The organism is Archangium sp., from assembly GCF_045802675.1.
In the GTDB taxonomy this organism is placed as follows: domain Bacteria; phylum Myxococcota; class Myxococcia; order Myxococcales; family Myxococcaceae; genus Archangium.
On the sequence record NZ_JBJMQO010000068.1, the window covers coordinates 1 to 57307 of the forward strand.

Genomic DNA, 57307 nt, shown 5'->3' on the forward strand with positions numbered 1-57307 from the left:
ACACCAAGCTCAACATGCTGGTGTCCGGCGGCACGGGCTCGGGCAAGACGACGCTGCTCAACATCGTCTCCTCGCTCATCCCCGACGAGGAGCGCATCCTCACCATCGAGGACTCGGCGGAGCTCCAGCTCAACCAGTCCCACATCGTCCCCTTCGAGAGCCGGCCCCCGGACAAGTTCGGCAAGGGCGGCGTGGACATGGGAGACCTGCTCAACTCGGCGCTGCGTCTGCGCCCCGACCGCATCGTGGTGGGCGAGGTGCGCGGCGGCGAGGCCTTCTACCTCGTGCAGGCGATGAACACCGGCCACGGCGGCTCGCTGGCCACCACCCACGCCAACACCCCCACCGACACGCTGCGCCGCATCGAGTCGCTCTGCCTCATGTCCGGCATCGACCTGCCCATGGTGGCCATCCGCGCCCAGGTCGCCAGCGCCGTCAACTTCATCGTCTGCTGCGAGCGCCTCCACGACGGCAGCCGTAAAACCATCGCCCTCTCCGAGGTGCTCCCGCTCAACGAGAAGGGCGACTACCGCACCCAGGACATCTTCGTCTTCACCCCGGTGACGAAGGACGAGGAGGGCCACATCCTCGGCTACCACGCGCCCACCGGCATCGTCCCCAACTTCGTCGCCCGCGCCCGCGCCTACGGCTTCACCGACCTGGACGAGTCCTTCTTCGACCCTGCCACCTACGGCGTGCCGCCCCCGCCCTCCTTCGCCGCCGGCGAGAGCTACACCGTGCGCTGGGCCCCCTCGCTCAAGCACCGCGAGCGCGGCGAGCCCGACCCCTCCAGCTTCAAGAAGGAGTGGGCGGCCTTCGAGCAGCGCCTCAAGGACGAGGCCCACGACGCCAGGGGCGGCAAGCCCCCGGCGCCCGCCAGCCCGCCCGTGCAGGTGCAGGTGCCCGCGAACCTGCCCGTCGCCGCGCCCCGGCCCGCCGAGACGCCCGCCCCCGTCCGCTCGCGCACCGCCGAGGTCCCCGTCGCGCGCCCCGGGCCCGCCCTCCGGCCCAACCTGCCCGCCAACAAGCCCGCCCCGCCCGTGCCGGACGTGGACGACGACAAGACGCCGCCGCCCACCCGCAACCCCTTCGCCTCCGAGGCCACGCCCTCCCCCGCCGAGCCCAGCGTGCAGGTGTCCGCGGACCTCATGGCCGACGAGCTCGAGACCCTGGGCCGGGGCATCCCCCCGCCGCGTCCCGCGCCCCGCCCCGCCGCCCCTCCTCCGGCCCGCCCCAGCCCCGTCTCCGGCTCCCGCCCCGCCGTGGCCGCTCCTCCGCCCGCCCGCCGGCCCGCGCCTCCCGCTCCCGCCCGTCCCCCTCCTCCCGTGGATGATTTGGGAGACGACGATGACGCACCGCGGGAACTCGACAGCTCGGAGAAGACTCACATCAAACCCATCCCCGAGAAGCCCCGCCGCTGAGCCCGCCCGCTCGGACACACCGGCGTCACGCACCTGCCGTTACTGGTAGTGCGTGACCTTGCGGTGGGGTCCACATGCGGGGAAAGTGACACCATCGTGTTTCTCACACTCCTCGCCACGCTCGCCGTGCTCGGCCAGGCCCCCGCGTCCTCCGAGGCACCGCTCACCGTGCTCATCGCCCCGCCCGAAGCCGCGGGCGTCCCTTCCCACATCGTCTCCTTCGCTCAGGAGCACGTGTACGAGCAGCTCAAGACGCAAGGGCTGCAGGTGGTGCGCGCCTCGGAGCTCTCCCAGGAGCTGCCCCCCGCCGAGCGCAAGGCGGTGCTCGGGTGCAACCGCCTGGAGGCCGCCTGCCGCATCACCCTCGGCGAGGCCGCCCAGGCCGACGTGGTGCTGATCAGCGAGCTGGTGCAGTTCCTCAGCGGCTACCGGGTGGGACTCAAGGCCTACTCCACGCGCGATGGCGAGCTGCTCGCCGAGCACTACGTGCCCGGGGTGCGCGAGGACCAGTTGCTCGACGCGCTCACCCGCGCCTGCGAGAAGGTGCTGCCCCCGGTGCGCCAGGCCCTGCGCCCCTCGGGGACGCCCATCGCGCAGACGCCGACGCCCACGCCGGTGACGCCCACGCCGACGCAGCCGGTGCGGCCCACGCCCGAGGTGACGGCCTCGCGCTCGGGTGCCCCGGGCTGGGCGTGGCTGCCCGCCGCCGGTGGCGCGGTGCTGCTGGGCGCGGGCACGTACTTCTTCGTGCAGGCGGGCAATGACTACCGCGCGCTCAAGAACCTGGACATCCAGGACGCGGAGGACGGTGCCCAGCGGCTCGAGTCGGGCAAGCGCTCGCAGATGCTGAGCCAGGGCGCGTTCGCGCTGGGCGCGGCGGGCGTGGTGACCACCGGGCTCATCTACCTGCTGTCCGGCAAGGACGAGGGCGCGTCCAAGGTGCGGCCCACCGCTTCCGTGGGTCCCGGGGGCGGCATGGTGGGCGTGGCCGGAACGCTGCCGTGAGGATTCACATGCTCGAGAAACCGAAGCCCTTCATCACGGTGCTCGCGCTGGCGCTGCTGGCCGCCGCCGGTTGCTACAACTTCGACGAGGTGTTCGACGACTGCGTGGAGGCCGGCCGCTGCAAGCCCACCGCGTGCGACCCCACCGCCGCCGACGCGCCGGACGACCTCTTCTTCGACAACAACTGCGACGGCCTGGACGGCATGGCCGACGCGGGCGTCTTCGTCGACCCACGCAACGGCAAGGACAACGCCATGGCGGGGACGCGCGAGCAGCCCTACCAGACGCTCACGTACGCGCTGCGGCAGATGCCCGCGGGCAACACCACCGTCTACCTCGCCCAGGGCACCTACGACGAGTCGGGGCTGCGGCTGGACAAGCCCGTGTCGCTCCATGGCGGCTACTCGGGCGTGGAGGGCAACTGGGCGCGCACCAGCACCCACGTCACCCAGTTCGGCGTCGGGAGCAGCGGCCTGACGGTGAGCGGGCTGGGGGATGCCGGCGTCACCCTGGAGTGGCTGCACATCAACTCCGCGCCGGGCACGGAGGCCGGCGCGCCCTCCATCGGGCTGCGGGTGCTGGACTCGAGCGGCGTGCGCCTGCGCCACGTGGAGATCCTGGCCGGGGCCGGCGCGACGGGTGCGGACGGCACCGACGGCGGCGGCTCGGTCCAGGCGGGCGGGGACGGCGGCGTCGGAGTGGACTCCACCGGAAGCAATGATCCCGCCCCGGGAGGCCTGGCCGGCCCCAGCGCGTGCGGCTCCTCGGGCAACGGGGGTGGCGCGGGCGGCAAGGGCAGCTCGTATGGAAACGGCTTCGCCGGTGACGCGGGCTTCCCCAGCGCGGCGGGCGGGGATGGAGGCGTGTCGCAGGAAATCACCACCTGCACGAGCAGCCCCTGCACGTGCCCGCTCAATCCGGGAGCGGATGGGAAGGCTGGGCTCGATGGCGACGCCGGAACGGACGGCGACCCGGGCCTCAGCCTGGGCCAGCTCGCGCTCGATGCCGGCACCTGGGTCGCGAAGCCCGCGACGGATGGCAAGCCGGGTACGCCCGGCGGCGGCGGCGGTGGCGGCGGTGGGGGTGGCTTGTGCTGGATCCACCCCACGTCCGGCGGCAACGCGCAGGCACAGGGAGCTGGCGGCGGTGGCGGAGGCGCGGGCGGTTGCCCGGGCCAGGGCGGTGGCGGAGGCAAGAGCGGAGGAGCCTCCATCGCCGTGCTGCTCATCAACTCGCACGTGGAGTTGGAGTCCTGCTCGCTGAAGACGACCGGAGGCGGCACGGGCGGCAAGGGCGGCTGGGGCGGCCCTGGCGGTCTCGGCGGCCAGGGAGGCCTGGGCGGGTCGCCCTTCTCGGAAACGACGTCCGCCTCCTTCACCTTGATGGCCACCGGCGGTAGGGGCGGCAAGGGTGGCAATGGCGGCAAGGGTGGCAACGGCGGCAACGGCGGCAACGGCGCGGGCGGCCCCTCCGTGGGCGTCTGGTGCGGCCCCGGCTCCTCGCTCGGCCAGACGGCGGGTACGACCATCGTCCCCGGCCCCGCGGGCACGCCCGGCACCGGCCCCGGCCCCGCGGACACCACGGAGATCCGCGAGGACACCGTCGACTGCCCGTGACGCGAGATGTCGGGCGGGAACCTCCCGCCTGCTCCCTCGCTTGTGGGAATCCGCCCCCGGTCTGCTAGCCTGGGGGCACTTTCCCGATGGCTGACTCCCGGACCTGCGAAACCTGCGGCCTCACCGTGCCGGCGGACACCGATGTGTGCCCGCGCGATGGAACCGTGCTGCTCGACTCCACCACCTCGCCCTTCCCCGGCGACGCCGAAGGCGCGCGGCGGACCTCGCCCGGGAAGACGGTGCACGTGATGGACGACTCCTCGTCATTGGACCCGCTCACCGGCCTGAAGCTGGGCGAGTACGAGCTGCGCCAGCGCATCGGCGTGGGCGGCATGGGCCTGGTGTACGAGGGCATCCAGCCGCTCATCGGCAAGCGCGTGGCGGTGAAGGTGCTGCGCCCGGAGCTCGCCGCCGCCGAGGAGCAGGTGGCGCGGCTGCTCGCCGAGGCCCGCGCCGTCAACGCCATCCGCCACCGCGGCATCGTGGATATTTTCGGCTTCGGCCAGGTCCCCGACGGCCGCCAGTACATCATCATGGAGTACCTCGAGGGCGTGGCCCTCGACGCGTACCTGGCGGAGAAGAGCCGGCTGCCGGTGGACGAGGTGCTGGAGATCCTCGACGAGGTGCTCAGCGCGCTGGGCGCCGCGCACGGGGCCGGCGTGGTGCACCGCGATCTCAAGCCGAGCAACATCTTCCTGGTGAAGCAGCCGGACGGCTCGCGCTACGTGAAGCTGCTGGACTTCGGCCTGGCGAAGATGGGCCTGCCCACCGGGCGCACCGCGCAGACGCGCACGGACATGGTGGTGGGCACCCCGGAGTACATGGCGCCCGAGCAGGCCCGCGGCCAGCCGGTGGGGCCCATGACGGACCTCTACGCCCTGGGCGTGGTGGCCTTCGAGATGATTACCGGCCGGCTGCCCTTCACCGGCACCTCGCCGGTGGACCTGCTGATGAAGCACGTGGACGCGCGGCCGCCGAAGCCCTCGGAGTTCCTCCCCGGCGTGCCCGCGGCGCTCGACGCCTTCATCCTGCAGATGCTCACCAAGGACCCGGAGGCCCGCCCCGGCTCCGCCGAGCAGCTGCGCCGCCAGCTCCAGCGGCTGCGCGACACCCTCGCCGCCCAGCCCCAGGCCGCCCAGGTCAAGCCCACCGTCCCGGAGTACTCCGTCACGGCGGACCCGGAGCTCCTGCCCCCGCTGGAGCCCACCAGGCCCGAGCCCACCCCGCCCAGGCCCGAGCCGGTGAAGCCCGAGCCCGAGGCCCCGCGCGCCAACGCCCCCCCGCCCTCCGGCTCGTCCATGCGGCGCCTGGTGCCCATGGGCCTGGGAGCGCTCGCGCTGATGGCGCTCGGTGGAGGCCTCGTCGTCGCCCTGCGCGAGCCGGCGCAGCCCCCCGTGCAGCCGCAGCCGCTGGTGAACGCCACGCCCCCGCAGCCCAAGCCCGTGGAGCCGCGGCCCACGCCTCCGGACACGACCGCCCAGGCGCAGCAGACGCCGCCGGCCACGGTGCCCGACGCGGGCTCCCCCACGCCGGCCAACGCCACCGCGCAGCAGGACAACCCCGCCAACACCACGGTGCCCGCGGTGGCCCACTCCGACAACCCGGAGACGCAGCCCGCGACGCAGAAGAGCCATCCCCAGGCGCCCACGCGCACCCTGCTGCTCGGCCGCATCCGCAAGCTCGAGCGCGAGGTGCAGACGCTCGCCGCGGCCGGCCGTCCCCTGGGCACCGCCGCGCGCAACACCTTCGCTCAGGTGCGCGAGCAGGCCGAGGCGGCCGGTTCCGCCGAGGAGCGCCGCGAGGCCTCGCAGGCCGTGGCGGACTGGGAGAAGTTCTTCCTCAATCCGCTGCGCCGCAAGTAACCCCGTCCTACTTGCAGAGGACGGGCTGGGACATGGCGTTGCGCGCCCGCTCCTCCGTCACGAGTTTGAGGGAGGCCAGGTCCGACAGCAGCACGTCCCGGTTCTGCCGGATGAGGCTCGCGTTGCGGCAGACCATGGCGTCCTCGTACATGTAGTGCGGCGGCAGGGTGAGCGCGAGCTCGGCCAGCCCCGGCAGTGGCAGCGAGTCCAGCTCGCGGCCGAAAATCTCGTACGCCGCGTCCTCCACGCCCACCACGCCCCGGTCGAAGTAGAGCGCGGACAGGTCGTAGGCGATGAGCTGGTCCTTCTGGAGGAAGGAGTGCAGGCGGTTGGCCGCCACCATCTGCTCCACCGCGCCCTCGATGCCCAGCGCCTTGGCGAGCCGCACGGCGATCAGCCGCTCGCACCGCCCATCGCCCCGGGGCTCGGAGTTGAAGGCGAGGATGGAGAAGAGGCGCCAGGCCCACTTCGGGCCGTCCTCGCGCGGCGTCTGGAAGTAGGTGGGGCACCCGAGCTGCGCGATGTAGAGGGCCACCAGATCCTTGGGCAGGCGCCCGAAGTCCGGCCGCTTGTAGGCCACGGGCCGCTTGTGCTCGGTAGTGCCCGCCTGGAGGCTCATGCGCTCACCCTCGATGGAGTGACGCAGCTGCTTCTCGAGGTCGAACTCCGTTTCCAACTGGGGCAGCTTGCTGGCGGCATGGAGGTAGATGGCCGGCAGCGCCACGCCCGCCAGCCCGATGAGGAACAACACCAACCAAAGCAGGGTCTTCACGCCCCCAGGCTATCAAAGGGCGACGGCAAGCCGGGTCCAGGTTAAACAAGGTTCGTCATGAACGACTGGCACCCCACCACCGTGGCGGACGTCCTCCCCGCCGCGGACGGCCTCACCGAGCTCGTCCTGGACATCGGCGGCACCCCGTTGGTGGGCACGCACCGCACTCCGGGACAGTACGTACGCCTGGCCCTGCCCGAAGTGGGGGAAGGAATGTTCGCCCTCGCCTCGGCGCCCGGGCCCTTCGCCACCCGCTGGGAGTTCCTCCTCAAGGGGGGCAGCGAGCTGGCGGACACGCTGGTGGGCCTGAAGCCGGGGGCGCGGGTGCACAGCTCACGCCCCGAGGGCCGTGGCTTTCCCCTGCCCCAGGCGCGCGGGAGGAATCTGTTGCTGTTCGCCACCGGCTCGGGGATTTCGCCCATCCGCTCGGTCATCGAGAGCATCCGCCAGGAGCGCGGCGCGTACGGGCAGGTGACGTTGTACTTCGGGGCGCGCACGCCGAAGGCCTTCGCATACGAGGACGAGCTGCACCACTGGGAGGCGTCGGGCATCCGCGTGGTGCGCACGGTGAGCCAGCCGGGCGCGAGCGGCTGGCAGGGGCTCACCGGCTACGTGCAGGCGCACCTGGGCGAGGTGTCGGTGGAGGATGCGTTGGCCTTCGTCTGCGGGCAGTCGAGCATGGTGCAGGGCGTGATGGACGCACTGCGCGCCCGCGGGCTGCCCCGCGAGGCCATCCACCTCAACTACTGAACGCAGTCGTGAAGACGCTCCAATGGCCCCCACGATGGAGGACGAATGGCTCTGGGGATGGGATCCCACGCCGGGCATCGTCTCGGTGTGGGCCGAGCCCGATGGCCGTGCCTTCGTCTGGCGGCGGCTCCCCGGCACGGGCGCGCTCGTGCGCGAGGACGTGCGCTTCCGTCCCTGGGTGCTGCTCGCCTCGCTGGATGACCTGGCCCACCTGGGCGACAGGCTCCGGCCCGAGCACGAGGGGCCCGCGCCTCAACGGGTGACGTACCAGGAGCTCGCGGGTCCCGGTGCGCTTCGCTACGTGGTCCGCGCGGAGGATGGGCGCGCACTGAGTGCGGCCGTGCTCCAGGGTGCCGCGCGGCGCCTCGGTCATGCCCCAAGGAACCTGCGGGAGCTGGGCGCGAACGCGGCGCTCGCGCTGCCTCCCGAGGAGCAATATCTCGTCGCCTCGGGGCGCACGTACTTTCGCGAGCTCGGGTTCGACGACCTGCGCCGCATGCAGTTCGACCTCGAGACCACCGGCCTCGAGCCCGAGCACGACCGCATCTTCCTCGTGTCGGTCCGCGAGCCCGATGGCACCACCGGCGTCCTCGAGGCCCACGGCGAGGACGCCGCCGCCGAGGCCGACCTGCTCCGGCGGCTCGTCGCTCGCATCCGCGCCGTGGACCCCGACGTCATCGAGAACCACAACCTGCACGGATTCGATCTGCCGTTCCTCGCCTACCGCGCGCGGCTGCTCGGCGTAACGCTCGCGCTGGGACGTGCGGGCTCACCGGGCCTCAGGCAGCGTCCCGCCTCCCGAGGCGCCGTGCTCGGACGAGGCCAGGAGGAGCGCGACTCCGACTCCATGCGCCGCATGCGGTACACGATGCCCGGCCGCGAGTTGATCGACACGCTGGACGCCGTGCGGCGGCATGATTTCTCGGCGAGGGACCTCCCGGGGCACGGGCTCAAGGCCGTCGCGCGGCACCTCGGTCTCGCGAGCCCGACGCGCGAGTACATTCCGGGCGCCCACATCCACGAGGTCTACCGCGGCGACCCCGAGCGCGTGAGGCGCTACGCCTGCGACGACGTGACGGAAGTGGCCGGCCTCGCGCGCATGCTCGGGGGAGCGGCCTTCGCGCTCGCCCGCATGGCACCGCGCCGGTACGAGCGGCTCGCGGACGCGGGCCCCGCCACGGGGGTGCTCGACCCGCTCCTCGTGCGCGCCTACCTCCGAGCCGGGGCCGCGCTGCCCGCCCACGAAGGCGGAGATGGCACCCCCCACAGCGGGGCGGCGCTCCACCTGTTCGCCACCGGCGTGGCGCGGCACATCGTGAAGGCCGACGTCGCGAGCCTCTACCCCTCGCTCATGCGCGAGTACCGCATCGGACCGAGGAGGGATCGGCTCGGCGTGCTGCTCGCGCTGGTGGACCGGCTCGTGGAGCAGCGGCTGGCGGCCAAAGCGCGGGCACGGGCCGCGGCCCCGGGCTCGCCGGAGCGGCACACGAACGAGGCGCTCTCGGCGGCGATGAAGATCGTCGTCAACTCGGCCTACGGCTACCTGGGCGCGGTCGGGCTCACCCGCTTCTCGGATGTGCACGCCGCCAACGAGGTGACGCGGCGCGGGCGTGAGGTGCTCGGGCTGCTGTGCCGCGAGCTGGCCCGGCGTGGCGTCACGCTGCTGGAGGCGGACACGGACGGCGTGCACTTCGCCGTGCCGGACGACTGGCGCGAGGCCGACGAGCGCCGCGTGGTCTCCGAGGTCGCGGCACTGCTGCCGCCCCGGGTGCACCTCGAGTTCGACGGACGTTATGCCGCGATGCTCTCGCACGAGCCGAAGAACTACGCGCTGCAACCGTATGAGGGAGCCCTCGTGCTGCGCGGCGTGGCGTTCCGCTCCAGCCGGGCGGAGCCCTTTGGTGAGGCCTTCCTGCGCCGGGCGCTGAGCTGTTTGCTGGAGGGAGACATCCCGGGCGTGCGGGAGGCCTATGTCTCGACGGTGATGGCCCTGCGCCGGCGGACGCTGCCAACGCGCGAGGTGACGTCCCATGTCCGGCTGACGAAGAGCCCGCAGCAGTACCTCGCCACGCGCACGAGCCGGCGCGAGCTGCCCTACGAAGCCATGCTGGCGAGCGGACGGAACCACTGGGCCACGGGCGAGCACGTCCACGTGTATCGCGCGGTGCGAGGGCGCGCGGGGCTGCTGCCCGACCCGGAGACCGATGACCACGACAGCTCGCGCGAGACCGACACGAGCGAGGACCCCCGGGACTATGACGTCGAGTATTACGTCCGGCTGCTACGCGAGACGTTCGCGGCCCGGCTGGTGCGCGCGCTGACGCCCGAGGACTTCGCGGCGGTATTCGCGGACCCTGGGCAGCCCTCGCTCTTCGCGCCATCGCTCGCGGATGCACGGCCCATCCTCACCGTGCTGGCCGAGCCGCAGGGTGAGCAGCCGCCGGACGAATCCGCGTGACGGCTCACCGCTCCACGGTGGGAGCGGTGCGTTGACGTTGCGGCGCCCGGGGGAGATAAGTCCACCCTTCGGTGCTTCCAGAACAGACCCGAGGAGAGAAGCCACATGCTCTCGACGTTGCTGGTGGTGCTGCTGACACAACTGCCCTGTGCACCCGGCGAGACGTCGGCGGTGTGCTCCTGCAAGCAGGGCATGGTGAGTGCCTGCGTGGCCCTCGCGGGGGAGGATCCGCTCAGGGCGGCAGAGGTGTTGGACGAGGTGGTGGGGGCCCTGGAGGTGCTGGACCAAGCCTCGCAGATGGCGGGGAAGAAAGACGCGGACAAGAAGAAGCAACTCCAGGCGACGGCGGAGGCCTTATCGCAGTCATTGGGCTCCACAGAGCCTCCCGACTGCAAAGGCCAGGAGCACCACCCTATCTCCCGGCCCATCGCCAAGGCGCTGGCGAAACACCTCACGCTCAAGGGACTCTTCAAGCCTCGAGACCCACGCTTCGTGCTTCGAGCCAAGGACGAGCAGTCACACTGTGGCTACCAGGAATGGCACCGCAAGGTAGACGAAGAAGTCATCCGCTGGCTCGATAGAAACTCCACGGCTACCCCCCAGGAGTTCATGGACAAATTGCGCGAGATCTATGGCCGCCCCGAGATGCAAGCGAGATTCCCCAATGGATTCCGAAGCCTCTACTAACTCTCCCCGCTTCTTCGTCCTGGAAAAGGGAGCCATCGGTTCCCGTTACGATGCTGATGTCGACCCTGTCGAGCCCGAGAACCTCGGGGAGGCGCCGCGCTGCCCGAAGTGCGACGGCTTCTTCGGGATGTTGCCGTGGCTCCCTCCCTATCGGGTCGAGCTGGAGCTGCATGGGGAGGCGCTCGGGGATTTCATCCGCGCACCAGGGTACGAGTGGCTCATTTCCGAGCGAGTCGCGGAGGCCTTCCGCGCCGAGGGGCTCACTGGGCTGGAGGGATTCCACCTCGTCGAGGTCCTCCGGGTGAAATGCCTGAGGAAGAGGCCTCGCAAGCCGCTCACCGTGCCCCGCTACTATGTCGTCTGGCCTTGCTTCGGCCGGGCGGCGGTGGATCTGGTGCTCAACCGCGTGCGTACCGTCAATCCCCTGACCTGTCTGGAGTGCCGCGCGGTCGGCATCAACGCCATCAACGGCTTCGTCTTGGAACCGGGTACCTGGGGCGGAGAGGACATCTTCCGCCCCCGTGGCATGCAGGGCGACATCGTCGTCTCCGAGCGCTTCAAGGAGTTCGTCGAGCGGCACGGATTCACCAACGTGGTGCTCACGCCCACCGAGCAATACGTGTGGGACCCCTCCAACCTGGGGCCCGCCCCACTCCCAGGAGCGTGAGCCGGGGCCTCGGCTGCGCGGGGTGCCGGCTCACCGCTCCACGGTGGGAGCGGTGCGTTGACGTCGCGGCGCCAGGAGGAAGATAAGACCACTCCCCCGGTGGCTCCGGAACTGGCCTGAGGAAAACGCCGAATGCTCTCGACGTTGCTGGTGGTGCTGCTGACACAACTGCCCTGTGCACCCGGAGAGACGTCGGCGGTGTGCTCCTGCAAGCAGGGCATGGTGAGTGCTTGCTTGGCCCTCGCGGGAGAGGAGCCACTCAAGGCGGCGGAGGTGCTGGACGAGGTGGTGGGGGCGCTGGAGGTGCTGGACCAGGCCTCTCAGATGGCCGGGAAGAAAGACGCGGACAAGAAGAAGCAACTCCAGGCGGCGGCGGAGGCCTTGTCCCAGTCGCTGGGCGACACCGAGCCCCCCAACTGCAAAGGCCAGGATCACCACCCCATCTCGCGGCCCATCGCCAAGGCATTGGCGGAACACCCCACGCTCAAGGGACACTACAAACCTCGGGACCCGCGCTTCGTGACTCGGGCGAAGGACGAGCAGTCGCACTGCGGCTATCAGGAGTGGCACCGCGATGTGGACAAGGAGGTCATCGACTGGCTCGAAGAGACACCCAGGGCAACACCCCAGCAGTTCATGGACAAACTGCGCGAGCTCTACAGTCGCCCCGAGATGCAAGCGAGATTCCCCAATGGATTCCGAGGCCTCTAGCTCCCCCCACTTCTTCGTCCTGAAAGAGGGCGCCATCAGGTCCCGTTACGATGCCGATGCCGACAAGGCCGAGCCCGTCAATCGCGGGGAGGCGCCGCGCTGCCCGAAGTGCGACGGCTTCGTCGGGATGTTGCCGTGGCTCCCTCCCTACCGGGCCGAGCTGGAACTGCACGGGGAGGAACTCGGGGATTTCATCAGCGCCCCAGGGTACGAGTGGCTCATTTCCGAGCGGGTCGCGGAGGCCTTCCGCTCCGAGGGGCTCACCGGGCTGGAGGGATTCCACCCCGTCGAGGTCCTCCGGGTGAAATGCCTGAGGAAGAGACCTCGCAAGCCGCTCACCGTGCCCCGCTACTACGTCGTCTGGCCCTGCTTCAGCCGGGCGGCGGTGGATCTGGTGCTCAACCGCGTGCGCACCGTCGAGCCCCTGACCTGCATGGAGTGCCGCGTGGCGGGCATCAACGCCATCAATGGCTTCGTCCTGGAGCCGGGCACCTGGGGCGGAGAGGACATCTTCCGCCCCCGTGGAATGCCGGGCACCGTCGTCGTCTCCGAGCGCTTCAAGGACTTCGTCGAGCGCCACGGGTTCACCAACGTGGTGCTCACGCCCACCGAGCAGTATGTCTGGGACCCTTCCAAGCTGGGACCCGCCCCACTCCCAGGAGCGTGAGCCGGGGCCTCGGCTGCGCGGGGTGACGGCTCACCGCTCCACGGTGGGAGCGGTGTAGCGCACGGAGAAGAGGGCCGCGGCGGGCTCGCTCTCCTGGTTGCCGACGGCCTTCTGCGGCGTCCACGCGGCCACGCCCACCCGCCGCCCGTCCGGAGCGAAGCGCACGCGGCGCACGGACCAGCCGAACCCACGCTGAGCCACCGGCTTCTCCTGGCCCTCGCTCCACAGGTAGAGCTGCTTGTCCCAGCCGCCGCTCGCCAGCGAGCGCCCATCCGGGGAAATCCCCGCCGAGGCCACCACGCCCAGGTGCTGCGACCACTTGCGGAGCACCTGGCCCGAGGCCGCGTCCACCAGTGCCGCCGCGTTCCACTCCGCCGGAGGCTCGGCGAGGCCCTTCTTCTCGCGCTCGTAGACGGTGCGGTTGCGCTCGGCCTTCGTCGCGGAGAAGGCCACGCCCAGCCGCCGCCCGGCCGCATCCAGGGTGACGTCGTTGACGTGCCCCTCGAACGTGAAGTTGGCGCGAGGGGCGAGCACCAATTCGCGCTGCGCCTCCTTCGCCTGCCCGGGCGACTTCAGGGCGAGCACGGCCTCGTCCGTGGCGTCGTCGAAGACCACGCCCACGCGCTCGGAGAAGGGGGCGCCCAGCACACCGGCCACGTCCGGCGGCAGGCACGCGTCACACACGGCCACGTCCACTCCGTCCAGCTCCAGCCCCTTGAAGCGCAGGTGCTGGCCGTGCACCACGCGCGCCAGGCTGGTGCCGAGCGCCGTGGGCAGCGGCACCGACTCCTGCACGAAGGCCGTGTCGATGCCGGCCGCCGCCGCCGCCTGCGAGCCGAGCACGATGGCGGGCATGCGCGCATCCAACGCGAAGGCCACGGGCGCCTTGCCATTCACCATCCCCGCCACCACCGCCAGCCCCCCGCGCCGCTCGAAGCGCAGCCGCGTCTGCTCGCGCCGCTGCACCTCCTCGCGCGAGTCGAAGACGCGCAGGTGCTTGTCCCAACTGCCCGAGTACAGCGTCCCATCCGCCGCGAACACGAGCGCGCTCACCCGGTCCACGTGGGGCCGCACCTCGAAGGAGAAGCCCAGGTCCTCCACGCGCAGCGCGGTGAGGAGCCCCTGGGTACTGCCCACCACGAGGTAGCGCCCCGAGGGATGGAAGGCCACCGCGGTGAGGGGCTCATCCGTGCGCAGGCTGCCCTTGGGCGCGCCCGTGGCGGCGTCGAAGAGGCGCACCATGCCGTCCCAACCCGCGCTCGCCAGCAGCGTGCCGTCCGGGGAGTAGGCCAGCGCCTCCACGTCGAACTCGGAGGAGTTGATGGCCTCGTCCACCACGAGCGCCGGAGCGGGCCGCAGCGTCCACAGGGCGAGCAGGTAGTCGCGCGCGCCCAGGTGCGTGTACGCCACGCGCGAGGCGTCCGGGGAGAAGGCCAGCGACCAGACGAAGTCCTTGCGGTTCAGCACGGCGGCGTCCTCGAGGCCCGCCACCTCGCCCGCCAGGTGCGCCCCCGGCGTGGACTCCAGCCGGGACACCACCTCCGGAGCGAGCACGGGCGCCGCGTGCCCGCAACCCGCCAGCGCCAGCAGTCCCGCCACCAACGCGCGCGGCGCGAAACGGCTCACGAGCCCCCCAGCGCCGCCGTCTTGTCTTCCTTCACCTCGGTGATGCCCTTGTTGTCCACGGACAGCAGGAACAGGGGCTTCCGCGCCTCGCGCTTCTCGTCGAAGCTCGTCTTGCCGGTGGCGCCGTCGAAGTCCTTCAGGGTGGCCAGGGACTCGCGGAAGTCCGCGCGGCTCTTCGGCGCCTGCTTCGAGTCCACCAACTGGCGCACCATGCGCGCCGAGTCATAGCCGTAGGCCTCGAGCAGGCTCGGGTCCGAGCTGTTCGCCTGACGGTAGGCCTTCACGAAGCGCTGGGTGGCCGGACGCTGCGAGTCCACGAAGAAGCCGTCCACGTACACCGAGCAGGTGACGAACTTGCCGCCACGCTCGACGAGCTCGGGCAGGCCGCTGGCACCCTTGCCGCTGCTCCACGCGTTGGTGCCCAGCAGCATCACCGTCTTGAGATCCCTCTTGCCCGTCGTCTTGCGGATGCGCTCCAGGTCGCGCGCGTCGCACGCGTTGGTGACGATGTCCTCCACCGCCAGCGCGGGGGCCACCAGGCTCACCCGCTTCCACTCGTCGGGGATGAAGATGGCCTCGAAGTCGATGATGGGCTCCACGCTGCCCTTCATCTTCTCCATGGCCTTGCGGCGGCGGAACGCGTCCTGGCCACTCGTCTGCTGCGCCACCTCGCGCATGCCCTCGAGGTAGTCGTGCCGGTCCTCGAGGTAGTAGCGGCCCACCAGCTTCTTGGCCTCGTTGGTGAACGTCGTCTGGTCGTGGTCATACGTCTCGGCGCCACGCACCTGGCCGCCGTTCTGCACCACCTGGTCCCAGAAGTCGTTGGCCAGCTCCACCCCGTAGGGGAGGTTGGGGTAGAGCACGGCGAAGCTCTTGAAGCCCTTCTGCTTCATCGCGAAGTCGGCGATGGCCCGCGCCTGCGCCGAGTTCGTCAGCATGTTGCGGAAGACGTACGGGCCAATCTCCGTGATGTCCTCCTGGCGCGTGAGCGTGAGCAGCGGAATCTGCAGCTCCTCGGCGAGCAGCGCGGCGCGCCGGGACTCGTCCGAGGTGATGGGGCCCAGCACCGCGATGGCGCCCTCGTCGAAGGCCAGCTGCTCCATGGCCTGGGCGGTGATGTTCACGTCGCCCTGGGTGTCCTTGACGACGAGCTCCACGTCGCTGCCGGACAGGGCCAGCTTCATGCCGCGCAGCACCGCCTCGCCCACGGCCTTGTACTTGCCCGTCATGGGCAGCAGCACGCCCACCGTCTTGGGGTGCACCTCCACCCGGCGGGTGGCGCGCGCGAGCAGCTCGCGGGCCTGGCCGGCGAAGGGATGGTTGGGCGCCTCCGCGAGGAAGCGGTTGAGCGTCTCCTCCAGCCGCGTCCAGTCGCGCAGATGGTAGTAGATGCGCGCCAGCTTGAAGGTCAGCACCGGCCAGGCGGGGTTGGACGGCGACAAGTCGTTGGCCACCCGCGCCACGTCCATGAAGCCCACGCGGCCCTCGACGAGCTGCTGCACCCGGGCCACCGCGGCCTGCTGCGCCTCGGGCGTCTGGGCCTTGCCCGCGAGGTCCACGGAGATCTCCAGCGCCTGGCCGAAGAAGCCCGCCTTCTCCGCGGCCACCGCCGCCTGCTCGAGCAACTGCACGCGCTCGGGGCCCTCGGCGTTCTCCGCCTGGCTGATGAGCATCTGGTAGGCGTCGCGGTAGGCACCCACCTCGAGCGCGGCCCGGCCCAGCCGGCGCTTGGCGTCCTGCGCCTGCGGGTGGAGCGGGTTCTCGAAGAGCAGCTCGTTGAAGCTCTTGCGCGCGTTGGCGTAGTCCTGCGAGTCGTAGAAGAGCACGCCCGCCCGGTAGAGGGCCTCCTGGCCCGCCGTGGTGTTGGGGTAGGCCTTGCGCACGGCGAGGAAGGACTCGGCGGCCTGCTTGCGCGGCGCCGTCTGGGCCTGCTGGATGGCCTGGGCGAGCGCCTTGTCGGCCTGCTCGTCCTGGCGCGCCTCGACGGTGGCCTTCTTCGGGAAGGGGTCTCCCTGGGGCGGCAGCTCGTTGTCGCCGCCCTGCTGGGACGAGGACGACGAGGAGGAGCCGGACGACGGGTCCGGGTTGGAGCCACCGCCCACGGCGGAGGGCGTCTTGCAGGCGGTCATCAGCAGCGTCAGCGCGACCAGCAGCGCGCGGCGCGGAGAGGGGCGGACATCCATGGTGGGGGGGTGCATAGCAGTGGGGCGCGTCTCCGTCGACAGTCGAGCGGGGGGAACATTCCCCACGCCATCCGATGGGTCTTGCAGCAGACGTGCCGCCCTGGGTGTGGCCTGGGATGCTCGCCTGCCCGGGGGCCGCGAGGGGAGGCGCCTGGGGGGAGTGGTTGCGAGGGCCGCCGCCCGGCCCAAACGTCAGGGCTTGGACTTCCTTCACCCAGGAGCGGGCCATGGCAGGCAAGGACAGGTTGCGGGAGGGCTACGGCAGCACGAGCGAGCAGCGGCAGCGCAACCTCGAGGGGGATGCCTTCGAGGAGCGGGCCCCCCATACGCCCGAGGAGAGCGAGGCGGCGCGCGGCTCGCCGGACAAGGGAGGGCAGGTGGTGCACGTGAAGGCCCTCTCCGAGCCCATCGACGAGAGCGACGAGGACTGACGCACGCACCAGGAGCCAGCCATGTCCCAGCCGAAGATTCACCCGGGGATGATTGTCCGCAGCCGTGCTGGCGAGCCGCTCGGCCGGGTCATCGCCATCGATGACGAGGGCTTCGTGCTCGAGCGCCGCGTCGTCGTCACCCGCGAGCACCGCATGCGCTTCGACGAGGTGCACGCGATGGACGAGCACGGCGTCGTGCTCACGCAGGAGCATGCCTCGCCCCGGCACCACCTGGAGGCCACGGATCTCGTGGAGGTGTTCTGGTCCGCCCGGCGCGCGCGCGACGAGCAGAAGCCCCTGGAGCTGCGCGAGTCGCCGGAGACGGTCATCTCGCAGCGCGTGGCCACGACGGAGCACGCCCAGGCCTACCCCCTCCAGGTGGAGCGCGGCACGGTGCGCTCGCCCCGCTACGTGCCCATGTCCGAGGAGCCCACCCACCACGAGGGCAGCGCCGGAGAGGACTCCCCCGAGACCGCGATACTCGGGGCCTCGCCGGAGGAGCCCTCGAGAACGGACCCACCGAAGCGCCCCAGCCGGAGCCCCTGGAACCATGGTGTGAGCTTGCCGCGCGCGGGGCGGGTGATGCACTACGCCGCCCACCCGCTCCAGGCGGCGAGCGAGCTGCTCGACCTCCTGCGTGGAGAGAAACCCGGCACGCGCCACTGAGCACGCGGAGCCGGGCTCTCGTGGCGCACTAGGCACTCGCGGAAGCGGGGGCCACGGCCAGCGCCACCGGCGCCGTCACGGGAGGCGTCGGAGCGGCGGAGACCCTGCGGGGTTGCAGGGCGCGCCGCAGCTTGGCCACCAGCACGTCCGGGTTGACCGGGTACATGAGGACGTCGTCCGCGCCCGCATCCAACCCGGCCTCCACCTGCCCCGGGTCCTCCGGAGGCGCGAGCACGAAGATGGGCAGCGTGGCCATCGCCTCGGTGGAGCGCAGCGAGCGCGTGAGCGAGGCCCCATCCCCATCCGGCAGCCGCGAGGCCACCACGAGCGCCTGGCTCCCCTGCGACAGCAGCACCCGGGCCCGGGCCGCCGAGTCGGCGAGCACCACCCGCACCCCGTCCGCGAGGAAGCGCGCCTGGAGCGCCGAGGCCCGCGCCACGTTGGGCTCGGCGAGCACCACCGTGTGCGAGGCGCTGTCGCCCAGCACCAACTCCATCACCTCGGCGGAGAGGGCCTCCAGGGCCACCGCGGGCAGCTTGCTCTCCGCGCGCATCTTCACGAGCGCCTGCGAAGCGGCCGCCGGTCCCAACGTGGCCGAGCCCATCATCTCGATCAGCGACACCGCCGCGGCCAGCGCGAGCGTGGCCTTGTTGGCGCTCTCGGTGAGCAGCGGTGCATCCCCCCGGGTGCAGGCCCCGATGAGGACGGCCGCCTCGCCCGAGTCGCGGCCGAGGATGGCTCGCACCGCCTCGCACGAGGGCCGGGTGAAGCGCTCGTTCGACTCCTGGAAGGCCGCGAGCGCCACCGCATAGGCCACCGCCGAGGCCCGCTCGGCCTCCGCGCGGCCCGCGCCCAACCGCAGGGCCATGCGCCGGGCCAGCTTGGCGAGCGAGGCGCCCTGCACCCCCACCCCACCGAGCGCCGCGAGCGCCGCGTCCACCACCCGCGCATGCAACCGCGCCGCGCGGCCCAACGGACCGGCCTCGCCTCCGAGCGCCTCGGCCAGCGAGGGCAGCACGCGCACCTCCATCGAGGGGGCCGCCTTCATCATCCGCAACACCACCGAGGGCGCGTCCGGGACGGTGTCCGCGGCCACCAGCGCCACCTCGGTGCCTCCGAGCGCCACCGCCTTCTCCACGTCCGCGGCGCTGCTGCCCGAGGCCGCCACGCCCTGGCGCGCGAGCAGCCGCACCGCCGCATCGCGCAGCTCCGTGTCGTCCGACACCACCAGCATGGTGCGCGCCAGCGAGGCGGGCGCGGGCGTGGCGGGCATCCGTGGCGCGGCCTGCACGGGGGCGGGCGCCGGCTCGAGCACGGGCGGAGGCGCCGCGGGCGGAGGCGCGGGCACGGCCGCCACTTCCGCGAAGGCGGACTCGTCCAGCAGGCGCTCGCGCGTGCGGGTGTGCTTGTCGGCGTAGGGCGTGACGCCCGTCTCCGAGTCCGAGCCCGCCAGCGGCATCATGTTGGACCAGTCGCCCACCTGGTCCGGGTCATCGCCCCGGTAGAAGCGGCCGATGGCCCGGCGGATGGCACCCTCGGTGGCGTAGATGCCGCGCACGTGGCAGCCGGTGATGAACTTGAGCTCGTCCAGGCGCGCCAGGTCGCGCGGCTCGCGCATGGCGCACACCAGCTCCTTGGACTGCTGGGCCACCGGCACCGCCTCGAGCCGCTCGGCCTTCTCCAGCGGCAGCAGCGCCAGCAACGCCTTGGGCACCGGCATGGTGCGCATCACCTTGTCCGAGACGAAGGCGATGCCGCCCTGCTCACTGAGCGCGCGGACCACGTCCTCGTCCGTGACGAGGCCCTCGGCGACGAGCAGCTCGCCGATGCGGCCCCCGGTGCGCTTCTGCCGCTCCAGCGCGCCCTTGAGCTGCGCCTCGGACAGCTTGCCGATGGCCACCAGCATCTCGCCCAGCTTGCGGCGCCCCGGACGCATCATGCGCGTCTGCGTATGCACCGGCAGGGAGATGGCGCTGCCGCCCACGCCCGTCTGCGCCATCGCGCGAGCGCCCGCGGGCGGCGCAACCACCGTGGTGACGGCGGTGCCCACCCCGACGCCGTTCAGCGTCATCGCGCGCCCACCGCCGGGCAGCGGCGGAGGCACCTGCAGGGTGACGGAGGTGCCCGCGCGGGCCTCGGCAGGCGGAGGCGGCGGCACGGTGCGGCCGGGGTCCGTCAGGCCGGTGCGGATGGGCGTGGCGGGCGTACCCGGCCGGGGCCCTCCGGGGAACGGCGGGCGCGAGCGCACCGAGGTGAGCGTCTGCGGCCGCTGCATCCCCGCGTCCGAGCCGAGGCGGATCTCCTCGCCGCGCACTTCAGTGGAGCCCTCCAACGGCGAGTGGCGCTCGGGGAAGCAGCGCGAGAAGAGCGCCGCCACGTCCTGCGGGCCCACGCGCAGCCGGTGGTCGAAGAGGAAGTTCTGCAGCGCGTCCGAGATGTCGCGCGCCCGCTGGAAGCGCGCGGTGGGATTCTCCGCGAGCGCCCGGGTGACGATGCTCCAGAGCGCCGCGGGCACGCCCGGCACCGGCGCGAGGCTCTTCACCTCGAACTGGGCGATGTTGCGCAGCGTCTGGAAGTAGTCCGTGCCGCCGAAGAGCTGCTTGCCGGCGAGCAGCTCGTAGAGCATCAGGCCGATGAGGAAGAGGTCGGCGCGCTGATCCACCTCGGCGCCCTTCACCTGCTCGGGGGCGAGGTAGCCCGCCTTGCCCTTCACCACGCCCACCTGGGTGCCGTTCTGCGCGTTGGCCGCCTTGGCGATGCCGAAGTCCGCCAGCTTCACCTCGCCGCTGCTGGCCACCATCACGTTGGACGGGTTGACGTCGCGGTGGATGATGTTGAGCGGCCGGCCCGCCGCGTCCGAGCGCCCGTGCGCGTACGCCAGGCCCTCGGTCACCTGCTGGACGATGAAGCACACCTCGCGCATCCCCAGCGGCACCTGGTTGGACGCCGACCCGCGCTGCACCGCGCGGAGGTTCTCCCCGTCCACGAACTCCATCACCATGTAGTACTGGCCGGTGATGGAGCCCAGGTCGAACACCTGCACCACGTTGGCGTGCTGCAGGCACACCGTGAGCTTCGCCTCGCGCAGGAACAGGTCCACGAACTCCCGGTCCTGTGCGAGCGACGGGAGGATGCGCTTGACGGCCACCGGCTTCTCGAAGCCCTCGGCTCCGACCACCTTGGCCAGGAACACTTCCGCCATGCCGCCGGCCGCGAGCTTGCGGATGAGTCGGTATGTGGCCATGCCGGCACCTCCCCCATCTCCCTAGGTTGCGTGCTCGGTATGGGCACGGGGGGGCCCATCCGTGAGTGGCCATCGCCTCGGGACATGATGAACGTCCACCCCCGGGCACTCGGCTGGCGCGGCGCGCTCCCGAGCCGTTCACGGGTGGGCAACAGGCTTGGATTCCAGGGACGGTGGGGCCCTCTGCGGCAGCGGGGCAGGTGGCGGCACATGCGCCTTCACCCGGCGCCCGGCGCGTTCCGCGGGATCAGAAAATTCGGCGGGGGCCGTTCACTCGCCGCGGTACAGCAGCGGCTTGCTCGACTCGTCGTCCGAGAGCACCAGGTACACCACCCCATTCGCGACGGCGCCCACGCGCGCCTCCGCTCGCGGCACGTCCATGAGCTCCGTCGTTTCGAACGCGCGAGTGGTCGGCGTGTAACGCAGGCGGGTGATGCGGCCGCGGCCGGCCGAGACCCACCCCGTCAGCACACCGTGCTCGAGCCGGGCCGCGAGCACGCGATTGAACGAGCCCGTTCCGAGCTGAACCGGTTCGCCGAGCGCGCCGGTCGGCGCCAGCTCCGCCACCCACACCGCCGGGCCCTTCAGGTACACGACGAAGACGCGGTCGCCCTCGGACGCGAGGCCGAGCGGATGGTACGCATCGCTGATCTCCGCGACGCCGCGGGTGGAGGTGGCGCTGGCGGACGGCTTCACGCGCGCCACATCGAGGCGGGCAACCGACTCGGCGCCCTGGCGCGCCGCCACCGCGACCACCCATTCCTTGCCGGTGAAGGCCGCCGCCGGGTGCAGCGCCTCGCCCCAGGTCGGCAGCTCGAACAGCGGTTGGAGCCGGCCCTGGGGCTTGCCGTCCGGACCGAGCCGGAGGGAGCCCCGGGTGGTCCCGAGCAGCACCGCGTCCGTCCCCCCGGCCAGGAAGAGCGGCCGCGCCTCGACGGTCGCCACGGGCCCCTCGATGCGGCCGTTCGCGGCGATCCGGAACACGTACGTCCGCGGCTCGCCGACACGCATCACGGCGGCCAGGAAGCCCTCACCCGAGGGAGCGGCGAAGACATCGCCCAACGTCACGTCGCCCCCCTGCCGGGGCGGAAGGGACACGGTGTACGTCGAGCCGCGCTCGTACAGCGTCTGCGTGTCGAACGCGTGGACGTTGAGGGAGGCGCCGTGGACACCCGCGACGAGGAGGGTTCCCCCGTTCACCGCGACGGCGAAGGTGCTTCCCTCGGGACCGCTGGTGCGCGTGAGGAGCTTCATCCAGGCGGGGGGAGGCGGTGGCGGGAGCACCACGCGGCGGCAGTCGCTCGTGTCGTACTGGCATTGCGGGGTGCAGCGGAGCGTGCCCTCGTTGAAGCCCAGGGTCAGGCAGGTGTTGCCCCCGAGGTCCTTGCCATCACACGGCTCCGCGTTGGCCGGCGCCCAGCCGCACGCGCACGGGTGGCCGGGAATGCAGGACGCGCAGATGTACTGGTAACCCTGGTCGACCTTTCCGTTCCCGCACACCGCCGGTTCGGTCTTGGGAGGCGACGGAGGCGCTCCACCGGCGACGGTGGACGCGGACAGCACCAGGAGCAGGGCGACCCATCGCATGCGCGGAGCGTATGCCACCTGCCACCAGGGGGACGAGCCCGCGTCCGGACCCGAAGGCAGCCCGAGGCGGACGGGGCGCCCGACTCCACGCCCCCTGCGCGGCTTCGATCGGGGTGCTCACCCTCCAGGCGGGAGGAGTCCCCTATGCAACACGTGCGAGTCCATCCAACCCAGGAGGCCTTTCGAGCGCCCGTCGGCCTGCGGCCACCTGACGTGGGCAGGGCCTATGTCGACCGGTTACTCGGCGACACCCGGGATGAGCGGGGCAACGCCCGGTACAGCGCCAGCATGGGCCGCCTGCTCTCGGTGGCGGCGGGGTGGGCCTATTCGTCGGACGCGGAGATGGTCTCCAACGTGCTGCACCGCAATGGCCTGCTCGACAACCACTGCGAGTACATCGGCATCACCAACGACGCACTCTTCGTCTGTGCTCGGGCCTATTTCATCCAGAGCCAGGGCGGGCGGCTGGGCATCCTCTGCTTCCGGGGCACCGAGCCCTCCAACATCCTCAGCTGGATGACGGACGCGAGCGTGGCCCCGGATCCCTTCATCGGCGTCACGGCGAGTGCGGGGCAGGTCCACGGCGGCTTCTATCGCAACGTCATGGCCCTCTGGCCCTCCCTCCTGGAGAGCCTCGAGAAGGCGCTCCAGGGCCGCTCCGTCAGCGACGACACGGACCCGACCACGGCCCCGAAGCCGATGCTCCGCAAGCTCGAGGCGCTCTACATCACCGGGCACAGCCTGGGTGGGGCCATGGCGGCCCTGGCCGGGGCGCTGCTCTACCAGGGCGCCGAGCGCGACCGTGAGCTCTACGTCCAGCTGCGGCGGGTGCTGCGGGGCGTCTACACCTATGGGCAGCCGATGGTGGGCGACGCGGCGTTCGCCAAGGAGTGCGGCTCGTTCGACTCGCGCCTCTTCCGGCACGTGTACAAGAACGACATCGTGCCCCACATGCCGCCGCTGGCCACGGGCCGCTTCACGCACTTCGGCCGCGAGTACCACTGGAGTGACACGACGCAGCAATGGGAGCCTGGCACGAGCAACGCGCGGCAGGTGCGGACGCTCTTCGTGAGCTCGGCGCTCGGGGTGCTCGACTGGTTCGGGCAGCAATTGGCCTCGCTGCGCAGGCTCAAGCTCGCCCTGCCCTACTCCTGGGAGGCCCACTCGCCGGTCCACTACATGCGCACCGCCATCCGGCAGACGCCCCGGCACCGCTCGGAGTTCGGCGAGGCCCACGCCTGATCGCCAGGGGGAGCTGCAATCAGCCCGAGCGCCCTTCGTAGGGCCCCTGGATGCTGACCATTGCCCGGTTGTCGAAGACCTATGCGAACGGCGTGAGAGCGCTCGACGGAGTGAACCTGAGCATCGGCAGTGGGCTCTTCGGGCTGCTCGGACCGAACGGCGCCGGGAAGTCCACCCTGATGCGGACGATCGCCGCGCTCCAGGAGCCGGATGAAGGGGAGATCCTCTTCGACGGGCGGGACATCCTCGAGGACCCGCGGCATGTCCGGCACCAGCTCGGCTACCTGCCGCAGGACTTCGGCGTCTACCCGGGAGTCTCCGCGCTGCACCTGCTGGACCATCTCGCGGTCCTCAAGGGCCTCACGAACCGGAGCGAGCGGGCCGAGCAGGTCGAGGCGCTGCTGCACCTGACGAATCTCCACGAGGTCCGCAAGAAGGACGTCAGCACGTTCTCTGGAGGGATGAAGCAGCGCTTTGGAATCGCCCAGGCGCTGCTGGGCCGCCCGCGGTTGCTCATCGTGGACGAGCCCACCGCGGGGCTCGATCCGGAGGAGCGCAACCGCTTCCACAACCTGCTGAGCGAGGTGGGTGAGAACGTGGTCGTCATCCTCTCCACGCACATCGTGGAGGACGTGAGGGATCTCTGTCCGAAGATGGCGATCCTCGCCGGGGGGCGCATCCTGCTCGAGGGGGAGCCCACGCGGCTGATGGACCAGCTCGACGGGCGTATCTGGCGCAAGACGGTCTCCAAGGCCGAGCTGGAGGAGTACCGCTGCACGCTGGCGGTGCTCTCGACGCATCATTTCGGGGGACGCAACCGCGTCCACGTCCTCGCCGACGCATGTCCCGGGTCTGGCTTCGAGCGCATTGCTCCGGGCCTCGAGGACGTCTACTTCTCCGCCCTCTCGGGCCGGAAGGCGAGTCGCGAGGCCGTGTCGTGCTGAGCGAGCTCGTCCGCTTCGAATGGCGCTACCACACCCGCCAGGTCACCTTCGCGGCCGCGGCGCTGGGTTTCTTCCTGCTCGGCTTCGCCCTCATGGCCACGGGATTTGGCCCGGCCAACGTGAAGCTCCAGGCGCCCTGGTTGATCGCGGAGTCGATGGGCTTCCTCTCGCTGCTCTCGGTCTTCGCCCTCGCCATCTTCTCCGCCAACGCGGTCGTGCGGGATGACGAGCACCGGATGGCGGAGATCCTCTACTGCACCCCCGTCGGCAAGCTTCAATACCTGTCGAGCCGGTTCGCGGGCTCGTTCCTCGCGGCCGTCAGTGCCTTCGGCTTCTCGGCGGTGGGGATGCTCGCCGCCAGCTTCATGCCGTGGCAGGACCCCGAGCGGCTCGGCGCGGTGAATGCCCTCGGCTACCTGTGGGCCTTCGCCGTGCTCGTGCTGCCGAACATGCTCTTCGCCGCCGCGCTGTTGTTCTCGCTCGCGGCGCTCACGCGCAGCACGCTCGCCAGCCACATCGGCGCGGTGGCTGTCTACGTCCTGTACCTCATCTGCGCCGCACTCACCGATTCGCCGCTGATGGCCGCGTCGGCTCCGGGAGGGGGCGAGGGGTTCGCCTTCGCCGCCCTGTTGGATCCGTTCGGCCTCTCGGGCTTCTTCGACCAGACGCGCTACTGGACGGTGGCCGAGCAGAACAGCCGCTTCGTGGCGCTGAGCGGCACGTTCCTCGCGAACCGCGTGGCCACCGTGGGCGCGGCCGTGCTGCTCCTGGCGGGGGTCTACCGTCTCTTCTCCTTCCGGGTCCTGCGCAAAGCGAAGGGCGCGGAGCGGCCCGGCACCGTGCCTCACGCGGCCTCCACGGGAAGTGCACCCGCGTCTGTCCGAGTTCCCCACCGAGCACCGGCCCCGGCGGACCCGGGCGCGTTCGGAACGTGGCTCGCCGCCTATGCCTCCGCGGTGAAGCTCGAGCTGCGCACCCTCCTCAAGAGCATTCCCTTCCTGCTCGTGCTGCTGCTGTGGATGGCGCTCGCGGGAGCGGAGCTCCTCTCCGAGCTCACGGGGGGTGAGTACGGCTCGCGCTCCCATCCCGCGACGGGCCTCATCATCTCCGCCCTGCGCCAACCGCTCTCGCTGCTGGGGACGATCGTGCTCGTCTACTACAGCACGGAGCTCGTCTGGCGCGAGCGCCGCTTCCGGATCGCCGACACGCTCGCCGCCACGCCGGCCTCCAGCTCGGCCTTCGTTGCCTCCAAGTGGACCGCGCTCGCGGCACTGGTGCTCGGCCTCATCACCACGGGCATCTTCGTCGGCCTGGCCGTGCAGGTGGCACACGGCTACTCGAAGTTCGAGCCAGGGCTCTACCTGTCCCTGTTCTACTTCGAGGGAACCCCGCTCCTCCTGTTCGCCGCCGCCGCGGTCTTCCTGCACGCGCTGAGCCCCGGCAAGTACGTCGGCATGTTGCTCGTCTTGCTCGTGGGGCTGCTCAAATTGCGCGGCGGAGCCCTCGGGCTCGAGCACCACCTCTGGCGCTTCGCCAGTGCGCCCGCCGTGCCGTACTCGGACATGAATGGCTTTGGCCACCTCGCCACGCCGTTTCATTGGTTCATGCTCCATTGGGCGGTGCTCGGCCTGCTCCTGGCAGCCGGGGCCTCGGCGCTGTGGAGGAGAGGCCTTCGCGGCCAGGCGCGGACCTACCGCCCCGCAGCCGCCGGGCTGCTCGCGGTCTCGGCCCTCACCGGCGGCTGGATTCTCTACAACACCGATGGCGTGAATGACCGCATGTCCTCCCGGGAGCTGCTCGACTGGAAGGCGGACTACGAGAAGGCCTACAAGCCCTTCGCGCAGCTGCCGCGGCCCACCGTCGCCTCGGTCACCACCGACGTCGAGCTGTACCCGGAGGAGCGGCGCCATCGCGTGTCTGGCCGCTACCAGCTCGTCAACGAGACGCAGACGGCGCTCCGCAAGGTGCTCGTCTCCGTCAACCGCAAGGCGCGCGGGGTGGAGCTCTCCATTCCCGGAGCGAAGCTCGCCTCACGCGACGAGCGGTTCGGGATGTACTGGTTCGAGCTGGACGCACCCCTCGCCCCGAAGGCCCGCACCGAGCTGCGCTTCGCGCTTGAGTTCTCCCAGCCGGGGTTCACCGACGACGAGCCGGATACCACCGTCGTCGGAAATGGCTCGTTCGTCTCGGGCCCGCGCAACTTCCCGAGCCTCGGCTATCGCACGAGCTACGAGCTCGAGGATCCACGCGAGCGCCGCAAGCGCGGGCTGCCGGAGGGCACGCTCCGCGAGGACTCCGACCTGGGAGAGGAGACCGAGGTACCGGAGTGGGTGGACTTCGAGGCGACGGTGTCGACCTCCGCGGACCAGGTGGCCGTGGCTCCCGGGAAGCTGGAGCGCCAGTGGGAGCAGGACGGCCGGCGCTACTTCCACTTCCGCTCCGAGGCCCGGATGACGAACGTCGTCGCGTTCGCGTCCGCGCGCTACGAGGTCTCGACGCTGCGGCACGGCGACGTCGCCATCGAGGTCTATTCGCATCCGGCGCACCGTTACAACGTCGAGCGGATGCTCCGGGCCGCGGCCGCGTCGCTCGACACGATGGAGAAGCACTTCGGGCCCTACCCGCACGAGGTGCTGCGCATCGCCGAGGTCCCCACCTACTGGAAGTTCGGGGCCTTCGCGATGCCGAGCATCATCTTCTTCACCGAGGATCGTGGCTTCCTCACCGACTCGACGGACCCGGAGCGGCTCGACCTCGTCTCGAGGCGAATCGCCCACGAGGTCGCCCACCAGTGGTGGGGGCACCAGCTCGCTCCGGCCATCGGCGCGGGGGACTCGATGCTCGTGGAGTCGTTGACGAAGTACTCGGAGCTGCTCGTGATGGAGGAGCTGTATGGCCGGGAGAAGGTCCGCGGCTTCCTCTCCTTCGAGCTCGACCGTTATCTCTCGGGCCGCTCGCACGAGGAGGTGCGGGAGCTGCCGCTCTCCCGGGTGAAGGGCCAGCCGTACATCTACTACGGCAAGGGCGCCATCGTGATGTACGCCCTGAAGGATCTCCTGGGCGAGGAGCCGGTGGATCGCGCCCTGCGCGAGCTGCTGCGCACGGAGGGCGGCCCGGGGGGAGCTGCGACCACGCGAGACCTGCTCGCGCGGCTGTACGCGGTCGCGCCTGGAGAGCTCCACCCGCTCATCGAGGGCTGGCTCGAGGAGATCACCCTCTATGACTTGAAGCTCGAGTCCGCGGCCGTCACGCCGCTTCCGGATGGACGGTACGAAGTGAAGATGCGGATCGCCGCGGCGAGGAGTCAGGCCGATGGCAGCGGCAACGAGTCGCCGGTGGAGCTGAGCGAGAGCATCCAGGTCGGCATCTTCAGCGCGCATCCCGACCAGGCGGCGGGGACAGGCCAGGTGCTGTACCTGCGGCCCCGTGCACTGCACAGCGGCATCAACGAGGTCTCGGCCGTCGTCGATGCGCAACCGGCGGTGGTCGCGGTCGACCCGTACATCACCCGGGTCGACCGGAACCGCTTCGACAACCTGCGCGCGCTGCGGTGACGCTGGAGGCGAAGGGGAACTAGCCGAAGAGCTCGCGCACCTTGTCGAAGAAGTTCTTCGACTGCGGGTGCGCGTCCTCTCCGCTCACCTCGGAGAACTTCTCGAGCAGCTCGCGCTGCTTCGCCGTCAGCCCCGTCGGCGTCTCCACGATGACGCGCACGTGCTGGTCTCCGCGCTGCCCGCTGTGCAGGTGCGGAATGCCCTTGCCCTTGAGCCGGAACACCTTGCCCGACTGCGTTCCCTCGGGGATGGTCATCTTCACCTTCCCGTCGAGCGTGGGCACATCGATTTTGGCCCCCAGCGCCGCCTGGACGAACGAGATGGGCACCTCGCAGAAGACGTCGTAGTCCTCGCGCTGGAAGAGCGGGTGCTCGCGCACGATGACCGTCACGTACAGGTCGCCCGCAGGCCCGCCCCGGTCACCCGGCTCGCCCAGGCCGCCCAGCCGCACGCGCGTCCCGTTGTCCACGCCCGCGGGGATGTTCACCTCGATGACCTCCTCGGAGGGCACCTTCCCCGAGCCCCGGCACTTGCCGCACGGGTCCGGCACCACCGCGCCCGTCCCGCCGCAGTCCGTGCACGGCCGCGACACCGCGAAGAAGCCCTGGGTGAAGCGCAGCTCGCCCGTGCCACCGCACGTGCCGCACGCCTTGGGCGCCGACGCGCTCTTGCTGCCCGTGCCGCTGCACGTGTCGCACTTCTTCGGGCGCGGAATCGGTACCTTCGGACGGCAGCCGAACGCCGCCTCCTCGAAGGAGATCTCCAGGTTGAAGCGCAGGTCCGCGCCCCGGTTGCTCACCCGGCCGCGCCCACCGCGCCCACCAAAAATATCCCCGAAGATTTCCCCGAAGATGTCGTTGATGTTGACGCCCTGGAACCCGCCGCCAAAGGGGTCTCCGCCCGCGGCGCCGCCCACGCCCGCATGGCCGAAGCGGTCGTAGCGCGCCCGGCGCTCGGGGTCGCTCAGCACCTCGTAGGCTTCCGAGGCCTCCTTGAACTTCTCCTCGGCCTCGTGGTTCCCGGGGTTCCGGTCCGGGTGGTACTGCAACGCCACCTTCCGGAACGCACTCTTCAGGTCCCCCGCCGAGACGTTCTTCTGGACCCCCAGTACCTCGTAGTAATCGCGCTTCTGGCCCGCCGCCGCTGGCATTGCGTTCAAACCCCTGGATTTATTGGACTTTCTACGCTCGCGTAGTCTTCGAAACCACTATAACGCAGGCGAGAGGTCCGGCAATCCGGGCCCGCCCCGATGCGACGGGGCGGACCCTCGGATGAACGCTCAGAAACGGTGGACTCTAGACGGTCCAGACACGGTTGGCCGTGAGCTCCATGCGAGCGAGCCGCCGCTTGAGCACTGGATCGATGGCTCCGCGGGTCCGCGCCCACTTGGGGACCACGAAGTGAAGCTCCGCGTTGTAGAGCTTGGCGGCACTGGACAGCAGGCTCCAGCGGTTCTCCGTGGTGGGGTCCTCCACCATGTTTGGAGTGACGATCTCCAAGATGATGGGAGTGCGTCCCGAGTCGGACTGTCGGCAGGTGAAGTCCGGCCGATGATCCTCGATGGTGCCCGAGAGAACGGGCGGTGGCATGAAGCCGGGCAGCCGGGCTTTGATGTCCGTGCAGCCGATGGTGCGGAAGTACTCCGCCATCAGCCACAAGAGCCGGCGGCGCTCTTCATCCTCCACCACCGGCTCACAGCCCGGACTGAACAGCGCCTCTTTCCCAGTGTTGGTGTTGTCCATGGCTAGCGGAAAGCTGTCCGCCGCTTCCCGTTGGGGCAATGAAAGGGCCTACATGGAACGGCCGACGGGCGGCAGGGCAGGCGGGGGAGCAACGGGCTTTGCCCGGGGGGCTTTCCAGTGAGAGAGTGCGCGCTCCGCCGTGGCCCCCCGTCCATCTCCGCACGTCTACCGCCGCCTGCTGGGCTATCTCCGTCCCTACCGGAAGCTGCTCGCCGCGGGCATGAGCGCCTCCCTGGTCGCCGCCAGCGCCACGTCCGCCTACGCCTGGTTGGTGGGGCCGCTGCTGCGCGCGGTGCTCACGGGCTCGCCGGTGGAGCTCGCTGGATTCAAGCTGCCGGGCGAGCGGATGCTCGGTGTGTTGCCCCTGCTGGTGGTGGCGGTGGCGGCGGTGAAGGCGGCGGCCGGCTTCCTCCAGGGCGGGTGGATGCAGCGGCTGGGGCAGCGGGTGATGGCGGACCTGCGGGCCCACCTGTACTCGCGGCTGCTCGCCCAGCCTCCGGCCTTCTTCGAGCGGCAGCACTCGGGCGAGCTGCTCACCCGCTTCACCGCGGACGTGCCGCTGGTGGAGTTCGCCGTGACGCAGGCGCTGTCCTCCTATGTGAAGGACGGGCTGCAGATGCTGGCGCTGCTCACCACGTGCCTGCTCATCGACGCGAAGCTCTTCCTCCTCACCTTCGTGGTGATGCCCCTCACGGTGTTGCCGGTGCGCAGCTTCGCCCGCTCGCTGAAGAAGGTGGCCAACCGCTCGCAGACGAGCCTCGGGGCCCTCACCGCGCTCACGGGTGAGCAGCTCCAGGCACTGCCGGTGGTGCAGGCCTACGGCGGCGTGCCCCGGGCCCTGAAGACGTTCGAGGCCGAGTCGGAGCGCTACCTCGGGGAGATGCGCCGCTCGCTCTTCCTGCGCGGGGCCTACAGCCCCACGGTGGAGGTGATGGGGATTGTCGGCGTGGCGGTGGCGGTGTCCTGGGGCGCCCGGGCCATCTCCGCGGACCCGTCGCTCTCGGGGCGGCTCTTGTCCTTCATCGCCGCGACGCTGCTGCTCTACCAGCCGGTGAAGTCGCTCAGCGGCACGCTCTCCCAGGTGATTACGGGCCTCGTCAGCGCCGAGCGCCTCTTCGCGATGGCGGACGCCCCGGTGCCCCCGGACGAGGGCGAGGAGGCCCCACCCCTCACGCGCGCGCTGACGCTCGAGGGCGTGCGCGCCACGTACCCGGACGGGCGCGAGGCGCTGCGCGGGGTGGGCCTCACGGTGCCCGCGGGCGCGCGGGTGGCGCTGGTGGGGGCCTCGGGCGCGGGCAAGACGACGCTCTTCTCGGTGCTGCTGGGCTTCCTGCCCCCGAGCGGTGGCGCGGTGCGTTGGGACGGCACCCCCATGGACGCGCTCAAGCCCTCGAGCGTGCGCGCGCGGATGGCGTGGGTGCCCCAGGAGCCGGTGCTCTTCTCCGGCAGCGTGCGGCACAACCTCCTGCTGGGCCGGCCCGAGGCCACCGACGCCGAGGTATGGGAGGCACTGCGCCTGGCCCATGCGGAGGACTTCGTGCGGGCCCTGCCCGGCGGCCTGGACGAGCCGGTGGGTGAGCGTGGCGCGCGCCTCTCCGGTGGACAGCGGCAGCGCCTGGCCCTGGCGAGGGCCTTCCTGCGCCGGCCCTCGGTGCTGCTGCTGGACGAGCCCACCAGCGCCCTGGACGCCCAGAGCGAGGCGGCGGTGGGCGCGGGCCTGGCGGCGCTGATGAAGGGGCGCACGGTGCTCGTCATCGCCCACCGTCTCTCCACGGTGCGCGACGCGGACCTCATCGTCGTCCTGGACGCCGGCCGGGTGGTGGAGGCGGGCACCCACGCGGAGCTCTCCGCCCGGGGTGGCCGCTACGCCCAGCTCCTCGGCGAGGGCGCTGTCGCCGCCTGAGCGCCGTCCTCTCTTCCAACCGCTCGCTTCCCCGCCTGGGCTCCCCCGGGCCGGGCATTCCTTTCTCTCACGGCCAGCTTTGAAATTCGCAGCAAAGTGTGAAAACTGGAAATCCGGGTGGAGACGGTATATTCTGTTCACCATGCTGTTCCCGACCCGACTGAACACGCTCCCTGGCCTCCTGCCCGCCCTGCCGCCCCCCGTGGCGGTCGCGGGTTTCGGTCTCGCCTTCCTGTCGCTCGTCGGTGGCCACGCCGGAGTCTGGCGCCTGGCGGACGCGGCGGGGCCCTACAGCCTGCTGATGGCGGTGGCGGTGCTCGGGGTGATGGTGCTGCTCTCGGCGCTGCTGCGCCGGGGCCCCATGGGACGGCAGGCGCCGCTGCTGGTGCTGGTGGGCCTGGCCACCGTGCCCTGGTTCCTCGGCATCGCCGGCACCCAGGAGGCAGTGCAGCGGGTGCTCGCGGCGCTGCCGGACGTGGGCAGCCGGGACGCGCTCGCCGTGCTGGTGGCGGGCACGGGCGAGGCCATGGTGACGCGCCTGGTGGGTGCGTGGATGAGCGCGGCGCTGCTCGGCGGCGTGGCGGTGGGGCTGGTGCTGATGCGCGTCCGGGGCGCTCGCGCGGGTGAGCGGACCAGCCGGCTGCTCGGGGCCGCGCTGAGCCTGGCCCTGGGGTGCATCGCGCTGCTGGTGGCGCTCGAGGCCCATCAGCTCTTCAAGCTGCTCACCACGCTGGCCTCGCAGGCCCCCGAGGCCCGCGCCGGGCTCGTCGCCGTGGGCACCGAGCAGCTCGCTCGGCTTCAGGAGCTGCGCTCGGCCCTGCTGGGCGTCCTGGGCGTGCTCGCCCTCGCGCTCATCGGTTGGGAGTTCTTCCCGCGTCCGGAGGCCCTCTCGCAGTGGAGGGGGAACCTCGTGCTCACGGCGCTCGCCGCGGCCGTGCTCGTCCTGGACGCGCGCCCGCTGCAGCTCGCCGCCGAGAGCGCCGGGGAGACGGAAGCCTCGCGCGCCCTGCTGCCCATGCTGGTGCACAACGGGCAGGTCACCGCGCGCGCGTCCACGCCCCGGCCCCGGCCCTCCGCCCTGCCGCCCGGCTTCCGCTCCGAGCAGTAGGGGCCGCGGCCCCAGCCGCCCTCCTCAGAGGAGCCACAGCAGCAGCGCCACGCCCAGCACGAGCCCCAGGCCGAGCACGATGAGCATGGTCAGCCCCTCCGTCTTCTGCCTGCGGAGCATTTCGGGGTCGACGCCGGAGTCCGGGGTGGCCTGAGCGGGCGGAGCCACGGAAGCGGGAGGCGTGGACTGGGGCACCGCGGGCGCGGGAGGCGTGGCCGCGGAAGGCGCGGTTGCCACGCGCGCGGGCGCGGCCCCCCCGGCGAGCACGAGTCCCTGACGCGCGAGCGCGAGCACGCGCTGGATGTGGATGATGTACCGATCCTCGCCCTGGTAGGCCTCGAGGGCGAGCGCGGCGCGCAGCATCCGGGCGGGGACGGGCTCGGCGTCCGGGTGGACGACGCTCGTCTCGGTGCGCGCGGCGCCGTCCTGCTCGACGCGCCCGGTACGCAGGCCCACGCCGCTCGTCCACACGCAGTGCTCGCCCAGCAGCGTGAGCTCCTGGCGCTGCACACGTCCCTCGCGGTCAACGAAGGAGAGCAGCTCCGCGCCCTGCGGCGACAGGTGCCAGACGGAGCGCTGGCCGTCATCCCCCGGAGGCCCTTCCACCGGCCGCGCCTCGTACAGCGCCAGGACGGCCGCCTTCAATCTCTCGGACGACGGTTCGCTCATGTTCGGGGCGCGAGCCTAGGGTCGGAAGGCCGGAAACGGAAGGGTTCGGGCATGCCGCTGTCCCCCTGGCCGGTCTCCGCGGAGCAACCCGGGCGGCCTGACGGGGGCGTTCCTATGGTTGGGACGGAGGAGTCCCCTCATGTCCATCATCTATCCCGACCATCCCATCGATGCGCCCTTCGTGGTGCCCGCCAACCGCACGGAAGTGACGGAGGAGCCGGAGCCTCGGGGCACGGGCGGCGACGCGCGCTTCCCGGACGTGAGCTGGATTGGCTCGGCTCAGCAGGGCGGGGGCCACATGCCGGAGGACTACGAATGGCCCACCAACCCCAAGGAGCACCAGGACGAATTGATGGGCGAGTGGCCCCAGGCGCGTTGAGCCACGTGCCTCCCCGCCGTCCGGGCGCTACGGTGTGCACCTCATGAGTCGCTCCCGCTCCAAACGAATGGATTTCGTGCACCACTTCGAGGGTGCACAGGTGCTCGATGGGTTGTTGGACCTCGCGGGCTCCTCGCACGACAGCCTCACGGTGCTCGCGCACATGCGGCAGGCCCACGCCGAGGGCCGCTCCTCGCGAGACGTCATTCCCGAGCTCTTCGAGCGCGAGCCGCGCTTCGGCTCCCCCGAGCTGGCGCGCCAGCTCTTCCAGAACCTGCTGGGCCTGTGGGACCTGGTGGAGGAAGGCAAGCCGGTGCGCTTCGAGGAGGGCCCTCGCGAGCCGCGGCCGAAGAAGCAGAAGGTGGAGGCCCCCAGGCCCTTCGCCCCGGGCGAGCCGGACACGGCATTCGTGGAGGCGGCCTGGCGTTATCTGGAAGACGACGAGAAGGCGCGCACGCGGCTGCACCATGCGTTCGAAAACAAGCAGGACACGCTGCTGGGCGAGCTTGACGCCGCGGGCCTCACGGACGAAGGATACGGTGTTGCCCGACACCTGCTCTTCGAGCTGCATGCCATGCTGGAGCTCGGTTGGCCGCAGGGATTGGCGAGCGTGGCTCCCAGGGCGATGACGGACGCGGGCATGGAGGCTTCGCCAGTGCCCCCGGCGCTTGCCGCGTACGCGGACGAAGCGCTGTTCGAGGCGGAGCAGGACGAGGAGCACCCCCTGTCACCCGAGGAGCTGGCGAAGGTCCGGTCCCTGGTGAAGCGCGGAATGGCGGCGCTGTGGGGTGCTCGGAAGGGAAAGTGAAGACCAATGGCACGTGACAAGGACGACGATCGGGGTGGGGGGGGCTTCTCCGGCAAGCGTACGAAGAGCTGGAGGGAGATCGACGCGTCGCGCGGCAAGGGCCGCGGCCACACCTCGCGCCAGGATGACCCGGCGCAGCAGCGGATTGAGCGCAGCGCGTCGTACCAGAAGTACAAGGCGGCGGCGGACGCGCTCTTCACGGGCGGCGAGCTGCCCGAGGGCCTGGCGAAGACCTTCGATCCCGAGGGCAAGCGCAAGGCGCAGAAGCAGGCGATGCAGAAGCTGATGGAGTCCGCCGAGGACCCGAGGGCGTGGGCCCAGGGCGTGCTGGACTACCTGGAGAAGTACCCCGAGCTGCCCGAGGACCCGTACTTCCTCGACAGCCTGCTGGGCCATCCGCGCGAGCGCATCTCCGACAAGGCCCTGGGCAAGCTGGAGGAGATGGAGGCCGAGGGCAAGTTGGTGAAGGCGAAGCTGCCCAAGAGCCTGGATCAGCGGCTCAAGGGCATCGAGCTCACCAGCTCGGACCCGGACACGCAGGGCCGGGCCAAGACGCTGCGCGAGAAGCTGCGCGCCTGAGAAGAATTCGCCCGACCCCCTCGGCCCTCTCCCCGTGGAGAGAGGGCGGGACGCAATTGCTAGTGGCAGGATTCAGCGCACGTCGTGAGACGACAACCCGACTGCGCTGCCTGCCCTTCGACGTCCTGCCAGGCGAAGTTTGAGAACAGGGGCTCGATACCCTCACCCCGACCCTCTCCCGGAGGGGCGAGGGAGAGGATTTTCAGCGGTTGATGACGAAACCGCAGGCCGCGTCAAGCACCACCTTCGCTCCCGCCAGCGCCGTCAACAGCCGCTCGTAGTGCGTGCGCTCGGCGGACAGCTGCGCCTCCACCGCGCTCTCCTCCAGCCCCTGGTGCGTCAGTGAGAGCCGCATCCGCTCCAGTGCGCCGTCGCGCTCGGCTTCAATCGCCTTGCGCGCCTTCGCCTGCAGCTTCGCCAGCTCCGCCTCCGCCGCCTTCTGCGCCACCGGCACGCCCTGCTCCACGAACTCACCGAAGCCCGGGAAGAGCCGCAGCCACTCGTCGCCCTTGAGCGACTTGCCCTCGGCCTCCAGCGCGGGCAGCACGGACGTGTCCGCCTTCGGTCCCGCCGGGCCCTCCACCACCGCCACGTGCACCAGCGTCCGCTCCAGGAAACGAGCAATCTGCCGGCTCGGCACGCGCGCTCCCGGCGAGGTGTCCTCCGGCTCCGGCATCTGCACGTGGTAGAGCAGCTCCACGCCCTTGGCCTTCATCGGCCCGCGCTTCTCGATGAAACGCGCCCCGCTCCGCCCGTACGGCCCGTCCCGCAGGAAGCCGAACAGCGCCTCGACGATGGGGTGGCCCGTCGCGAAGTACTCCAGCTCCTCGGCCTCCACCGCCGTGTCGCGCCAGAAGGTGCCCAGCACCGTCCGGTCCTCGTTGATGTCGATGCCCGGCAGGCCTTCCACCTTCAGCGCGTGGCCGAACTGGAAGGCACACTGGAACGCGTCCACCTGCTCGTCCGTGTCCACGCCGATGCCCACCCGGCGCGCCAGCTCCGTCACCGACTCCTCGAGCCGCTCATCCAAGTCCCGCGCCACGCTCCACAGGCCCTCCTCGAGGCTCGATTCCTCGTCCTCGTCGGCCTCCACGCCCATGCGCTCCTGCGCCCGCGTCACCAGCCGCGCCACCGCGTCCTTGTCGAACGAGCGGATGTCCAGCAGCGGGTCATACGCGCGCTTCACCTGCGCCCGCGCCTTCTCCACCTTCTCCTTCAGCTCCGAGGCGTACGCCACGCGCGACTCTCGCGGCAGCAGCGCCAGCTCGGTGAGCCGGTCCTCCACCTCCTCGAGCACCGCGTCCAGGCCGCCCACCGTCTCGCCGAACACGCCCACCGCGTCCGCCAGCAGCATCAGCACGTCCGAGGCCAGCGTCCCCGCCGGCTCGAACACGTGGATCTCCACCGGGTGGTTCTGCCCGATGCGATCCAAACGGCCGATGCGCTGCTCCACCGTGGACGGGCTCCACGGCAGGTCGTAGTGCACCAGGTGGTGCGCGAACTGGAAGTTGCGGCCCTCGCCGCCCACCTCCGTGCACAGCAGCACCTTGGGGCCCTCGGGGTCGCGGAAGCGCGCCACCTGCCGGTCCCGCTCCACCATCGGCAGGTCGCCATGGTAGGCGAGCGCTTCAATCCCCTCGCGGCCCAGCTCCGCGCGCAGGGCCTCCAGCGTGTCGCGGCTCTCGGTGAACACGAGCACCTTGGCCCCGGGCTCCGCGCCCCAGATGCGGCCGCGCAGCACGTCCATGAAGGCGCCGAACTTCGCGTCGCGCGCGGGCAGCTTGAGGCTCCCGGCCACACCGGCCAGGGCCTTGTTGGTGCGCAGGGCCTCGCCGAAGGCGGCGGGGCTCGACTCCAGGCGGCGCAGCAGGTTGCCCAGCGGCGCGCCGCGCAGATTCGAGGACGCGAGCGCGGCCAGGGCGTCATCCCGCGTCTTCAGCTCGTCGGCGGACAGCTTCACCGGGTGCCGGTGCAGGCGGCGCGTGGAGAAGCCGCCCACCACCGCGCGCCGGTTGCGCACCAGCCGGTCCGACAGGCTGTACGTCTCCGCCAGGTGCTGTAGCAGCGCCTCGCGATCCTTCAGGCCCGCGAGCTTCGGATCATCCGGGAAGCGCGCGGCCAGGGCCTTCACCGCGCCCGCCGCGTCCTTGCCCTCGAGCAGCCCGCGCACCGCCGCGCTCAGCTCCTCCTGGCGCGCCAGCCGCTGCTCGAAGCCCTGCACCGTGGGCGCCGTCGCCGCGTCGATGAGCGTGAGCAGTCCGTGGTACTCGGCCGGGTCCAACTGCATGGGCGTGGCCGTGAGCAGCAGCAGGCCCCAGCTGTTGCGCGCCAGGCCCTCGGCGGCCTCGAAGGCCTTCTCGCCCTTGAGGTGGTGCGCCTCGTCGATGATGACCAGGTCCCAGAAGGCGTCCTCGGCGGCCACCGACTCGCGGTGCTCCTCGCCGCGCGCGAGCATCTCCAGGCTCGTCACCACCAGCGGGAAGCGCGCCCACGGCGACACGCCCGGCATCTCCTTGAGCGACTGCGCGTAGCGCTCCGAGTCCATCAGCGTGAAGAGCTGGTTGAACTTGTGGAAGAGCTCCACCAGCCACTGCACGGTGAGGTGGCTCGGCGCCACCACCAGCACCCGCCGCGCCAGGCCCGACAGGCGCAGCGCGCTGAACACCATGCCCGCCTCAATCGTCTTGCCCAGGCCCACCTCGTCGGCGAGCACGAAGCGCGGCCGGCGCGCGCTCAGCACGCGCTGCACCACGCCCACCTGGTGCGGCTTCACCATCACCCGGCTCGCCAGCAGCGCGCCCAGCGCGTCACAGCGCCGCTCGTCGTCCAGCACCAGCGCCTGCTTGCGCAGCGTGAAGGCGCGCGCCTCCCCCACCCGGCCCTCGCGCAGCGTGGAGAGCAGGTCCGAGCGCGGGGCGAGCGCGTGCACCTCGGACTCGGGCATCTCGTCCTCCTCGCCCGTGTCCGTGTAGCGGAGGACGTAGCGGCGCAGGCCCCGGCCGCCCTCCTCCTCGCCCAGCACCGTGGCGCGCCGGCCCTTGGCCGTCTGCACGGGCTCGCCCTTCGTCAGCGCGTGGGGCACCAGCGCGCCGCCCTTGGTGGACACCAGCACCGGCTCGCCGTCCCGGGCGGGGAAGAGGACGAGCGCCTTGGCGCCCGCATCCTGCAGCGCCATGAGATGCCCCACGCCCCACTCGGGCTGGGGGAGGTAGCGGACCTTCTGGCCAGGAACGAAGGACATGTCGGAAAGGAACCCTCGACAGACGTGAAAAGGGGAACCGCTCATAACCCCGCACCACCCCCTCTGCCATCCCGCGAACCCCTCGACTTCGCGGCCCGGCCTCGTACTCCGGGACGAGGCCCCTGTCATCCACCACACACGCCCCTGCCCACCGGGGTAATTCCTCCCCACGTCCCCTACAGGCAAGTTGCAACACGCCTGCGTCCCTGGACTTCCAGGGCCCGCTGGGGGGGGAAGCCACATGCCACCGAGTCACCCGACGGCCGCGCCCCGCGCGGGCGTGAGCCTGCTCGCGTCCGCCCTGCTGCTCGGCTCCGTGCTGGGAGTGCTGCTGCTCGCGCCGGTTCCCCTGCCCCCAGGCCTCGAGGAGGCGGGCGGCCTCCGGCTGCTGGTGCTGCTCATGGGGCTGGCCGGGCTGGCCGTGGGCGGCGCCATGGGCTGGTCGCTGCGCCAGACGCTCCCCCCCGAGCCGCCTCCGTCCCCCGCGCTCGCCCAGGAGAACGCGCGGCTGCGCGCCCAGGTGCAGGACGCCTTCGAGCTGGTGGGCGTGGCCGCGCACGACCTGGGCAATCCCCTCATGGTGCTCCAGCTGCGGCTGCACGGGCTGCGCTCCCACATGCGCCCGGACGCCCCGGCCCAGGAGGGGCTCGCCCGCATCGAGCGGGAAGCGCACCGCATCGGCCTGCTCGTGCACGACTTGCTGGACCTCTCGCGCCTGTCCGCCGGCCGGCTCACCCTCGAGCGCGAGGAGGTGGACCTGGGCGCGCTCCTGCGCGAGGTGGCCGAGCGCTTCGACGCGCAGGCCGCCGCCACCGGCAGCGCGCTCGCGGTGCATGTGCCGGACGCCGTGCGCGGCCGGTGGGACCGGCAGCGCCTGGACCGCATCGCCACCAACCTCCTCAGCAACGCCCTCAAGTTCGGCCAGGGCCGGCCCGTCGAGGTGTACGTGCTCGCCGACGGAGGCCGGGCGCGCCTCTCGGTGAAGGACCACGGCGTGGGCCTCTCGCCCCAGGCCCAGGGGCGCCTCTTCGGCCGCTTCGAGCGGCCCGGCGACAGCGCACGGCCCGGCACCGGGCTCGGCCTCTACATCGTCCACCAGCTCGTCGCGGCCCACGGCGGCACCATCCACGTCTCCAGCCACCCCGGCCACGGCTCCACCTTCACCGTGGAGCTCCCTCGCGCGTTTTGAGTGCGACAGTCGGTGGGGGGGATGTGACGCTCCGTCGAACGTGACGCGGCGCGCCTTCTCACCTGACCGCCCACGTTGCCTACAGAACCGCACCCGTCAGCACGATGTAGACGCTGAAAAATCGACTAACCTGGAATGTGAATAATTCCCCCAGAAGTTGAAATTCCAGGTCGAATCACTCTATTCTTCTATTGCTCGAATCAAGCTGTTCCCTGGCTGACGGGGGGCAGTGGATGCACCAGCGGTACCGACCTGGTGGGTAGGGACGGGAACCCTGGCGGTAACAAGCAGGGCCGGGCGTCACCGCGCCCGCCGCCCCATCACAGAAGGAGGGGCCGCCATGAGCGGTAAGGGAGCACTCTGTGTGCCGTCGCACTCGTCTGTCCGCACCCCGGGCCGCATCAAGGGCGTGTGGCTCGCGGCGTTGACCCTTTTCGGCGTGGGCTGCTCCGAGCAGCCGGCCACCACCGCCGCCCCGGCCACCTCGCTCGCCCAGGGCCTCTCGGAGGCCGCGGCCATGCGCCCAGGCCCCGTGGCCTCCACGGTGGGCCTGGCGCTCGAGGTGGAGGATGGCGCGGGCGTGCCCCTCAAGGTGCGCGCCGGGCAGAGCTTCTACATCAATGTGATCGACGTGCGCGCCACGGCCACGGCGTCCAGGGACGAGGGCGTGGACGGCCTGCGCCAGGCGGGTGACTTCGCCGGGCTGGCCTGGCAGGGCCTGTCGCTGGCGGACGAGGAGCCCGTGCTCCTGTCCAACCCGGACGGCACCTTCACCCGCCGCCGCTTCTACCGCAACGCCCAGTGGATGGAGCAGCCGAGCATCTTCACCGTGCAGCCGGTGGACGCGCAGGGCCGCCCCACGGGCCGCGCCATCCCCCTGCACATCGGCAAGGATGACAGCCGCAAGAGCAACGACGACTTCTTCATCCGCCGCCTGCGCGCCATCCAGTGGACGGGGGACTGCCGCACGGCCACCGACTGCACCGGCGCGAAGAAGTTCTCCGAGGAGGCGCTCGTCGAGCTGCGCAACGCCCGCACCGGCGCCACCCCCTTCACCCTCTCCCCGGACACCCGCGCCCTGCGCCTGAGCTGGTCGGCCCGCCCCGGCGCCGACTACTCCATCCCCGTCGAGCAGGTGGAGAATCCTTCGTACGCGTACGGTTTCGCCATCGACGTCAAGGCCGTCACCCCGCCGCGCGCCGACGGCACCTACGCGCCCGGCGCCGCCATCACCTTCCAGCTCGCGCTGCGCGACGGGGCTGGCAAGCGCCTGCACCCGGAGGGGACCCTCCCCTCGTACAACGAGGTGGTTTTCGGGCAGAATGAGCCGGGCATCCAGTACTACCGCGCGTTCTTCGACTCGACCACCACGTACTACCGCCGCAAGCACCGTGAGCGCATGCTGATGACGCAGATCATCGGACCCGCCCAGCGCATCCAGGCCATCCGCACCATCGTGGACCTGGACGCGTTCCTGGACCCGACCCAGGACGTGCAGACCATTGGCACGCTCGAGCGCGATGGGGTGTACGCGCAGTTCCAGACCTTCCCGCCCTCCAACAAGCTCTTCGGCGGCGCCTTCTTCCCCGAGCAGAAGCTGTGGGACGTGCCGGGCAAGGACACGTGGACGTACCAGCTGCCGGCCAACGCCGAGCCCGGTACCTACCTGGTGTCGGTGAAGGGCCGCCGCGTCTACCTGGGCGAGGACATCCCCGCCAGCCGCACCATCGAAATCCAGGTGGGCAGCCCCCAGCACACCGAGGCGAAGCTCACCACGGGCCACTGCGAGAACTGCCACAAGGACGGCGGCGAGCTGTCCAAGGTGCTGCACGGCAATGACAACCGCGCCGCGTGCGCCGCCTGCCACGCGCCCCTGGGCTTCGAGCTCGAGGGCCCCATCGTCGTGCGCGCCCACTTCATCCACGCCCGCTCGGACCGCTTCGACGCGCCCAAGCAGCAGTGCGCCACCTGCCACCTGGGGCCGGAGACCGTCCAGCGCACCAGCAAGGCCGCCTGCCTCTCGTGCCACAAGAGCTACCCGGACTCGCACGTGGAGAAGTTCGGCCCCATCGAGAGCATGTACGTGGGCGGCGGGCGCGAGTCCTTCCAGCAGTGCACCGGCAGCTGCCACAAGACTCACCCGGGTAGCGGCTTCTAGCCCGCTACCCCCAACCCCCCGGAGGTCCTCCTTGGCCCGAGTGAAGATGCAGACGGTGCGTACCACCCAGTCGGATCCCGTCGCAGCCGCGGAGGACCTCGTCAGACAGCTGGAGGGCGCCAACCCCCAGCTCGTCACCCTGTTCGCCTCGCGTGACAGGGATCAACTGGCGCTCAACCGGGCCGTGCGCGAGCGGCTGCCCGCGGGCACGCGCCTGGTGGGCGCCACCACCGCGGGCGAGCTGGACAACACCGGCATCCACTCGGGCAGCGTGGTGCTGGGCGCGCTCTCCGGTGACTTCGAGGTGGGCCTGGGCCTGGGCACCGGCCTGTCCATCGACGCGGTGGGCGCCGGGGCCGCCGCCATCAAGCGCGCCTCCCAGGAGCTGGGCGTGCGCCAGACGGATCTCGACCCACGCCAGTACGTGGGCCTCGTGATCGACGACGGCTTCCGCTACAAGAAGGAAGAGCTGCTGCTGGGCATCCTCGAGAAGAACCAGACGCTCGTGCTGGTGGGCGGTGGCGCCGCCGACCACGAGCAGGACCCGGCCAAGCAGTCCGCCCTGCTGCACGTGGATGGCGAGGTGGCCACCGACGCGGTGGTGGTGGCCCTCTTCAAGACGAAGGCCCCGTGGGCCGCGCTGCGCTCGCACTGGTACCTGCCCACCGGCGAGCGCCTCACCATCACCCGCGTGGACGAGAGCGCCACCCGCGCCCTGGAAATCGACGGCAAGCCGGCGGCCCAGCGCTACGCCGACATGCTCGGCGTGCCGGTGGACGAGCTGGAGTTCGGCAAACCCCGGGGCTTCGCCATCCACCCCACCGCCCTCAAGGTGGGCCGCGAGTACTTCATCCGCTCTCCGTGGAAACCCCTACCCGACGGCTCCATCCTCTTCGCCAACCTGCTGGAGGAGGGCACCGAGCTGGAGCTGATGAAGATTGGCGACATGGCGGGCATGACGCGCGGCTTCTTCCAGGAGGAGCTGCCCCGCCGCGTCCCCAATCCCCAGGCCGCCCTGCTTTTCCATTGCAGTGGGCGCATGTGGTACGCCGGCGCGACTGGCACCATCCCCCAACTGGCCGAGACCTTGCGGCACGCACCCGCGGCGGCTGGAATGAACGTGCACTTCGAGATCTACTCGGGGTTCCACATCAACACGACGCTGACGGTCCTGGCGTTCGGGGGAAACTGAAGGATGAGCACTCCGGCTCCTGAGGTGTCGGCGAGCGAGACGCCCCGGCTGCTGCTGATCGCCGGCGAGGGCGAGAGCGCCCGCGCGTTGGAGGCCCTGGGCCGTGCGGGCCTGCGGGTGTCCGCCGAGCGCGTCTCCTCGCGGGACGAGCTGCGGGCGGCGCTGGAGAAGCCCGCGGAGCTGGTCGTGTGCGGCTCGGAGCTGCCGGGACTGGGCTTCCGCGAGCTGGCCCCCGTGCTGCGCGAGAAAGCGCCCGGGCTGCCCTTCCTCGTGCTCGTGGCGAGGTGGGACGAGGCCGAGATGAACGCGGCCATGGGGGAGGCCGGCGCCTGCAGCTACCTGGAGCTGGAGCGGCTGGCGCTGCTAGCGCCCATCGTGCGCCGCGAGCTCAAGCGCATCATCGAGCGGCGCCAGCACCAGCAGGCCGAGCAGCAGCAGGAGCGCTCGCGCTGGCTGCTGGAGCGCATCGTCGACAGCCTGCCCTTCGTGCTCTTCGCCAAGGATGCCCAGGAGCGCCGGCTGCACGTGGTGAACAAGACGTTCGCGGACGCGTTCGGCGTCACCAAGGAGTGGCTGCTCGGCAAGCTGGACCACGACTACTTCCCCCAGGAGCAGGCCGACTCCTTCGTGGCCATCGACACCGAAATCCTCGAGACGAAGAGGCTCAAGCGCTTCGAGGAGGTGGCCCGCACCAACGGGGTGGACCGCATCTACGCCACGCGCAAGCTGCCGCTGCTGGATGACGCCGGCAAGGCCCTCTACGTGCTGGGCATCACCGAGGACATCACCGAGCGCAAGGAGTCCGAGGAGGCCCTGCGCAAGTCCAAGGCCGAGCTGGAGGAGGCCAACAAGCGCCTGGCGGAGAACCTGGAGGAGCTCAAGAAGAGCCGCGCCGTGTCCGCGCGCACCCTGGCGAGCTACCAGCAGCGCGCCCTCCAGATGGAGATCATCCGCCAGCAGAACGAGGACCTGGACCGGCTGGCCACCGAGCTGTCCATCGCCAAGCGCAACGAGGAGGAGCGCGCGCGCGAGGCCGAGGCCGCCGCCCGGCTCAAGAGCGAGTTCCTCGCCAACTTCAGCCATGAAATCCGCACGCCGCTCAACGGCATCATCGGCTACTGCGACCTGCTCACGCGCGAGGAGGGCAGCCGGCTCACCGCCCACGGCCGGCGCGACCTCAACGTGGTGAAGAAGAACGCGCAGACGCTGCTGGCGCTCATCAACGACATCCTCGACCTGTCCAAGATCGAAGCGGGCCGGATGGAAGTGGTGGTCGAGCGCGTGGACATGCAGGACCTGGCCGAGGAGTGCACGGCCACGGTGAAGGAGTACCTCAAGGGCAAGGACGTGGAGCTGCGCACGGACATCGACCCGCGCGTGGCGTACGTGCGCACGGACGCGCTGAAGCTGCGGCAGATTCTGCTCAACCTGCTGTCCAACGCGGCCAAGTTCACCGAGTCCGGCGAGGTGTCGCTCACCGCGCGCGCCGAGGGCAAGGAAGCCATCTTCATCGTCGAGGACACGGGCACCGGCATTCCGCCGGACCAGCTCGACATCATCTTCGAGAAGTTCCGCCAGGTGGACGGCTCCACCACGCGCAAGGTGGGTGGCACGGGGCTGGGGCTCGCCATCGTCAAGGAGCTGAGCAAGGTGCTCGGCGGCGGCGTGGACGTGCAGAGCACCCTGGGCCGCGGCACCACCTTCACGGTGCGGCTGGCCGGCATCCTCGAGGGCGAGGCGCTGGGCGAGGCGCGCGAGCTGGACAAGCCGGTGTCCCCCGCGGACGTGGGCGCGTCGCTCGCGCCCGTGGTGAAGGGCGGCACCGTGCTGGTGGTGGATGATGATCCGCTCGTGCAGCACCTGGTGTCCGGCCAGCTGGGGCCCGCGGGCTTCACCGTGGTGACGGCCTCGGACGGGCTGGAGGCCCTCAAGAAGGCGAAGGAGCTGCGCCCGCACGCCATCGTGCTGGACATCTACCTGCCGCGCCTGGACGGCTGGAGCGTGCTGTCCACCCTCAAGAGCGAGCCGGACCTGGCGCGCATCCCCGTCATCATCATCTCCGTGGAGGAGCAGCGCGCGCGCGGCTTCTCGCTGGGGGCGTGCGAGTACCTCGTCAAGCCGGTGGAGCCCGAGCACCTGGTGGACGTGGTGCGCCGCAGCATCGGCACCACCAGCGCGGGCGAGGTGCTGGTGGTGGACGATGACGCCTCCACGCGCGAGCTCGTCAGCCGCTCGCTGCGCCGCGCGGGCTTCTCCACCAGCGAGGCCCACAACGGCGAGGACGCCCTGCTCAAGGCGCGCGTCTCCCCGCCCACGCTCGTGGTGCTGGACTTGATGATGCCCAACCTGGACGGCTTCGAGGTGCTGCGCCGCCTGCGCGCCGAGAAGCTCCAGGTCCCCGTGGTGGTGCTCACCGGCAAGACGCTCACCGCCGAGGAGCAGGCCGTGCTGCGCGACGGCTTCGCCGGCTTCGTCCAGAAGGGCGGCCACGCGCTGGAGGACGTCATCGGCCAGGCCAAGGGCCTGCTGCTCAAGCAGAGCGCCCAGCGCGCCGGCCGCCTGCCCCGCATCCTCTACGTGGAAGACAACCCGCAGAACCGCGACATCGTCCGGCGCTACCTCGGCGGCCTCTTCGAAGTGCTGGAGGCCGAGGACGGGGAGCTGGGCGTGGAGCGCGCCTCCAAGGACGCACCGGACCTCATCCTCATGGACCTGTCCCTGCCCCGCGTGGATGGGTGGGAGGCCACGCGGCGCCTGCGCCAGCTGCCCTCCGCCGCCACCATCCCCGTCATCGCCATCACCGCCCACGCCGGCCGCGAGTATCAGGAAAAGGCCACCGCCGCCGGCTGCAACGCCTACCTCACCAAGCCTCTCGATCGCGATCAGCTGCTCGAGACCATCCGCAAGCACCTGGGGGGACGTCATGGTTGATGTCGCGGCCCCCAAGGTTCGCGTGCTCGTGGTGGACGATGATCCAGACCAGCTGGAGCTCGTCCGCCGCACGCTGAGCGCGCACGGCTTCGAGGTGCAGACGCACCACTCGGCGCTCGGGGTGTCCAACCTCGTGCGCAACGGGGAGCCGGACCTCGTGCTGTTGGACGTGAACTTCCCGGCGCTCAAGGGGGACCAGGTGGTGAGCCTGGCCCGCCGCTACGCGCCGCGGAACACCAAGTTCATCCTCTACTCCGCCTCCGACGAGTCGCGGCTGCGCGCGCTGGCGCTCGCCTCGGGCGCGGACGGCTACCTCTCCAAGAGTGTCCAGGGCGCCGAGCTCATCCAGAAGCTCACCGCCTTCCGCGCGCAGAGCCGCTCCGTACCCGCCTGACCCACGCGCTTCCAACAGGTCTTCCCTCGCTGTTTCCCCCAAGGAGGACCGATGGTGCAACTCCACGAGTGTGACCACGCCGAGCGGCTGCGGCGTCAGTTGAAGGGCCCCTGGCTCAACCCGCTGTTGAAGAAGTGGGTGGGCCGGGGAGAGCTCGACTACGAGAAGTACCTCCGCACCCCGGAGCTGCTCTCGCTGCAGATGCCGCCCGAGGAGCGGGTGGTGCCCGACGAGCTGCTCTTCCAGGTGGTGCACCAGGCGCAGGAGCTGTGGCTCAAGCTGCTCGCCCACGAGTCCGTGGAGGCGGTGGCGGAGCTGGACCGGGACGCGCTGTGGGAGGGCTCGGCGCGGCTGGAGCGCCTGCTGCGGGTGGCGCGCTGCATGGGCGCGGAGCTGGGGGTGATGGAGACGCTCCCCCCGGACACCTACCAGGTCATCCGCCGCGGCCTGGGCAACGGCAGCGGGCAGGAGTCGCCGGGCTACAACGCGGTGCGCATGGCGGCCGAGGGCCTGGAGGGCGCGCTGGAGCGGCTGCTGGCCCGGCGCGGCGCGAGCCTCGCGGGCGTGTACTCGGGCGCGGCGGCCGCGGACCTCAAGCGGCTGTGCGAGCAGCTGGTGGACTACGACGAGGCCTTCCAGGACTGGCTGTACGCGCACTTCCAACTGGTGCGGCGCACCATCGGCGTGGACGCCACGGTGAAGGCGCTGGACGGGCTGCCCACGCGGGTGCTGTCCGGACGCATGACGAAGCCCCTCTTCCCCGCGCTCTGGCAGGTGCGGGTGGAGCTGACGGCCGGCTGGTGCCGCGAGGGAGGCCACGCGCCCGGAGCGCCCCGCTCGGACGCCGAGGCCGCCGAGCCGCCGCCTCCGGTGCCCCTGCGCTCCGGAGGGGGCATGCCATGAGCGAGTCCCTTCCCTCCCCCCGCGCCCTGCTGCACCTGCTCTTCAACGGGGCGCGGGCGGTGGACGTGGTGGAGACGGCGCTGCGCCTGGGGCTGCTGGAGGCGCTGGAGCCGGGCCCGGTGACGCTGGGCGCGCTGTGCGAGCGGCACGGCCTGGTGCCCGGGCGCCTCTACAAGTTCCTCGACTGCCTGGAGAGCCTCGGGCTGGTGCGGCGCGAGCAGCCCACGGAGGTGCGGGTGGAGGCCCGCTACAGCGCCGTGCCCGGCCTGCGCGCGGCGGCCGAGGCCGTGCTGGGCGCGGGCTCGCTGGAGCGGGACAGGGAGACGTACGCCTGGCGCGAGCTGCACGGGCACCTGCCCGAGGTGTTGCGCGGAGAGCGGAGCATGCCCACCGAGGCCTTCGACTGGCCGCCGCGCACGCCCGCGCAGGTGGCTGGCTTCGAGGCCAGCATGGCCGCGGGGCTCGGCCCCATCCTGGAGACGTTCCGCGCGCACGCCCCCCACCTGCTCGAGCCGGGCCTGCGGCTGCTGGACGTGGGCGGCGGCGACGGCACGCTCGCGGCGCACCTGCTGGAGTGGCGGCCGGGCCTCGCCGTGGACGTGTACAACCTGCCCGCCTGCGAGCCGTTGGTGGCGCGCACCCGGGAGGCGCGGGGCCTGGGCGGGAGGCTCGGCTTCGTGGCCGGGGACTTCCTGCATGAGCCCCTGCCCCGCGGCTACCACGCCCTCTGCTTCGTCCGCGTGCTGCACGACTGGCCCGAGGACACCGCCCGCGCCCTGCTGCGCGCCGCCTTCGAGGCCCTCCCCTCCGGAGGCCGCGTCCTCGTCTGCGAGGAGTTCCGCACCCCGGAGCGGCTCGCCGCCCAGTTCTTCTGGTCCTACTTCCTCATGGGCGTGGACTCGTGCGTCAGCCGTCTGCGCGAGGTGGAGCACTACACCCGGACGCTCGCGGCGCTCGGCTTCCGGGACGTGCGCGTGCTGCCCGGCCCCTTCGAGCTCGTCACCGCCTCGCGGCCTTGAAGGAAGGCCCCCGCCCAACACCCGGCAAACAGCGGGCCGGGGCAGAGTGGGACGGCCCTGCCCCGGGCCCAGAGGGGGGACATTGCACCGCGCGGCATCGCCGGAGGGACTGGCGAGCCACTTCTACATTGCACCTGTATACCCGGTTGCAACAGTGTTCCGCGGTACAACCTCCGCCCGTACGGGCCGGGCCTACGGGTGCTGCACTTCCATGGGGCTGGAGAGGCCGGACTGGTAGGCCATCATCGCCATCTCCACCCGGTTCTGCACGCCCAGCTTGCGGTAGAGGTTGGACACGTGCGCCTTCACCGTGCGCTCGGTGATGCCCAACCGCGCGGAAATCTGGAGGTTGTCCGCGCCCGAGGCCACCAGGCCCAGCACCTCGCGCTCGCGCAGGGTGAGCCGGTCCAACGGGGACACCCGCGTGCCCGGCTCCTGCCGCAGCGCCTGCTGCACCGGGTTGACGAGCTCCGGCGGTACGAGCCACTCGCCCCGGGCCACCTGCTCCACGGCCGCCACCAGCGCGGCGCAGCTCACGTTGAGCTTGCACAGGTAGCCGGCGGCGCCCAGCTGGAAGCAGCGCTCGATGAGCGGCAGCTCCCGGTGGCCCGACAGCACCAGCACGCGAATCTGCGGATGCCGCTCGCGCAGCGCCTCCACCACCTTCAGGCCGTCCCCCACCTCCTGGCTCTCCGCGCTCTCCAGCCGCAGGTCCACCACGGCCACGTCCGGGGGGTTGTCCCGCACCCGCGCGAGGAAGCCCTCCACGTCCTGGCCCTGCACCACCACTTCCATCCCTGACTGTTGGAGGATCGCGACGAGGCTCTCCCGGAAGATTTGTTGATCCTCCAGGATTCCGATTCGGATTCGTCCTGGCTGCATGTGGCGCTCCTTTTGCACGAGGCCCCCTGACAGGCCCAATCCACTCCGTCCGGGGTGGATTGTAGGCATCCTGGGTGCACCTCTAGAACCCGCGTCCGGCCCCTGGTCATCCAGATGTCCGCTGGCAAGCACCAGGGCCGTTGGGTCTGGACAACGGGGCTTGCTAGCTCAAGGCCAGGGAACCGGGCAGGCGGATGCGCACGCGGCCGATCTGCTCCACCACCACCTGGCGGCACGCGGGCAGCAGGTGGAGCCGGACACAGCAGCCAGCCACATAGGTGCGCAGGCCATCCCCGTCCGGCTCACCCACCTCGTGCCAGAGGGGATCATCCGGCGGCAGGTACTCGGCGGCCTCCGCGATGCACTGCAGATGCTCCTGCAACGAAGCGCGCGTCTGGAGCGGCAGATCCTCGAGCAGGGGCGCCAGGGGCGCGTTGATGTGAATGGTGAAGGACATTGTACCTCCACTCTTGGCAGCGCGAGGGGCGGGGAAAATTGTACTGACGGCCAGCAGCGGCCTGGCCGCCAGGGCTGTCTTCCCCGGCTGCCCGCCGTCCATGCGCCCTGGCCCGCCCCTCCCCTTCTGGGCTCCGGGCACGACGGGCACGGCCACGCGAACCGGAGTACGGCCCGGTTGTCTCTACCCCAGAGGTTGTTCCCCGGCGCTTCATCCCACTGGTAGTGTCCGGAGCATGTCCGTCCTCTTCTCCCACGGGCGCACCGACTATGTGCGGGTGAAGACCCTGCCGGAGGGTCCCTACCAGCAGCGGCGCTACCTGTGCGTGCCGCGCACCGGGAACAGGGAGGGCGCCCTGGTGGAGGTCGCGCTGCTCTCCCCCTGGGCCCACATCCTCCACCACGCGCGCCTCGAGGAGGCGGCGCTGCTGGGGTTGCGGCTGCTCCACCCGGCCCTGCCCCGCACCCATGCGCTGTACCGGGACGGGGGCCGCGCGCTCCTCGTCACCGAGTACGTGTCTGGCTTCAGCATGAACATGGCCGGCCACTACGGCTGCATGCGCCAGCGGCCCCTGTCCGAGCCCTTCACGCTCCACATGGCCTCCCGCGTGGCCGAGGCGCTGGTCCCCGTGCATGGCCTCACGGACGCGGCGGGGCGCCCGGCGAACGTCGTCCACGGCGGCGTGGACCCGTACACCATCCTCCTCGGGACCGACGGCCGGGTGAGGCTGACGGGCTTCACCACGGTGTTCTCGCGCGTGCCCACGCTTCCGCGGCGCTCCTCGCACGTCCTCCGCTGCGGGCTCGACTTCGCCGCCCCGGAGCGCCTGTGCCCCGAGCGGGGAGAGGGCGTGGATGGCCGCGCGGATCTCTTCTCGTTGGGCCTGGTGATGCTGGAGCTGCTCACCGGCCAACAGCTCTATGCCACGGACGAGGTGGAGCGGGCCGCCGCGCTGCTGCCTCCAAGTCCCGCCCCCCACGCGACGGGGAGTGAACCGCCACCCGGGACGATGAGCTGGACGTCGGTGGAGCAGCTGGCCCGGCGCGCCGCGGCCTTCCGTCCCGAGCACCTCGAGCACCTGACGCGGGAGGTGTCCGCTCCCGTGCGGCGCGTCCTCCACCGGCTGCTGCGCCGCCGCGCCTCGGAGCGCCCCGCCAGCGCCGCCGAGGTGAAGGCCGCGCTGGACGCGTGTCTGCGGGAGCTGCGCGAGCCCTATGGCCCCGAGCAGGCGCTCGAGGAGCTGCTGGAGGCCCGGCACGAGGCGGCGGAGAAGGGGCCGGAGGATTTCTTCGCGTCCGACGAGGCCGAGCGCGGGGCGGGCGGAGCGCTGCTGCCACCGAGGCATTGAGGCCACAGCTCCCGGGTGAATCGCGTACGGAAGTGAAACGCAGTGACGGAGGCACTGCTCATTGCCCGCCACGAAGGCGCGCTCCGCGCTGGCACCCGGGCCTCCCTCATGGCTAGCTGTCCCACCATGGGTGCACTGGCAGACCTGCTCGCCACGCGGCGGGAGGACATCCTGCAGCGGTTCGAGCGCGAGGTGCGGACCCATTTCCCCACCCAGGGGCTGACCCACTCCGCCATCATCGACACCTTCCCGGTGCTGCTCGAGGAGCTGCTGGTCTTCCTTCGCGGCAACACCCAGGCGGAGGGCCTCGGCGCGGCCACGGCCCGCCGCCAGGTGCGCGACACCGCGGCGGAGCACCGCGCCCAGCGGCGGGGCCTCGGCTATGACGTCACGCAGATCGTCCGCGAGTACGGCCTCCTGCGCGACTGCATCCTCGGGCTGCTGCAGGAGACGGGCGGCGCGCTGGACTTGACGGAGCAGCGGGCCTTCCACGTGGGCATCGACCTGGCCATGGGGGATGCCGTCGCCGAGTCCGAGCACGGGCGCGAGGCGGAGCGCTCGGCGCTGCTGGAGCGGGAGCGCGCGGCCCGCGCCGAGGCCGAGGAGCAGCGCGGCCTGCTGCGCGACATCATCGAGCAGAGCGGCGACGGCATCGTCATGGCGGATGCCCGGGGCGTGCTGCGCCTCATCAACCCCGAGGCCGAGCGCCAGCATGGAAGGCCCCTGCGGGAGGTGTCCACGGAGCGTTGGGTGGAGCTCTACGGGTTGAGCGACGAGCAGGGCCAGCCGCTGCCCCTGGAGCAGGTGCCGCTCTACCGTGCGCTCCACGGGGAAATCGTGCGCGACGAGATACTGTGGCTCCGCCGTCCGGACGGCACGCGGCTGCCCATCTCCGTCGCGGCCCGGCCCCTGCGCGCCCCCGATGGCTCCATCACCGGGGCGGTGCTCTCCGGGCGGGACGTGGCGCTGCGGCGCGCCCTGGCCCAGGAGCGCGAGGAGGCCCTGACGCTGGTGGACACGCTGCTGGCCACCGCGCCGGTGGGCCTGTCCTTCCTCGATGGGGACTTGCGCTTCGTGCGCATCAACCACGCGCTCGCCGCCATCAACGGCGTCTCCGGGGAGCAGTCACTCGGGCGCACCCTGGTCGAGGTCATCCCGGACATCGCCCCCTCCGCCCTGCCCTACTACCAGCGCGTCTTCGCCACGGGCGAGCCGGTGTCCAACGTGGAGCTCACCGTCCCCGCCCCGAGCCGGAGGGGAGAGCCGGGCCACTTCCTGGTGAACTACTCGCCGGTGAAGGACCGCGAGGGCCACACCGTCATGGTGGCCACGGCGGTGATGGACATCACCGACCTCAAGCGCTTCGAGGAGCGGCTGCGCCAGACGGCCGAGTTCCGCGAGCGCTTCCTGGGCATCGTCAGCCACGATCTGCGCAACCCGCTGAGCATCATCAACCTGTCGGCCAACCTGCTGCTGCGCCAGGAGACGCTGCCCGAGCGCGCCCTGCGGCTCGCCCAGCGCATCGCGCTCAACTCGGAGCTGATGGGGCGGATGATCGGCGACCTGTTGGACCTCACGCGCGGGCGGCTGGGCGGAGGCATTCCCATCTCCCCGGCCCCCATCGACCTGGGCCCGCTGTCCCGGCGCGTGGTGGGCGAGGTGGAGGTGTCCCACCCCTCGCGCGAGCTGCGGCTGGAGGCCCGCGGGGACCTGCGCGGCGAGTGGGACGCGGACCGGCTGGGCCAGCTGCTCGGCAACCTCCTCAAGAACGCCGTGGACTACAGCCCGGAGGACTCCCCGGTGACGCTGGCCGTGCACGACGAGGGGGAGCGCGTGCGCATCGAGGTGCGCAACCAGGGCGAGCCCATCCCCGCCACACTGCTGCCCGAGCTCTTCGAGCCCTTCCGCCGGGGGGCGGCGCGCGGGAGCCGGCCGTTCTCCGGCCTGGGGCTCGGGCTCTACATCGTCGAGCAGATCGCGACCGCCCATGGGGGCAGCGTGGAGGCACGCTCCACGCGCGAGGAGGGCACCGTCTTCACCGTCCGGCTGCCCCGCACCAGCCCGCGCCGCGAGTGAGCCTCCTCCCGCCCGGCGAGCGGCAACCGGGCGAGCGGCCCCCCGGAGGGCTTCCCGCCCGGCTTCCCACTGTTTTCTTCCAGGCGTTGCCCGGCTGGCCGGGGTTGCTTTCGCGGGTTCTTACCGGCTTTGCACATCTCCCTGGGTTACGGGCATCCGAATTGTGGGCTGAGCGCCTTCTTCCCCAGGGGGTGGGCCTCCCAGCGGGGGTCCGAGACGATATCCTGGAGATCCGCAAACCACCTGTGCACTGCACTCCAAGGGGAGCCCATGTCCGAGAGCGAGAACAAGATTCGTGTCCTCGTGGTGGACGACGATGTGGATCAACTCATGCTGCTCGAGCGGACGCTGCATGCCTACGGTTTCGAGGTCCGCACGCACCGCTCGTCGCTGGGTGTATCCAACCTGGTGCGCCAGGCCATGCCGGACCTGGTGCTGCTGGACGTGAACATCCCGGCGCTCAGCGGGGACAAGGTGCTGTCGCTGGCGCGCAACCAGGCCCCGGCCACCACGCGCTTCATCCTGTACTCGGCCTCGGACGAGTCCAAGCTGCGCGCGCTGGCGCTGGCCTCGGGCGCGGACGGCTACATCTCCAAGAGCATCCAGGGCGAGGCGCTGGCCCGCAAGCTCATCAGCATCTACAAGAAGAGCAAGCTGCCCGCGGCGGGCGCCCGCTAAGCCAGATGGGGTAAGTCCTGTCAGGGGGGAGGCTCCGGGCGCGTTTTCCCGCAACTGGTCCGATGGTCGTACCAGTCGGGACGAAACTCGACCGGAAGGTGCCTCGTTCTTTGCGCCGAGAGCACCCTGACAGGACTTTCCCCACCTGGCTTAGCCGCCCCGCGCCCGGGAGCGCTCACAGCAGCGCGGCGACCTCCTGGTAGACGCCGCGGAAGTCGCCCCGGGCCCCGATGAGCTTCAGGTTCTGCGCCAGCCCGCCGGTGGAGCGGAAGAACATCACCGCCTCGGCGGGGGGACGAAGCTTCAGGAAGCGCGCGGCGTTGCGAGCGAAGTGCAGCTTCATGTCGCGGGTGATGGTGCACGTGGCGTAGTCGTAGGGCGTGAGGCGCATGGGCCGCCCGGCGATGTGCAGAATCTCCTGGATGAGCCCGGTGGCCTCGGCGTCCGGCAGCTCCGTGGTGAAGCCCACCTCCCGGCTCAACCCGAGCACGTCCATGGACTCCAGCCGCACGGCGTGCAGGAACATGCGCCGGTTGGCGTCCACGAAGCGGGGGGTGAAGCGCTTGATGGAGCCGAAGTCGAGCACCCCCAGCCGCCCGTCCTCGAGCACCATGAAGTTGCCCGGGTGGGGGTCCGCGTGCATCTCCCCGGCGAGGAAGAAGGGCCCGTAGATGGCGAGGATGAGCTGGCGCGCCACGCGGAAGCGCTCCTCGGCGGAGGGCCCGGAGACGACCCAGTCCTTGAGGGTGCGGCCGTGCAGCAGCTCCAGGGTGAGCACGCGCCCGGTGGTGCGCTCGGGCACGACAGCGGGCACCTTCAGGTCCGGCAGGCGCGCGATGCCCCGGGCGAAGGCCGTGCACAGCCCGGCCTCGCGGCGATAGTCCGTTTCCAGGAGCATTTCCTCGCGCAGCTCGCGGAAGTAGGCGGTGCCGTCGGTGAGGCGCGAGGCCTTGGAGACCGTCTTCACCACCAGCCCCAGGTTGTCCATGTCCCCGGCGAGCGTCTCGGCGATGCCGGGGTACTGCACCTTCACCGCCACGGGCCGGCCATCGTGCAGCACGGCGCGGTGCACCTGGCCCAGCGAGGCGGCGGCGAGGGGACTCGGGTCGAAGTCGCGGAAGAGGGCCTCGGGCTCGCCGCCCAGCTCCTCGCGCAGGACGCGGACCACCAGCGCATGGGGCATGGGCGGGGCCTCGTTCTGCAGGCGGGCGATGACCTGGCGCACCTCGGGGGAGAGCAGCTCGGTGTCCATGGACACGGCCTGGCCGAGCTTCATGGCGGCGCCCTTGAGCTCCCCGAGGGTGGACACGAGCTTCTCGGCGGCGGCCTTGCTGAGCAGCTCCGGCTCCTGGCCGACGAGCCGCTTCGCCCCGCTCTTCAGCACGTCCGCGCTGAGTTGGGCGGAGAGGCCGGCGAGCTTGCGGAATCGGGTGAAGCGCCCCTGGGTGGGGAGCTTGTCGTCGAAATCCGAGGGGTTGGACGGGTCGGAGGGGTTGGAGGCCATACGCGCGGCCCCATCCTAACGGTGGGCCGTGGGCATCGCATGCCCACGCATCCTCAGCCGGAGGGCGTGCCAGCGCTTGAGCGTCTCGAGGTGGAGAGGGTCCACCCGGAGGGCGGCCTCGTAGGAGGCGAGGGCCTCGGGGAGCTGGTCCGCGGTGCGGAAGACGTTGGCGGTGGCCAGGTGCAGCACCGAGTGCCCTTCCGTCTCCGGGTGGCGGGCGAGGAAGCGCTGGCGGCACGACTCCAGGGCGGTGACGGTGAGGCCGGCGGCGAGGCAGCGCAGCACCCCGTCCACGTTGCGCAACTCCGCGTCGTACTCCACGCGCCGCTCCAGGTGGCCGAGCACGAGGAGCGCCTGGGCCACCTTGGAGAGGGCGCGCTGCACGAGGTCGCGCTGGGGGGGCGAGAGGGGCAACGAGAGCAGGGGCTCGAGCCGGTTGCGGCACTCGCGCGCGTGGGCGCGCACCCGGTCGGCGTCGGCATCGCGGGGCACGCCCAGCACCGCGTAGTGGTCGCCCGAGAGGCGCCGGCGGAACTCGCGCAGCAGGGGCTCGGCACGCGGGTCGTCCTGGGGCGCGGGAGGCGGCGTGGGCTCCAGGGGACGCTCCCCGGCGAGCAACCGGGCGAAGGCCTGCTGGAAGGAGGCCGAGGCCTCGCGCAATTCCACGCCGAAGCCCGGGGCCATGTTCCACGCACGGGCCTGCTCGGCCGTCACGTGGCGCACCACCTGGCCGGTGCAGGGCAGCTCGCCCCCGGGCAGGCGCAACACCATGGACACGTCCGAGAGCACGGGCGGTGGCTCCTCGCCGGTGCGCAGGAAGAGGCCGGTGCGGCCCACGCGCTCGCAGGGGTACTCGCGGATGCCGAGCGAGCCATGCACCGGCACGCGCGCGGTGAAGGCCGTCACGGACAGCGGCGTGGGCGTGCGCGCCGGAATGAGGCAGGCCTCGAGCGCGGAGCGCAGCTCGGCGGCGGTGGAGAAGCGCGCCTCGGGACGCTTGGCGAGCGCGCGCAGCAGCACCGAGGAGAGCGAGTGGGGAATCCCCGGGCGCACCTCGTGCAGCGGGCGCGGGGCCTGCTGCAGGTGGGCCACGAGGATTTCCGCCGCGTTGCTGCCGGTGAAGGGCACGGTGCCCGTGAGCAGCAGATAGCCGAGCACTCCCACCGCGTAGAGGTCCGTGCGCGCGTCCACGTCCTTGCCGCCGCACTGCTCGGGGGCCATGAACTCGGGGGTGCCCATGAGCACGCCGGTGCGCGTGGGCGTCTCCCCGTCGAGCAGGACGAGCCGCTTGGCGATGCCGAAGTCGAGCAGCTTCACCCGCTGGCGCCCATGCGGGCCCGGGGTGAGGAAGACATTGGCGGGCTTGAGGTCGCGGTGGATGATGCCGCGCGCATGCGCCGCGCCGAGCGCATCACACACCTGGGTGAGCAGGTCCACCACCAGCCCCGGCTCGAGCGGCCCGCGCGCGAAGGCCGCGAGGCTCTGCCCCTCCAGGTACTCCATGACGAAGTAGGGCCGGCCCTCGCGCGTGTCGAGGTCGTACACGGTGACGACGCTCTCGTGCTGCACGAGGCTCATCGCGCGCGCCTCGGCGAGGAAGCGGCTGACGAGGTCCGGCTCCTCGGCGAGGTGGCGGTGGAGCACCTTCACCGCGACGCGCTTGGGGATGAGGACGTGCTCGGCGAGCAGCACCGTGCCCATGCCGCCGCGGCCCAGCTCGCGCAGGGCCACGAAGCTGCCGAAGCGTTGGCCCACCAGCTTCTCCCCACCGGCCGAGGGCGGCAGCGTGGGCGAAGGCAGCGGGCAAACGTCCGGGGCCACCCGCATGAGGGTGGGGCACTCCGCCAGCTCCGGATGGGGCGTCTGGCAAGCGCAGCTCGAGCGGGAGTCGGGATTCACGGCCCCCTGCTTCCTTGCCATGTTCGTGCCGTCACCGCCGACGGCGCTTCGCGCACTTGGAAAGTTGCGAAGTGACTGAAGGCCTCTGCCTGTAGGCCACTATCGGCGCGTATCCCCTCGTTCCCTGGTACGTGGACGCGCGGGCGGGCCTGTAA

43 protein-coding genes are annotated in these 57307 nt (G+C 71.3%); 30 read left to right on the top strand and 13 right to left on the bottom strand.

The features are described from left to right. The 4 genes from ACJ8AN_RS18975 to ACJ8AN_RS18990 form a co-directional block, all read left to right on the top strand. Positions 1-1421: ATPase, T2SS/T4P/T4SS family (locus tag ACJ8AN_RS18975; protein WP_407756800.1), on the top strand; the 1421-nt coding region annotated here is incomplete at its 5' end. A 96-nt stretch (positions 1422-1517) separates the two neighbouring features. Next, positions 1518-2426: a hypothetical protein gene (locus ACJ8AN_RS18980; RefSeq protein ID WP_407756801.1), complete on the top strand. Its 909-nt coding sequence runs from the start codon at positions 1518-1520 to the stop codon at positions 2424-2426. An 8-nt stretch (positions 2427-2434) separates the two neighbouring features. Then, positions 2435-4042 (top strand): PE-PGRS family protein, encoded by a 1608-nt coding sequence (locus ACJ8AN_RS18985; protein WP_407756802.1) that lies wholly within the window; start codon positions 2435-2437, stop codon positions 4040-4042. Between the two features lie 86 nt (positions 4043-4128). After that, the gene (locus ACJ8AN_RS18990; protein ID WP_407756803.1) at positions 4129-5904 is read left to right on the top strand and encodes a protein kinase domain-containing protein; all 1776 of its coding nucleotides are present in this window, start codon (positions 4129-4131) and stop codon (positions 5902-5904) included. A gap of 7 nt (positions 5905-5911) precedes the next feature. On the opposite strand, the gene ACJ8AN_RS18995 is transcribed toward ACJ8AN_RS18990, so the two are convergent. Next, positions 5912-6676: a transglycosylase domain-containing protein gene (locus ACJ8AN_RS18995; protein WP_407756804.1), complete on the bottom strand. Its 765-nt coding sequence runs from the start codon at positions 6674-6676 to the stop codon at positions 5912-5914. Positions 6677-6733: 57 nt separating this feature from the next. On the opposite strand from ACJ8AN_RS18995, the gene ACJ8AN_RS19000 reads away from it, so the two are divergent. The 6 genes from ACJ8AN_RS19000 (at position 6734) to ACJ8AN_RS19025 (ending at position 12616) form a co-directional block, all read left to right on the top strand. Next, positions 6734-7426, top strand: coding sequence for an NAD-binding oxidoreductase (locus ACJ8AN_RS19000; RefSeq protein WP_407756805.1), 693 nt, complete (start codon positions 6734-6736; stop codon positions 7424-7426). 22 nt (positions 7427-7448) lie between these two features. After that, on the top strand, positions 7449-9884 hold the full coding sequence (locus ACJ8AN_RS19005; protein ID WP_407756806.1) for a DNA polymerase domain-containing protein: 2436 nt from the start codon (positions 7449-7451) through the stop codon (positions 9882-9884). A 105-nt stretch (positions 9885-9989) separates the two neighbouring features. Continuing rightward, a complete protein-coding gene (locus tag ACJ8AN_RS19010; protein ID WP_407756807.1) occupies positions 9990-10571 on the top strand; it encodes a Wall-associated protein precursor in 582 nt (193 codons plus the stop codon). Continuing rightward, on the top strand, positions 10549-11238 hold the full coding sequence (locus ACJ8AN_RS19015) for a hypothetical protein (RefSeq protein WP_407756808.1): 690 nt from the start codon (positions 10549-10551) through the stop codon (positions 11236-11238). The genes ACJ8AN_RS19010 and ACJ8AN_RS19015 overlap by 23 nt, the downstream gene beginning before the upstream one ends. Positions 11239-11370: 132 nt before the next feature. Beyond that, positions 11371-11949, top strand: coding sequence for a Wall-associated protein precursor (locus ACJ8AN_RS19020; protein ID WP_407756809.1), 579 nt, complete (start codon positions 11371-11373; stop codon positions 11947-11949). Beyond that, positions 11930-12616, top strand: coding sequence for a hypothetical protein (locus tag ACJ8AN_RS19025; protein WP_407756810.1), 687 nt, complete (start codon positions 11930-11932; stop codon positions 12614-12616). Before ACJ8AN_RS19020 ends, ACJ8AN_RS19025 begins: the two co-directional genes overlap by 20 nt. Before the next feature lie 30 nt (positions 12617-12646). Here the strand turns inward: ACJ8AN_RS19025 and ACJ8AN_RS19030 are convergent, their stop codons facing one another. Then, a complete protein-coding gene (locus tag ACJ8AN_RS19030) occupies positions 12647-14242 on the bottom strand; it encodes a WD40 repeat domain-containing protein (RefSeq protein WP_407756811.1) in 1596 nt (531 codons plus the stop codon). Continuing rightward, positions 14239-16440, bottom strand: coding sequence for a penicillin-binding protein activator (locus ACJ8AN_RS19035; protein ID WP_407756812.1), 2202 nt, complete (start codon positions 16438-16440; stop codon positions 14239-14241). Before ACJ8AN_RS19035 ends, ACJ8AN_RS19030 begins: the two co-directional genes overlap by 4 nt. Positions 16441-16652: 212 nt before the next feature. On the opposite strand from ACJ8AN_RS19035, the gene ACJ8AN_RS19040 reads away from it, so the two are divergent. Beyond that, on the top strand, positions 16653-16856 hold the full coding sequence (locus ACJ8AN_RS19040; protein WP_407756813.1) for a hypothetical protein: 204 nt from the start codon (positions 16653-16655) through the stop codon (positions 16854-16856). A 21-nt stretch (positions 16857-16877) separates the two neighbouring features. Continuing rightward, positions 16878-17522 carry a hypothetical protein gene (locus ACJ8AN_RS19045; RefSeq protein WP_407756814.1) on the top strand — a complete coding sequence of 215 codons (645 nt, stop codon included), beginning with the start codon at positions 16878-16880 and terminating at the stop codon, positions 17520-17522. 28 nt (positions 17523-17550) lie between these two features. Here the strand turns inward: ACJ8AN_RS19045 and ACJ8AN_RS19050 are convergent, their stop codons facing one another. Then, the gene (locus ACJ8AN_RS19050) at positions 17551-20766 is read right to left on the bottom strand and encodes a protein kinase domain-containing protein (RefSeq protein WP_407756815.1); all 3216 of its coding nucleotides are present in this window, start codon (positions 20764-20766) and stop codon (positions 17551-17553) included. Between the two features lie 270 nt (positions 20767-21036). Continuing rightward, positions 21037-22353, bottom strand: a complete 1317-nt coding sequence (locus ACJ8AN_RS19055; protein WP_407756816.1) for a hypothetical protein — start codon at positions 22351-22353, stop codon at positions 21037-21039. 144 nt (positions 22354-22497) lie between these two features. Here ACJ8AN_RS19055 and ACJ8AN_RS19060 point away from each other — a divergent pair, with 144 nt between their 5' ends. The 3 genes from ACJ8AN_RS19060 to ACJ8AN_RS19070 are packed head-to-tail and all read left to right on the top strand — an operon-like array spanning position 22498 to position 28093. Then, on the top strand, positions 22498-23595 hold the full coding sequence (locus ACJ8AN_RS19060; protein ID WP_407756817.1) for a lipase family protein: 1098 nt from the start codon (positions 22498-22500) through the stop codon (positions 23593-23595). Between the two features lie 50 nt (positions 23596-23645). Continuing rightward, on the top strand, positions 23646-24539 hold the full coding sequence (locus ACJ8AN_RS19065; RefSeq protein ID WP_407756818.1) for an ABC transporter ATP-binding protein: 894 nt from the start codon (positions 23646-23648) through the stop codon (positions 24537-24539). After that, positions 24533-28093, top strand: a complete 3561-nt coding sequence (locus ACJ8AN_RS19070) for an ABC transporter permease/M1 family aminopeptidase (RefSeq protein ID WP_407756819.1) — start codon at positions 24533-24535, stop codon at positions 28091-28093. Before ACJ8AN_RS19065 ends, ACJ8AN_RS19070 begins: the two co-directional genes overlap by 7 nt. Before the next feature lie 19 nt (positions 28094-28112). Here ACJ8AN_RS19070 and dnaJ read toward each other — a convergent pair whose 3' ends face one another. Together dnaJ and ACJ8AN_RS19080 are read right to left on the bottom strand one after the other, a co-directional pair. Beyond that, positions 28113-29243, bottom strand: coding sequence for a molecular chaperone DnaJ (gene dnaJ, locus ACJ8AN_RS19075; protein ID WP_407756868.1), 1131 nt, complete (start codon positions 29241-29243; stop codon positions 28113-28115). Between the two features lie 145 nt (positions 29244-29388). Next, complete coding sequence (locus ACJ8AN_RS19080) at positions 29389-29835, bottom strand: hypothetical protein (protein WP_407756820.1); 447 nt, start codon at positions 29833-29835, stop codon at positions 29389-29391. Between the two features lie 139 nt (positions 29836-29974). Here ACJ8AN_RS19080 and ACJ8AN_RS19085 point away from each other — a divergent pair, with 139 nt between their 5' ends. Further along, complete coding sequence (locus ACJ8AN_RS19085) at positions 29975-31738, top strand: ABC transporter ATP-binding protein (RefSeq protein WP_407756821.1); 1764 nt, start codon at positions 29975-29977, stop codon at positions 31736-31738. Between the two features lie 142 nt (positions 31739-31880). Then, positions 31881-32846, top strand: coding sequence for a hypothetical protein (locus tag ACJ8AN_RS19090; RefSeq protein ID WP_407756822.1), 966 nt, complete (start codon positions 31881-31883; stop codon positions 32844-32846). 24 nt (positions 32847-32870) lie between these two features. On the opposite strand, the gene ACJ8AN_RS19095 is transcribed toward ACJ8AN_RS19090, so the two are convergent. After that, complete coding sequence (locus ACJ8AN_RS19095) at positions 32871-33515, bottom strand: hypothetical protein (RefSeq protein WP_407756823.1); 645 nt, start codon at positions 33513-33515, stop codon at positions 32871-32873. 139 nt (positions 33516-33654) lie between these two features. On the opposite strand from ACJ8AN_RS19095, the gene ACJ8AN_RS19100 reads away from it, so the two are divergent. The 3 genes from ACJ8AN_RS19100 to ACJ8AN_RS19110 are packed head-to-tail and all read left to right on the top strand — an operon-like array spanning position 33655 to position 35281. Beyond that, a complete protein-coding gene (locus tag ACJ8AN_RS19100) occupies positions 33655-33894 on the top strand; it encodes a hypothetical protein (protein WP_407756824.1) in 240 nt (79 codons plus the stop codon). A 43-nt stretch (positions 33895-33937) separates the two neighbouring features. Beyond that, entirely contained in the window at positions 33938-34702 is a 765-nt protein-coding gene (locus ACJ8AN_RS19105) for a hypothetical protein (RefSeq protein WP_407756825.1), read from the top strand. 6 nt (positions 34703-34708) lie between these two features. Then, the gene (locus ACJ8AN_RS19110) at positions 34709-35281 is read left to right on the top strand and encodes a hypothetical protein (protein WP_407756826.1); all 573 of its coding nucleotides are present in this window, start codon (positions 34709-34711) and stop codon (positions 35279-35281) included. A gap of 202 nt (positions 35282-35483) precedes the next feature. On the opposite strand, the gene ACJ8AN_RS19115 is transcribed toward ACJ8AN_RS19110, so the two are convergent. Continuing rightward, positions 35484-38522 carry a helicase-related protein gene (locus tag ACJ8AN_RS19115; RefSeq protein WP_407756827.1) on the bottom strand — a complete coding sequence of 1013 codons (3039 nt, stop codon included), beginning with the start codon at positions 38520-38522 and terminating at the stop codon, positions 35484-35486. A 241-nt stretch (positions 38523-38763) separates the two neighbouring features. On the opposite strand from ACJ8AN_RS19115, the gene ACJ8AN_RS19120 reads away from it, so the two are divergent. The 7 genes from ACJ8AN_RS19120 to ACJ8AN_RS19150 all read left to right on the top strand — a co-directional run bounded on the left by ACJ8AN_RS19120 (position 38764) and on the right by ACJ8AN_RS19150 (position 48308). Then, entirely contained in the window at positions 38764-39711 is a 948-nt protein-coding gene (locus ACJ8AN_RS19120; protein ID WP_407756828.1) for a sensor histidine kinase, read from the top strand. 340 nt (positions 39712-40051) lie between these two features. Then, positions 40052-41869 carry a cytochrome C gene (locus ACJ8AN_RS19125; protein ID WP_407756829.1) on the top strand — a complete coding sequence of 606 codons (1818 nt, stop codon included), beginning with the start codon at positions 40052-40054 and terminating at the stop codon, positions 41867-41869. A gap of 31 nt (positions 41870-41900) precedes the next feature. Then, positions 41901-43061 (top strand): FIST signal transduction protein, encoded by a 1161-nt coding sequence (locus ACJ8AN_RS19130; RefSeq protein ID WP_407756830.1) that lies wholly within the window; start codon positions 41901-41903, stop codon positions 43059-43061. 3 nt (positions 43062-43064) lie between these two features. Continuing rightward, positions 43065-45992 (top strand): response regulator, encoded by a 2928-nt coding sequence (locus tag ACJ8AN_RS19135; protein ID WP_407756831.1) that lies wholly within the window; start codon positions 43065-43067, stop codon positions 45990-45992. Further along, entirely contained in the window at positions 45985-46386 is a 402-nt protein-coding gene (locus ACJ8AN_RS19140; RefSeq protein WP_407756832.1) for a response regulator, read from the top strand. Before ACJ8AN_RS19135 ends, ACJ8AN_RS19140 begins: the two co-directional genes overlap by 8 nt. 51 nt (positions 46387-46437) lie before the next feature. Beyond that, complete coding sequence (locus ACJ8AN_RS19145) at positions 46438-47289, top strand: tryptophan 2,3-dioxygenase family protein (RefSeq protein ID WP_407756833.1); 852 nt, start codon at positions 46438-46440, stop codon at positions 47287-47289. Continuing rightward, the gene (locus ACJ8AN_RS19150) at positions 47286-48308 is read left to right on the top strand and encodes a methyltransferase (protein WP_407756834.1); all 1023 of its coding nucleotides are present in this window, start codon (positions 47286-47288) and stop codon (positions 48306-48308) included. Before ACJ8AN_RS19145 ends, ACJ8AN_RS19150 begins: the two co-directional genes overlap by 4 nt. A gap of 192 nt (positions 48309-48500) precedes the next feature. On the opposite strand, the gene ACJ8AN_RS19155 is transcribed toward ACJ8AN_RS19150, so the two are convergent. Both ACJ8AN_RS19155 and ACJ8AN_RS19160 read right to left on the bottom strand, forming a co-directional pair. Further along, on the bottom strand, positions 48501-49190 hold the full coding sequence (locus tag ACJ8AN_RS19155; RefSeq protein WP_407756835.1) for a response regulator transcription factor: 690 nt from the start codon (positions 49188-49190) through the stop codon (positions 48501-48503). A gap of 163 nt (positions 49191-49353) precedes the next feature. Continuing rightward, entirely contained in the window at positions 49354-49647 is a 294-nt protein-coding gene (locus tag ACJ8AN_RS19160; RefSeq protein ID WP_407756836.1) for a hypothetical protein, read from the bottom strand. A gap of 235 nt (positions 49648-49882) precedes the next feature. On the opposite strand from ACJ8AN_RS19160, the gene ACJ8AN_RS19165 reads away from it, so the two are divergent. From ACJ8AN_RS19165 to ACJ8AN_RS19175, 3 genes are all read left to right on the top strand, one after another. Next, positions 49883-50995 carry a protein kinase domain-containing protein gene (locus tag ACJ8AN_RS19165; protein ID WP_407756837.1) on the top strand — a complete coding sequence of 371 codons (1113 nt, stop codon included), beginning with the start codon at positions 49883-49885 and terminating at the stop codon, positions 50993-50995. Positions 50996-51121: 126 nt separating this feature from the next. Then, positions 51122-53071: a PAS domain-containing protein gene (locus ACJ8AN_RS19170; RefSeq protein WP_407756838.1), complete on the top strand. Its 1950-nt coding sequence runs from the start codon at positions 51122-51124 to the stop codon at positions 53069-53071. A 270-nt stretch (positions 53072-53341) separates the two neighbouring features. Next, positions 53342-53749, top strand: coding sequence for a response regulator (locus ACJ8AN_RS19175; protein ID WP_407756839.1), 408 nt, complete (start codon positions 53342-53344; stop codon positions 53747-53749). A 175-nt stretch (positions 53750-53924) separates the two neighbouring features. Here the strand turns inward: ACJ8AN_RS19175 and ACJ8AN_RS19180 are convergent, their stop codons facing one another. Continuing rightward, positions 53925-55253: an ABC1 kinase family protein gene (locus tag ACJ8AN_RS19180; RefSeq protein ID WP_407756840.1), complete on the bottom strand. Its 1329-nt coding sequence runs from the start codon at positions 55251-55253 to the stop codon at positions 53925-53927. A 15-nt stretch (positions 55254-55268) separates the two neighbouring features. Beyond that, positions 55269-57152 (bottom strand): protein kinase domain-containing protein, encoded by a 1884-nt coding sequence (locus ACJ8AN_RS19185; protein WP_407756841.1) that lies wholly within the window; start codon positions 57150-57152, stop codon positions 55269-55271. Positions 57153-57307: the final 155 nt, after the last annotated feature.

Bases quoted from the DNA above. Each gene is read 5' to 3' on its own strand.
- ACJ8AN_RS19065 (WP_407756818.1), top strand. From the start codon at position 23,646: ATGCTGACCATTGCCCGGTTGTCGAAGACCTATGCGAACGGCGTGAGA.
- ACJ8AN_RS19140 (WP_407756832.1), top strand. From the start codon at position 45,985: ATGGTTGATGTCGCGGCCCCCAAGGTTCGCGTGCTCGTGGTGGACGAT.
- ACJ8AN_RS19095 (WP_407756823.1), bottom strand. From the start codon at position 33,515: ATGAGCGAACCGTCGTCCGAGAGATTGAAGGCGGCCGTCCTGGCGCTG.
- ACJ8AN_RS19105 (WP_407756825.1), top strand. From the start codon at position 33,938: ATGAGTCGCTCCCGCTCCAAACGAATGGATTTCGTGCACCACTTCGAG.
- ACJ8AN_RS19045 (WP_407756814.1), top strand. From the start codon at position 16,878: ATGTCCCAGCCGAAGATTCACCCGGGGATGATTGTCCGCAGCCGTGCT.
- ACJ8AN_RS19090 (WP_407756822.1), top strand. From the start codon at position 31,881: ATGCTGTTCCCGACCCGACTGAACACGCTCCCTGGCCTCCTGCCCGCC.
- ACJ8AN_RS19165 (WP_407756837.1), top strand. From the start codon at position 49,883: ATGTCCGTCCTCTTCTCCCACGGGCGCACCGACTATGTGCGGGTGAAG.
- ACJ8AN_RS19170 (WP_407756838.1), top strand. From the start codon at position 51,122: ATGGGTGCACTGGCAGACCTGCTCGCCACGCGGCGGGAGGACATCCTG.
- ACJ8AN_RS19180 (WP_407756840.1), bottom strand. From the start codon at position 55,253: ATGGCCTCCAACCCCTCCGACCCGTCCAACCCCTCGGATTTCGACGAC.
- ACJ8AN_RS19010 (WP_407756807.1), top strand. From the start codon at position 9,990: ATGCTCTCGACGTTGCTGGTGGTGCTGCTGACACAACTGCCCTGTGCA.
- ACJ8AN_RS19115 (WP_407756827.1), bottom strand. From the start codon at position 38,522: ATGTCCTTCGTTCCTGGCCAGAAGGTCCGCTACCTCCCCCAGCCCGAG.
- ACJ8AN_RS19000 (WP_407756805.1), top strand. From the start codon at position 6,734: ATGAACGACTGGCACCCCACCACCGTGGCGGACGTCCTCCCCGCCGCG.
- ACJ8AN_RS19035 (WP_407756812.1), bottom strand. From the start codon at position 16,440: ATGCACCCCCCCACCATGGATGTCCGCCCCTCTCCGCGCCGCGCGCTG.
- ACJ8AN_RS19100 (WP_407756824.1), top strand. From the start codon at position 33,655: ATGTCCATCATCTATCCCGACCATCCCATCGATGCGCCCTTCGTGGTG.
- dnaJ (WP_407756868.1), bottom strand. From the start codon at position 29,243: ATGCCAGCGGCGGCGGGCCAGAAGCGCGATTACTACGAGGTACTGGGG.
- ACJ8AN_RS19120 (WP_407756828.1), top strand. From the start codon at position 38,764: ATGCCACCGAGTCACCCGACGGCCGCGCCCCGCGCGGGCGTGAGCCTG.
- ACJ8AN_RS19175 (WP_407756839.1), top strand. From the start codon at position 53,342: ATGTCCGAGAGCGAGAACAAGATTCGTGTCCTCGTGGTGGACGACGAT.
- ACJ8AN_RS19020 (WP_407756809.1), top strand. From the start codon at position 11,371: ATGCTCTCGACGTTGCTGGTGGTGCTGCTGACACAACTGCCCTGTGCA.
- ACJ8AN_RS19160 (WP_407756836.1), bottom strand. From the start codon at position 49,647: ATGTCCTTCACCATTCACATCAACGCGCCCCTGGCGCCCCTGCTCGAG.
- ACJ8AN_RS19135 (WP_407756831.1), top strand. From the start codon at position 43,065: ATGAGCACTCCGGCTCCTGAGGTGTCGGCGAGCGAGACGCCCCGGCTG.
- ACJ8AN_RS19150 (WP_407756834.1), top strand. From the start codon at position 47,286: ATGAGCGAGTCCCTTCCCTCCCCCCGCGCCCTGCTGCACCTGCTCTTC.
- ACJ8AN_RS19125 (WP_407756829.1), top strand. From the start codon at position 40,052: ATGAGCGGTAAGGGAGCACTCTGTGTGCCGTCGCACTCGTCTGTCCGC.
- ACJ8AN_RS19145 (WP_407756833.1), top strand. From the start codon at position 46,438: ATGGTGCAACTCCACGAGTGTGACCACGCCGAGCGGCTGCGGCGTCAG.
- ACJ8AN_RS19060 (WP_407756817.1), top strand. From the start codon at position 22,498: ATGCAACACGTGCGAGTCCATCCAACCCAGGAGGCCTTTCGAGCGCCC.
- ACJ8AN_RS19080 (WP_407756820.1), bottom strand. From the start codon at position 29,835: ATGGACAACACCAACACTGGGAAAGAGGCGCTGTTCAGTCCGGGCTGT.
- ACJ8AN_RS18985 (WP_407756802.1), top strand. From the start codon at position 2,435: ATGCTCGAGAAACCGAAGCCCTTCATCACGGTGCTCGCGCTGGCGCTG.
- ACJ8AN_RS19025 (WP_407756810.1), top strand. From the start codon at position 11,930: ATGGATTCCGAGGCCTCTAGCTCCCCCCACTTCTTCGTCCTGAAAGAG.
- ACJ8AN_RS19015 (WP_407756808.1), top strand. From the start codon at position 10,549: ATGGATTCCGAAGCCTCTACTAACTCTCCCCGCTTCTTCGTCCTGGAA.
- ACJ8AN_RS19110 (WP_407756826.1), top strand. From the start codon at position 34,709: ATGGCACGTGACAAGGACGACGATCGGGGTGGGGGGGGCTTCTCCGGC.
- ACJ8AN_RS19055 (WP_407756816.1), bottom strand. From the start codon at position 22,353: ATGCGATGGGTCGCCCTGCTCCTGGTGCTGTCCGCGTCCACCGTCGCC.
- ACJ8AN_RS19005 (WP_407756806.1), top strand. From the start codon at position 7,449: ATGGCCCCCACGATGGAGGACGAATGGCTCTGGGGATGGGATCCCACG.
- ACJ8AN_RS19050 (WP_407756815.1), bottom strand. From the start codon at position 20,766: ATGGCCACATACCGACTCATCCGCAAGCTCGCGGCCGGCGGCATGGCG.
- ACJ8AN_RS18990 (WP_407756803.1), top strand. From the start codon at position 4,129: ATGGCTGACTCCCGGACCTGCGAAACCTGCGGCCTCACCGTGCCGGCG.
- ACJ8AN_RS19155 (WP_407756835.1), bottom strand. From the start codon at position 49,190: ATGCAGCCAGGACGAATCCGAATCGGAATCCTGGAGGATCAACAAATC.
- ACJ8AN_RS19040 (WP_407756813.1), top strand. From the start codon at position 16,653: ATGGCAGGCAAGGACAGGTTGCGGGAGGGCTACGGCAGCACGAGCGAG.